Origin of the sequence: Oribacterium sp. P9 (genome assembly GCF_046365365.1) — a bacterium.
In the GTDB taxonomy this organism is placed as follows: domain Bacteria; phylum Bacillota; class Clostridia; order Lachnospirales; family Lachnospiraceae; genus Oribacterium.
Window position 1 is genome coordinate 57672 of sequence record NZ_JBKEIS010000006.1, and the last position, 57671, is coordinate 115342.

Below are 57671 nucleotides of genomic sequence, written 5' to 3' on the forward strand. Positions count from 1 at the left end.
TTATCATGTGATTGGGATGGAAAAATAGTCCAAGCTATCGCAGATTCAGTGACTTCAAAAGTAAGATTATAAAATGAGTTTTGTAGTTTAGAATATATAACTTTTTGTTAAAACGTATTTGCCTTCAATTATATTAGGCGCACACAATTTAGCATTAAATTATAAAACTGCGGAGGTGCTAGGGTGGCAAGACCTTTCAGTGCTACGGATGCAAAACGAGTAATCCAGAGGCATCAGAATATTATAAAACAACTGAATATTGCCGTTTCCTTTGCGGATAAGTATCGTGACCAGGTTAAAGAGGCGTCGGATGTATTAGTGGCGCAGGAAGTGCTCAAGGTTCTTGAGGATATCCCAATAGAGGAAATCAATCGAGACAAACGCGGAATCCGAGTGAAGGCGCTTAGAGACTATGGCTACAGATCAATCGCAGACATTTCGTCTGCTTCTGTATACACGATTGCTTCTGTTCATGGGATAAGCGAGGATGCTGCTTTTTCGATTAAGCGAATCGTAGATGATATTGTTTCCAAGACGAGACAGGGAACGAAGATTAAACTCAGTTCGGATAATCGATCACGAGAAGCTACGGCGCTTGTGCTTGCGTTATCTCGATATCACCGTAGTCAACTGATTGCTGATGAGTGCAGGAGACTTCTCAATAAGAATCAGCAAACGATTGAGTATGCTATTGAGGACCTGGATTCTGCAGCGGGTAACTTCAAATGGCTCTTTTCGCCTAAAGCAAAGAAGCAAAAAGCTGCCGATGCATTTGCTACGTTAGAGAGTCTTGTGAACGGTAGCTATGGACAGGCAGCAGCATCACAGATTTCTGATTCTGAAGAGATTGATCGAAGCTCAAACAGTGAAGCGTGGCAGGATTTTACGACGAATCCAGTTCGGTTCTTTAATGAGCTAGAAGATATCAACCCAGGCGTACTGGGAAATGATGACTCTGTGTATGGACTGCCGGAAGATCTGGCGAGAGAAATTCAGGAGGAATGTTTTTTCCCGGATGGGCTTCTTTGCGAATTGCGACGTTACCAGGAGTGGGGCGTAAAATATACTCTTCATCAGGAACGAGTTCTTCTCGGCGATGAGATGGGCTTAGGCAAAACGGTTCAGGCCATCGCAACGATGGTCTCGTTGCGTAATACAGGAGGAACACATTTCGTCGTTGTCTGTCCGGCAAGCGTTATTACAAACTGGGGCCGTGAAATCAGAAAAATGAGCCGACTCAGTGTAACGAAAATCCATGGTGCTGGACGCAAAGCAGCGCTTCAGTCCTGGATCAGGACAGGTGGTGTTGCATTGACCACATATGAAACGACGGCATATTTTGATCTTCCAGATGAGTTTAAATTCAAACTGATGGTGGTTGATGAAGCTCACTATATAAAAAATCCAGAGGCAAGAAGAAGCATCAACGTAAAGAATATCAGCACACATGCAGAACGCCTAATGTTCATGACGGGTACTGCGCTGGAAAATAAAGTCGATGAAATGATTTCGCTGATACAGATTCTTCAACCTCGAATTGCCGCAGAGGTTCAGAATATGGCATTTATGTCAGCTGCGCCACAATTCAGAAAAGCAGTAGCGCCGGTTTATTACCGTAGAAAAAGAGAAGATGTTCTTACGGAGTTGCCAGAATTGATTGAGAGCAAAGAATGGTGTACTTTGTCCTACAATGAAACGGAGGCATATGAACAGGCGGTTCTGTCTAAAAATTATTCAGAAGCAAGACGGGTTTCCTGGAATGTCGATGATCTGAAGGACTCTTCGAAAGCTAAGAGATTACTGGAACTTGTTGCAGAGGCTGAATCTGAAGGACGAAAAGTTATTGTGTTCTCGTTCTTCCTTGATACCATTCGGAAGGTGACAAAACTGCTTGGCAATCGGTGTACGAATCCAATCAACGGATCTGTTACGCCTCAACGCAGGCAGGAAATTATTGATGAGTTTGATAAAGCTCCTGCGGGAACTGTCCTGGTGGCACAGATTCAGTCTGGTGGAACCGGACTGAATATTCAGTCGGCCAGTGTTGTTGTTCTCTGCGAGCCGCAATTCAAGCCTTCAATTGAAAATCAGGCAATATCAAGAGCGTACCGTATGGGGCAGACCAGAAATGTTCTTGTATATCGTCTTTTATGTGAAAATACGGTTGATGAAAAAATAATGTCAACCCTGGAGAGTAAACAGGCTATATTTGATGCTTTCGCTGATAAATCCGTGGCTGCTATGGAAAATCAGGAATTAGATGATCGTACCTTCGGAAACATCATAAAAGAAGAGATTGACCGTATTAATGCCAAATACAGCTATAAGAATGACACAAAAAACAACCGGGGAAATGATGCTGCGGCGACTGTGCGATGAGTAGTTGCGGTAGCTTCGAGGTGTGAAAGGAGGACGGCATGAACTTAAAGGAGCAACAGTATGTGTGCACGCTGGCGCGGTGCCGAAACCTTTCCAGGGCGGCGGAGGCGCTGTTTATCTCACCGTCTGCGCTGAGTGTGTATATCAGTAAGCTCGAGAAGAGTCTCGGCGTACCGCTGTTTAAGCGTGTGGGGAAGGAAAAATCCTTCGTTCTGACGTCGATCGGAGAGGAGTATGTGCAGCGGGCGGAGAAGATGCTGGAGATGAAGGCGGAGTTCGACGATCTTCTGAAGCGGGAGCAGAAGAAGGAGCAGCCGGTGATTCGTATCGGTATACAGCAGCGAAGAGCGATTTCGATGGTGCCGGAGGTGCTGGCCCGTTTTAAGGAACGCTATCCGGATGTGGAGCTGGTTTTCCACGATCTTGTCGTCGCGGATCTGAAGCAGATGTTTAAAGAAAATGCGATCGATTTCATGGTTTCAAACTTCCTGGAGGAGCTTCCGGATACGGTGTATCACGAAATTGCGAAGGAACCGGTGCTGCTGGCGCTTCCAGATACGCATCCGGCGATTCAGTATGCTTATTCCGTGGAGGGCGATGCTTTTCAGCATCTCGATCTTTCCTATCTTGACTGGGAGACGTTTATCGTGCCACTGCCGGATCAGAGTATGCGCAGAACGGTAGACCGCATCTTCCGGGAGAATCATATCCATCCGAAACGCCTGATCGAAATTGGCCATTTCGATATCATCATGTCGATGGTGAACCAGGGGATGGGCGTCGGTTTTAACCGTCTCGGGTATCTGTCGGATATGCAGAGATTCGAGCATGTGCGCTATTTCCTGATCAATCGGGAAGCGGAGACCTCCAGCTTCAGGCTCGCTTATCGAAAAGGGCATGTGCTGAGCGATTGCGAGCAGCATCTGATCAGCATCATCGAGGAAACGATTTGTCGGAAGCTTACTTATAAAGAGTAACGGAGCGAACAGAGAATCCGTTCTGCATCAAGCTTTTTTTAATGGAGCGTTCGGAACAATCAAGTAGCCTGCGATTTTCACGAAAATGCTGGAATCCGTGCTGCATTAAGTTTCCTTTAATGAAGCATTTGAAAAAATCAAATGGCACGCGATTTCCGCTCTTGCTATAATGTTATACAAAGAAACAATATCATAAAGAAGGGGAATATTAACTATGGCAACGAAGAAAAAATTTCATGTGCCTCACAGCTTCATGATTGTGTTTTCGATCATCGTGTGTGCTGTGCTTCTGACCTGGATCATCCCGGCGGGTGAGTATGTACGTGTGGAGAATGCAGACGGCATCAAGGTCATCGATCCGACGCAGTTCAGCTATGTCGATCGTACACCGGTGAATCCGTTCCTGATCCCGATGTATATCGTGAATGCGTTTGTAAAGCGTGTCGATATCATGCTGGTTATCCTGTTTTCGGGTGCGGCTTTCCACATGCTGACGCAGTCTGGTTCACTGCAGGCGGTGATCGCGAAGCTCGCGAAGAAGTTTTCCAACAACCTGTATGTATTTATCCCGATTCTGACGCTGATGTTCGGTCTCATCTGCACGACCCAGGGTGTCAACATGTTCATCGCGTTCGCACCGGTGATGGTTATGCTTGCACTGGCGATCGGTCTGGACTCGATCACAGGTGCAGCCATCATCCTGCTCGGTGGCGCCATCGGATTTTCGACGGGAACGCTGAACCCGAATACGACGGTTGTAGCACAGAAGATCGCGGAGCTGCCGCTGTACTCCGGCATCAGCTACCGCTGGGTATGCTTCGCTGTGTACTATGTGATCACGAACATCTTTCTCGTGCGCTATGCACTGAAGATTCAGAAGGACCCGACGAAGAGCCCGATGTATGAGCTTGACCAGAAGAGTGAGTTCCGCACAGCCGGCGGTCTGGATGATTTCGGGACCATCGATCTGCGAAAGATCTTAAATATCGTCGCACTCGTGGTTTCGCTTGCGGTCGTGATCTATGGCAGCATCAAGCTGGGCTGGGATATGCCAGAGATGGCGGCGATGTTCATCTGGCTCGCCATCGTGGTCGGCATCATTTCCGGTTTCGATACGGATACAATCTGTAAGAACTTCCTCGAGGGCTGCAAGAAGATGATGTCTGCGATGATCATCATCGGCCTCGCACAGTCCATCAGTGCCATCATGAAGGATGGTAAGATCATCGATACCGTCGTACATGCCCTCGCGGGCGGACTCGGCAGTGTGCCGACGCTTCTGCAGGCACCGGCGATGCTGATTGCGAACACCATCATCAACGTGTTCCTGACCTCCGGCTCCGGACAGGCCGCAGCGGTGATGCCGATCATGGTGCCGCTTTCCGACCTTATCGGTGTGACGAGACAGACCGCGGTGCTCGCCTTTAACTTCGGTGACGGCTTCTGTAACTACATCCTGCCGACCTCGACTGCACTCATGGGCATCATCAGTGCCTGCAACATCCCGTATGATCGCTGGATGCGCTTCATGTGGCAGATGTTTGCCATCTGGCTGGTGGTCGGTACAGTGCTGCTGGTGATCGCGCAGATCATCCACTTCGGACCGATGTAAGGAGAAAGTACTATGAGCGATAAGAAGACTTTATTTGCTGCGATCGATGCACAGCGGGATACGCTCTGCTCGATGGCGGACCAGATTTTCGATCATCCGGAATATGATGGAGAAGAGGTGTTTGCCAGCGGACTGCTGACCGATTATCTTCGTGCACATGGCTTCGAGGTCGAGATGGGCGTCGGCGGATTCAAGACGGCGTTCCGTGCGACCTTCAAGCATGGCGAGGGCGGTCCGAAGCTCGGCATCCTCTGCGAGTACGATGCACTTCGGAACCTCGGACATGGCTGCGGCCATCATATGCAGGGGCCGGGCTGCCTCGGTGCCGCGGTGGCACTGAAGAACATGGACGGTGCGGAGCCGTTCGAGCTCATCATCTATGGTACACCGGCCGAGGAAACGTTCGGCAGTAAGGTGCAGATGCTGGAGCGTGGCTGCTTCCGTGAACTGGATGTCGCCTTCATGATGCATGGCGGTCCGAATACCTGCACGGATGTGAAGTGCCTCGCGCAGAAAAGCTTCAACGTGACCTTCCACGGAAAGCGCGCGCATGCCGCACTGGCACCGGAGAAGGGCAGAAGTGCCTTCGATGCCATGCTGGTCGCATTCCAGGGCGTCGAGTTCCTGCGGGAGCATGTGCCGGATGATGTGCGCATGCACTACTGCATGACCGAGCTTCCAGGCCCGTCCAATGTCGTGCCGGCGACGGCAAAGGGTGAGTTTTCACTGCGTTCCTTCTCAAAGAAGGAGCTCGAGGACATCAGCGTCCGCTTCCAGGACATCATCAAGGGCGCCGCGTTGATCGCCGGCGTCGACTATGAGATCAAGGACGGCACCTTCTTCTTCAACAAGATTCCGGTGCTTCTTCTGAATCAGCTTCTGATGGACAATGCTGAGCTCGCGGGTGCTCCGCAGCTCGCGCCGCCACGTGAGAAGACCGGTTCGACCGATTTCGGCAATGTTATGTACGAGATTCCGGGTTCCTGCATCCGTGTCGCGTTCGTACCGGAGGGAACCGCTTCCCACTCCCAGGAGTTCGTAGACGCCGGAAAGAGCGACGCCGCGCATAACTGTGTGATCTACGGTGCAAAGAGCATCGCCGGTGCATGCTATGACCTGCTGCATACCGAGGGTCTCCTCGATGCGGTCAAGGCAGAATATGCGGAGAATAAGAAGAAATATCAGTGATTTTCGAGCGAAAATCGTGTATGATAGAAGCCGTGTGAGGCATACAGCAGAGTGGTTTGCGAATACTTCAGACAAAAGATCTCCGCAGGCAGCGATTCGGAAAGTGCATCGTGTGCGGAAATCAGACAATCGAAAAGAAATGCAGCTGCATTGATTATAGTTCAGACTATTTTCGTGCAGCCGCATACCGATGAGAGGGCTGACATGAATGTCGGCCCTCTTTTTGATTGCGTGAAAAGGCATGTGAAAATGATAGCGAAGACGAAGTGGAGCATGGAAAGATCGATGGTCGAAATCACATAAGGCGGATGGGAAACAGACATCCCATGCGGAAGCTGGGTGTCATAAAAATAAGAACCTGGAAGAGGAGGAAACATAAATGAAAACGATTTTAGTGAAGAATCAGAAGAAGTGGAGAGAAACCGGGCTTGATATCCTGGGGGATTTCGCGGGGGCGCTGCTGCAGGCCATCGGTGTCTGGTGCTTCATCGAGCCGAGCCGCATCGCGCCGGGCGGGGTGTCTGGCATCGCACTGATGATCAACCATCTGTTCGGCTTACCGATCGGTGCACTCAGCCTCGCCATCAACATCCCACTGCTGCTGGCGTCCTGGCTGCTGCTGAATCGCGGGATGACACTGAAGACCATCCGCACGGTCATCTTCATGAGCGTGATCCAGGATCTCGTGTCGGCGCTCTGTCCGTGGCAGTACGCAGGAGACCGCCTCGTATCCTGCGCCTTCGGCGGCATCTTCGTGGGCGTCGGCCTGGCACTGATCTTCATGCGAAACTCGACGAGCGGCGGTGGCGATATCCTCGCGAAGCTTCTTCAGAAGCGTTTCCCCTATATGCAGACCGGCTATGCCATCATGCTGGTGGACTTCGTGATCGTCACGGTCTCCGTGCTGGTCTTCGGTGAGATCGAAGCGGCGCTGTACGGCATCATCTCCATCGTCTGTACTACCCAGTCGATGGATGCGCTTCTCTATGGACTGAACCGCGGCAGCCTGATCACGATCCACTCTGTGAAAAACGAAGAAATCGCGCATGAAATCATGGAAACCATGGACCGTGGTACCACCTTCTATAAAAGCATCGGCGGTTTCAGCGGCAAGGAATGCCTCACCCTCACCTGCGCCGTCGACCGTAAGCAGTTTCCGATCGTGAAGGAAATCATCGACCGCCACGACCCGCACGCTTTTGTCATCGTCTCCCCGACGAAGGAAACCTACGGCGAAGGCTTCATCGACGACCCACGGAAGCTTTGAGCGAAGTTTACAGTTCAGGCTCCGGGTCCCCCACCGCTGCCATCGCTTGCGGTTGCATCGCGCTTGCGGGCTATGTTATAATAAGTGGTCGAAAACATGGCGAACACCGTGAGGCATAGGCGCGTTCACCCGTGCTTCATGGACGTAAGAGATAGAGGAGTAACAGTTTCATGGCAGGAAAGAATTCTGTAGAGGTCGTAATCAATGGCAAGATCTACCAGCTGGCGGGGAGTGAGTCCGAGAGCTATATGCATGAGGTAGCGAGCTACCTGAACCAGAAAATTCTCGATTTTCAGAAGGAGACCATGGGCTACAACAAGCTCGATGACAGCATCAAGGCACTTCTCCTCGAGGTGAACATCTGTGACGATCTCTTCAAGGAGCGGAAGAGAAGCCGTGACATCCAGCAGGCGCGGGATGATGCGGAGCGCGAGAGCTATGCTGCGAAGCATGACCTCGTGAATATGCAGATGAAGCTCGAGACGACCCTTCGCGAGCTCGAGAACACGCAGAAGAAGCTGGCGGAGCTCGAGGCGAAGCAGGCAGCGCAGGATGCGCGTGATCGTGCGCTTGCATCCACGAAGAAATAAAGAAAATGAAAATCAAACGAGATAAACGTGTAGAGCTGCTGGCCCCGGCCGGTTCGTTCCAGTCCGTGGTCGCGGCGGTCAATGCCGGCGCCGACGCGGTATACATGGGCGGCCGTCGCTTCGGTGCCCGCGCCTACGCAGATTCAGCACAGGCCGAGGGGGAAGATATGGTGATGGAGGCGATCCGTTACTGTCATCTCTTCTCGGTAAAACTATATATGACGGTAAATATACTCTTTAAGGACGACGAACTTAAGGAGCTTTTTTCGTACATAAAACCCTACTACGAGGAGGGCGTCGACGGCCTCATCATACAGGATCTCGGCGCCGTACGCGTGATCAGGTCAATGTTTCCGGACCTCGAGGTACATGCCAGCACGCAGCAGACCATCACCAGCGTGGCCGGTGCCCGGATGGCGCAGCGCTTCGGCATGACCCGGGCGGTGCTCTCCCGGGAGCTCAGTCTCCAGGAGATCCGGAAGATTCATGACGAAAGCGGCATGGAGCTCGAGGTTTTCTGCCACGGCGCGATGTGCTATAGCTACTCCGGTGCCTGCTTCATGTCCTCGCTCCTCGGCGGCCGTTCCGGCAACCGCGGACGCTGCGCCGGCACCTGCCGTCTCTGCTATGAGACTGCAGGGCAGAAGGGCTACTACCTCAGCATGAAGGATATGCAGACGATCGAGCTGCTGCCGGAGCTGATCGAAGCCGGTGCCTACAGCTTTAAGATCGAGGGCCGTATGAAGTCCCCGCTGTACACCGCGGGGGTCGTCAGCGTCTACCGCAAGTACCTCGACCTCGCGCTCGACTGCATTGACCGAAAACAGGGGGCAGCGAAGCACGGCAGTATGTCGGGCTACCGCGTGGCCGAGGAGGACCTCCGGACGCTGCGCGAGATCTTCGACCGCGGCGGCACCAGCAGCTATCTGAAGAAGCATAACGGCGCGGACATGATCGCGCTGTCGGAGAAGAAGTTCCGTGCGGTGGATCAGACGGTGACGGACCGCATCCAGGCCGCGTACATCGACCGCAACCGGACGATCACGGTGGACGCCGTGATGGACATGACGGTGGGCGCGCCGGCGGTGCTGACCCTCAGCGACGCAGCCGGTCGCATGGTGACCGCGGTGTCGGAGGACCTCGTGCTCCCAGCCGAGCAGCGGCCGGTGCAGGCGACGGAGGTCGAGGCGCGGCTCCGGAAAACCGGTGGCACCGCATTTACATTAGGAAACGTACAGGTATCGGTTCATGGCGATGCGTTCTATCCGGTCGGAAAGCTGAATGAGCTTCGCCGGACCGCACTCGAGATGTATGAAGAGGAGATTTTAAGTGGCTCGCAGAGAATATACGCAGCACAATCAGATAGATAAGCGGAAGCATGCTTCGGCGTCCGCGGGTCGAAGAGAAAAGCCGACCGAAACCGGACGAAGAAACGACCATGCGAGGACAGAGCGCAGTGCAGCTCCGAAGCGCGGTGGGGACAGTGCGCCTGGTGAGAACCGTCGCGCGGGTGAACGGGCGCAGATAAAGCACACGTCGGTGGCATGGACGGCGGCCGGAGTCGCGGCGCGTGACTGGGCGCTGCCGGTGGCGGTGACGGTCGAGACGGAGGCGCAGCTCGCGGAGGTGCTGAAGCACAACGCAGTCGCGCTCGTGTACCTCGACGAAGCCTGCTTCACGGATTTCGCCGCACTGATCCGGCGGGTGCATGCCGCCGGAAAGCAGGCGGGGCTTCGCCTACGCCGCATCGAGCGCGACTTCGACGCGAACGGGCGAAAGGCGGAAAACAGCGCCGAGCTTCTGAGCGGACTCTGGAAAGCGGAGCGTCTCCCAGATGCTCTTCTGGTGCGGAACCTCGATGAGGCGATGCTGCTCGAGGATTTCTTCGGGGCGCATCCGGAGCTCGGGGCACGCATCCGCCGGAACTTCGACTATACGGTATACGGCTACAATCAGGAAGCGATCCAGGCGCTGGTATCACTCGGTGCCGACGGACTCACCTATCCGATCGAGCTCACGTACTACGAGTGCCGGAAGCTTCGGGAGAAACTTCGGAGCAGTGTCCATGGTGCCGACGGCACCCGCGGCACGAATGCGGATGCCGTCGAAGGAGAGAGCACTCCGGTGCCGGCAGCTGCGCGGGCGGGTGCTGACGCAGAAGCCGACAGCATTGGCCTCGGCGAGCTGCCGTTCGAGCTGATGATCTACGGGCATCTGCCGATGATGGTGAGTGCGAACTGTATACAGCGGACGAGTGCGCGCTGTGATCACGGCAACCGGATCCTGGAGCTGCGCGACCGCATGGGCAAGGATATGCCGGTGCGCTGCTACTGTACGTACTGCTACAATCAGATCTTCAACGCCGAGCCGCTCGTGCTCTACGATCTGCCGGATGAGGTGCGCGCGCTGCAGCCGCAGTGCCTGCGCTACGATTTCTCGGTGGAGCCGGCAGCGGTGGTGCGGCAGGTGCTCGAGGGCGCGGTGCCGCGCAGCATGACGCGCGGGCATTTCCGTCACGGGATCGAGTGAAGGATGAATCATGATTAATCTTTTTATCACGGCGTCGAAGTACATTCAGCTGCTGCTGATCGTGCTTTACACCTATTGCAATTTCCGATATCTGTCCATCACGGACCAGGAGGACGCGGACCCGCTCTGCGACTGGCAGCTCCGTATCATCCTGCTGGTTCATTTTCTGATGAACTGTATCATCTATCTGAAGACGGCGGACATGAGCGCGGTGTGGTTCTACCTCCTGCAGCTCGCGTTTTTCCTGCTGTACACCTTCGGGGCGCAGCGGCTCTACCGGAACATCAACCGGCTGCTGCTGAACAACACGGTGTTTTTCCTGACCTACGGACTCATCATGCTGGAACGCCTCGATGCGTCGAAGGCGATGAAGCAGTTCGTGATCATCGTCGGGGCGGCGGCACTCACGCTTGTCATCCCGTACCTCATCGATAAAATCTGGGACCTCGTGCGCTGGCGCTCTGCCTTTGCCGCCTTCGGCATCCTGCTGCAGGGCGTCGTGCTGATCATCGGCGCGACGAGCTACGGTGCGAAGATGTCGATTTCGATCGGCGGCTTCACCTTTCAGGCGTCGGAGATCGTGAAGATCACCTTCGTGCTGGCGATGGCCGGCATGCTGAGCCGCGCGACGGAATTCAGAGACATCGTCCTAAGCTCGCTGGTGGCGGCTGCGCATGTGCTGGTGCTTGTCGCCTGCAAGGACCTCGGCTCCGCGCTGATTTTCTGCCTCGCGTACCTCGTGATGCTCTTTATCGCGACGAACCGCAGCCTCTACCTCGTGCTCGGCACGGCGGCGATGGGCGGCGCGTCGGTGTTCAGCTACGCTGCCTTTTCACACGTGCGGAAGCGTGTGTTCGCGTGGATCAATCCGTGGGCGGACATCGACGACAGGGGCTACCAGATCACGCAGTCGCTCTTCGCGATCGGCACCGGCGGCTTCGCGGGCCTCGGTCTCTACCAGGGTATGCCGAACCGCATCCCGATCGTCGAAAAGGACTTCATCATCTCGGCGATTTCCGAGGAGATGGGCGCGATCACCGCGATCTGCATCATCCTCGTGTGCCTCGGCTGCTTCATGCAGATGATGGTCATCGCCACCTATATGGAGGACAGCTTCTACAAGCTCGTGGCGGTCGGCCTCGCGATCGAGTACATCGTGCAGTCCTTCCTCACGATCGGCGGCGCGATCAAGTTCATCCCGTCGACCGGTGTGACACTGCCGTTCATCAGCTACGGCGGCTCGTCGCTCGTCTCGGCCTTCATCGTCTTTGCGATCATCCAGGCGCTCTACATCATCCAGGGCAACGAGGATGAGGCGGACGAGCTCGAGGAGCTGGAGGAGTACGAGGAGACGCCGGACGACGAGGACGAGGCGCTGGAGGAGGACAATGCTGAGAACGACGCCTACGCGTCGGAGCAGGTTTCTGCGGAAGATTTAGACCTGTAGGAGAGGACGACAATGTCAGAAAAGAAATCCCGTTCCGGGAAGCAGAAATCAAATCGAAATATCGTGGGCTTCATCTACTTCTTCGCGCTGCTCTTCTTCGCGATGATCGGCTACATGATCTACTTCATCGGCTGGCAGGCGGAGGACCTCATGGGAAACGCGTACAACCCGCGCATGGAGGTTTTCAACGACCGCTTCGTGCGAGGCGCGATTCTGTCCGCGGACGGGCAGGTGCTTGCGCAGACGGCGGTGACGGATACCCGTGTGAATCAGGATGGCTCCGTGAATCCGGAGGGCACGTATACGGAGACGCGGCAGTACCCGTTCGGCGGCGTGTTCGCGCAGGCGGTCGGCTACTCGACGAAGGGAAAGACCGGCCTCGAGGCGCTCGCGAACTTCTACCTGATGCAGTCCAATGCGAACCCCGTGACGCAGGTGGTCAATGAGATCATGGAGACGAAGAGCCTCGGGGATAATGTGGTGACGACCCTCGACGCCGGCCTGCAGAAGGTGGCGTATGACGCGCTCGGAGACCAGAAGGGCGCGGTGATCGCCGTGAATCCGACGACGGGCGAGGTCCTCGCGATGGCCTCGAAGCCGAGCTTCGACCCGAACACCATCGTCGAGGATTGGGACGACATCGTGAATAATCAGTCGGCGGCGGCACCGCTGCTGAACCGCTGTACGCAGGGGCTCTATGCACCGGGCTCGACCTTTAAGATCGTGATGGCGCTCGAGTATATGCGGGAGCATCCGAACGACTGGCAGGATTTCCACTTCGACTGCGACGGCGAGTACCAGGATCCGGCGGACGAGCGCTACGTCGTGCACTGCTATGGCGGCGAGACCCACGGAAGCGAGGATCTGTCGTCGGCCTTTGCGAACTCCTGTAACGCGGCCTTTTCGAAGATCGGTACGCTGACGGATCCGAAGAAGCTGCTGGAGACCGGCGATGCGCTGCTCTTTAATCAGGATCTGCCGATCAGCATCACGTCGAGTAAGAGCCGGCTGAAGCTCGCCGCCGATGCCGACCCATGGACGCTGATGCAGACCGCGATCGGCCAGGGCGACACGATGATGAGCCCGCTGCATGAGGTCATCCTCAGTGCGGCGATCGCGAACGGCGGCGTGCTCGTCGAGCCGACGCTGCTCCGGCAGGTGCAGTCCGCGGACGGCAAGGTCGTGAAGACCTTCGGCGAGGGAGCGAAGCGTACGCTGATGAGCGTGGAGGAGGCGTCGACGCTCGGTGGCTTCATGCGCCGCGTCGTCACCGAGGGTACCGCGTCGGTGCTTCGGAAGGCGGACTACGAGGCGGCCGGCAAGACCGGCTCCGCCGAGGTCGTGAAGAACGGAGAGAAGAGTACCACCGCCTGGTTCACCGGCTTCGCGCCGTACGAGCACCCGGAAATCGCCATCTGCGTCGTCGTCGAGGACGGCGAAACCGGCGGCCGCACCGCGGCCCCGATCGCCCGGAAGGTGCTGGACTACTGGCTCGAAGAGCGAGGATGAGATGATGAAAGCTGTGCCTGTGGCACAGCTTTCGTGCATTTCGGTCCTTTTCTCCGTCCGCCCGAGGGCGTATAATGTGAAAATAAAACGGCGTAGGGCGATAACATCCGGAAAAAGATCTGTGGATCGATCGTCAGACTGTTACGCGCAGCATCAGCGCGCCGAAACCATCCAGGGGAGTATTTATGAAACGTTTACTGACTTATATCCGGGACTACCGGGTCCGCGCCGTCCTGGCGCCGCTGTTCAAGTGCCTCGAGGCGTGCTTCGACCTCTTCGTGCCGCTCGTCATCTCGAGAATGATCGACCGCGGCATCCGAAGCGGAAACCTCGGCTATGTCTTTCGCATGGGCGGCCTGTTGCTCGCGCTCGCCGCGATCGGCCTCCTGTGCTCCTTTACCGCTCAGTTCTTCGCCGCGAAGGTCGCGATCCATACCGGAAAGGGCCTGCGCAACGACCTCTTCCGGCACATAAATTCGCTTGGTTACCGTGAAATCGATACGCTCGGTACCAGCACCCTGATCACGCGCATGACCTCCGACATCAATGCCGTCGAGAGCGGTGTCAACATGGCGCTTCGTCTTTTCATGCGCTCGCCGTTCATCGTCTTCGGTGCCATGGTCATGGCCTTCACGATCAGTGCCCGCGCCGGTCTCATTTTCACAGTGACCATCGTGATCCTCTTCATCGTCGTCTTCGGCATCATCCTGACAACCGCGCCGATGTACCGCGCGAACCAGGGCCAGCTCGACCGTATCATGAAGACGACCCGCGAGAATCTTCTCGGCGTCCGCGTGGTCCGTGCCTTCAACCGCCAGGCCTCGGAGATCGATGAGTTTCGTCGCGAGAACGAGCGCCTCACCCAAATGCAGGTCAGTGTCGGTCGTATCTCCGCGCTGCTGAATCCGGTGACCTACGTCATCATCAACCTCGCCGTCGTCTACCTCATCTATCGCGGCGGCGGCTTCGTCTATGAGGGCGCGATCACCCAGGGCGGCCTCGTCGCGCTCGTGAACTACATGTCGCAGATCCTCGTCGAGCTCATCAAGCTCGCGAATCTCATCATCCAGATCACCCGCGCCAGGGCCAGCATGAACCGCATCGACGGCATCTTCGCGCTGCAGCCGGCGGTCTCGGATGCCAATGTCTCCGCCCGTGACGCAGTCACTGCGTCGTCAGCTGCGACCGACACTGCATCTGCCGCCAATGCTTCCGCCCACAGCGCAGTCACTGCGTCGTCAGCTGCGACCGACGCTGCTTCTGCCCACGACGCAGTCACTGCACCGTCAGCTGCGACCAGCCTTTCTTCTTCGGCTTCCGCCGCAGCGACCGTGTCGCAGCGTAGTGATGACCAGCGAAGCAGGGTGCCGGCGGTCGAGTTTCGGCAGGCGGCATTTGCCTACACCGAGGGGGCCGAGGATGCGCTCCGCGACATCAGCTTTCGCGCGATGCCGGGCCAGACGATCGGCGTGATCGGCGGTACCGGCGCCGGCAAGACGACGCTCATCAACCTGATCCCGCGCTTCTACGATGCGACAGCGGGCGAGGTGCTCGTCTCGGGACAGAATGTCCGGGACTATGCGCTCGAGACGCTGCGTGCGAAGATCGGTCTCGTGCCGCAGCGCTCCGTACTGTTCCGCGGGACGCTCCGCTCGAACATGCAGTGGGGGAAGCCGGATGCGACGGATGATGAGATCTACGCCGCGCTGAAGACCGCGCAGGCCTACAATTTCGTGGAGCAGAAGGGCGAGGGCCTCGAGCTCGAGGTCGAGCAGGAGGGCCGGAACTTCTCCGGTGGACAGAAGCAGCGACTCGCGATCGCGCGTGCGCTCGTGCGTCGCCCGGAGATCCTGATCCTCGACGACTCTGCGTCCGCGCTCGATTTTGCGACGGATGCCGCACTTCGGAAGGCGATCAAGAGCGACACCGAGAACATGACCGTGTTCCTCATCTCGCAGCGTGTCTCGACCGTTCGAAATTCTGATCAGATCATCGTCCTCGACGACGGTCAGGTGGCCGGCATCGGCACCCACGCCGAGCTCTACCGGAGCTGCCCGGTCTACCACGAGATCTGCCTGTCACAGCTGAGTCAGGCCGAAGCCGAGCGCAGTGACGATGTGGAGAAAACGGCATTGGCCGAAGCACAGAACGAAGGAAAGGAGGTGCAGTGATGGCGAAGGGAAAACCGAGAAAGATGACCGCGGATGACGCGAAGACCATCCGGCGTATCCTGCATTATATCCAGAACTATCGCGGTCACGTGATCCTCAGCATCCTGCTCGCGGCGGTGACCGTGGTGCTGACGCTCTACATCCCGATCCTGACCGGACAGGCGGTCGACACGATCGTAGGTCCTGGGGCGGTCGACTGGACGACACTCCTGCAGATCCTCGAGCGCATGGGCTTCATGATCCTCGTGACGGCGTTTGCGCAGTGGGTCATGAACCACATCAACAACGTCGTGACCTTCCGCGTGGTGCAGGACATCCGTACGAAGGCCTTCAACCACATCGAGGAGCTGCCGGTCAGCTACCTCGACGCGCACCCGGCGGGCGACCTCACGAGCCGCGTGATCACGGACATCGATCAGTTCTCGCAGGGCCTGCTGATGGGCTTCACGCAGCTGTTTACGGGCGTGCTGACCATCCTCGGCACCCTCGTGTTCATGCTTTCAATCGAGCCGCTCATCACGCTGCTCGTCATCCTGCTGACCCCGCTCAGCTTCGTGGTGGCGGGCCAGATCGCGAAGCACACCTATACTTTCTTCCAGCATCAGTCGGAGAGCCGCGGCGAGATCACGGCCTTCACGGAAGAGATGATCGGAAATCTGAAGGTCGTGAAGGCCTTCGGGCATGAGGATGAGGCACAGGCGGAGTTTGAGAAGATCAATGAAACCCTGTCCGACTACAGCTTCAAGGCGACCTTCGTGTCGTCGCTCGTGAATCCGGCGACCCGCTGCGTGAACTCGATCGTCTATGCGGCGGTCGGCGTGAGTGGTGCGGTGATGGCGATACGGGCCTTCATCTCGGTCGGACAGCTCGTGTCGTTCCTGAGCTACGCGAACCAGTACACGAAGCCGTTCAATGAAATCTCCGGTGTCGTGACGGAGCTCCAGAACGCCATCGCGTCCGCGAGTCGTGTCTTCGAGGTCATCGACGAGCCGGCGATGGAACCGGACTCGGCGGACGCCGTGGTACTGGGTGGTGCGTCAGCCGGCGCTGCGCATGAAACGAGCGCTTCGGCTGCATCTGACGGAGAAATGACCGCGGCGCAGGCCAGCACTTCAGCTGCAGCTGCACAGCTGCACGCGGTCGCAAACGCCGCGGGTGGTGATGATCTGAGCGGCGGAGACATTGGCGGCGTACGCGGTGCGGTCGACATCGAGCATCTGTGGTTCTCGTACGACAAGACGAAGAAGCTGCTCACGGACATCAACGTGCACGTGAAGCCGGGCGAGACCGTGGCGATCGTCGGACCGACGGGCTGCGGCAAGTCGACGCTCATCAACCTCCTGATGCGTTTCTATGAGGCGGACCAGGGCGCGATCCTCGTGGACGGACTCGATCACCGGAAGGTGACGCGGGAGAGTCTGCGCGCGAACTTCGGTATGGTGCTGCAGGAGACCTGGCTGAAATCGGCGTCGATCCGCGACAACATCGCGTACGGCAAGCCGGAGGCGACCATGGAGGAGATCGAGGAGGCCGCGAGCCGGGCGCACTGTGACAAGTTCATCCGCCGCATGCCGCAGGGCTACGATACCGTGCTCGGCGAGGACGGCGGCGCACTGAGCCAGGGCCAGAAGCAGCTGCTCTGTATCGCGCGTCTGATGCTGCGCCTGCCGCCGATGCTCATCCTCGATGAGGCGACCTCGTCCATCGATACGCGCACCGAGCTTCACATCCAGCATGCCTTCGACCGCATGATGGAGGGCCGCACCTCGTTCATCGTGGCGCACCGCCTCTCGACGATTCGAAACGCCGACCTCATCCTCGTGATGCGCGACGGTAATATCGTCGAGCAGGGAACGCACGACGCGCTCCTCGCACGTGGTGGCTTCTACGCGAGCCTGTATAACGCACAGTTCGCCGCGAGCTGAGAAGAGCCACGCGATACCTGCGTAATGAAATACCGGGTAGATATATCAACATGAAACTTAAAAAGGAGTGCCTTCCGATGGGAGACACTCCTTTTTGAAATTGAACATGTGAAGTGAAAATGTGATAGTATAAGGAAATATGATTCAGAGCTAAAGGAGTTCCATATTTCATGAATACATTCCGTCATCCAGAACATACATCGGCACCCGTGCAGGATATCGATCTGCAGCAGAAATCTGCTGATACAGCCGTCGAAAGCTTCGCACCGATCCGGGAGGCGATGCGCGACCCGGTCGGCTACATTGGCACACACCGCTATGCGCTGTGGCTCCTGTACCTGCCGGCGTACCTCCTGTACTTCGGCATGCTGCAAATGCGGGCGGTGCCGGCGGAGGCGGTGCACATCATCGAGACGCCGCTCGACCGGATGATCCCGACGATTCCTGCGTTTTTCGTGCCGTACGCGATCTGGTGGCTGCTGTTTCCGGGCGCGCTCGTGTTTTTCCTGTTCTACGGAACGCGCCGCGATTTTCTGAAGCTCTGCTTCATCCTCTTCGGCGGCTACACGATCTGCATGGTCGTGTACACGGTCTGGCCGAATGGACTCGCGCTGCGGGAGTCGCTGACGGGCAGCGATCTTTTCTCGCTCGGCGTGCAGTGGCTGCGCTCGATCGACCCGCCGCGGAACGTCTGCCCGAGCATGCATGTGTCGAGTACCATCGCCATCGACATCGTCGTGCGGCAGTGCAGCTATATCCGTCCGCGCATGAAGAATCTCGAGACGATCATCGCGGCGCTGATCTGCATCGCGACGCTCTTCATCCGCCAGCACTCGATCATCGACGTCATTCTCGGCTTCGCCATGAGCTGGGCGCTGTATTTCGTCTGGAAATTATTTCCGAATCGTTTGAAAAAATGAAATTCAGATGATAAAATAAAGGTAGATCAATCGAGATGACTCGATCGAAATCATCCAGGAGGGCAGACTATGAAGATTAATTACGTTACGATTTCGAGAGAATATGGTTCCGGTGGACGTGAGGTCGGCCGCAAGCTTGCGGATAAGCTGGGCATCCCACTGTATGATAAGGAAATCATCGAGCAGACCGCGTTTAAGACGGGCTTCGCAGAGGATTATGTGAAGAAACAGGGCGAGTATGCAAGCGCCCGCAACTGGATCGAGTATTCCTTCTCGGCGCGAAACAGCTACGGTATGAGTCCGGAGGATTATCTCTGGGCGAAGCAGCGAGAGGTCATCCTCGATCTCGTCGCGAAGGGACCGTGCGTGATCGTCGGACGCTGTGCGGACTACATCCTGCGTGATCGTACGGATGTGCTCAATGTCTTCATCCATGCGGATCTCGAGAAGCGGAAGTACAGAATCACCGAGATCTATAAGGAGCCGGAGAACACCGACAAGATGCTGAAGGACATGGATAAGAAGCGTAAGTTCAACTATCGCTACTACACCGAGCAGGAGTGGGGCAAGTGCCAGAACTACGACCTGACCCTCGACAGTGGCTCCCTCGGTATCGATCACTGTGTCGACATCATCTACCACATCTGCCAGGACGACGAGGTGGAGAAAACACCGAAGCCGGCAGAGGAGTGAAGCCCTCCGGGAGCGTTACATGAACTATCGCCGCTATAACAAAAAATAATGTAAACAGGCAGGTAAACCCGTAAATTCGCTTGTATTCTCTGGCATTTTCTGTATATTAGATTTATATAATTATACCTTGTTAAACATGAAGAGGCGCTTTCGTACCGGAGGGGGATCGGGTAGGAAAGAGGCCTCTTGAGTGTAGTTATTTTTATGATGGCTGAGAGGTACGAATTTGGCAGCATAGGGACGAAATGGGTCTGCCTGTTCCGAAATATTTATTTTTTTAATAGGGGGATAAATCATGACGATTGAAGAGTGTTATCAGGCGATAGGGGCGGATTACGAGGATGTATCACACCGCATCCCGAATCCGGCGTTGGTTAAGAAGTTCGCGCTGAAGTTTCTGGACGACAAGAGCATGGAGCAGCTGACCGCAGCACTGAAGGATGGCGCAGTTGAGGATGCATTCCGCGAAGCGCATACGCTGAAGGGCCTCTGCCTGACACTCGGCTTCACACGGCTCGCGAAGCCGTCGATCGAGCTCACGGAGCTCCTGCGCGGCCGTCGCATGGATGGCTACGAACCGCTGTACGAGCAGGTGGTCGCAGAGTACGAGAAGACCGTCGCAGCGCTGCGCCAGGTCGACTAAGGAGATTTCATGGAACGTCAGACAATACTCATTGTAGACGATGCGGAGATGAATCGCATGATGCTGAGCGACATGCTAGGTGATCAGTACGATTACGTCGAGGCTGCGGATGGGCGCGAGGCACTTCGGATCCTGGAGAAAAACGTGTCCATCGATCTGATTCTGCTCGACATCAACATGCCGGAGATGAACGGCTTCGAGGTGCTCGAGGAGATGAACCGCTACCACTGGATCGAGGAGGTTCCGGTCATCATGATCACCGCGGAGGAGTCCGTGGAGTCGATGGAGCACGCCTATTCGCTCGGCGTCACCGACTACATCCCGCGGCCGTTCAATGTCTACATCGTGCGTCGGCGCGTGGAGAATACGCTGAATCTGTACGTGAATCAGAAGCGCCTCATGCGTCTCGTGTCGGACCAGATCGCAGAAAAAGAGGAGAATAACACCCTGATGGTGAGTATCCTCAGTAACGTCGTCGAGATCCGAAACCACGAGAGCGGCGACCATATCCGGAACATCCGTCGCATCACGGAGCTCCTGCTGCATCAGCTCGTGCAGAAGACGAAGGCCTATCATCTCAGTGAGGAGGACATCGCGCTGATCATGACCGCGTCGTCCCTCCACGACATCGGAAAAATCACGATTCCGGAGGAAATCCTGAACAAACCGGGGAAGCTCACGAAGGAAGAGTTTGAGATTATGAAGACACACTCCACCGCGGGTGCACAGATCCTGGAGCAGATGAAGTACGGCCAGGATAAGCCGCTGTACCGCTATGCGCTGGAGATCTGCCGCTGGCACCACGAGCGCTGGGACGGGCATGGCTACCCGGATGGTCTGATGGGAGAGGAGATCCCGATCTCCGCCCAGATCGTAGCGATCGCGGATGTATACGATGCGCTCACGAGCGAGCGCTGCTATAAGAAGGCGTACGACCACACGACTGCGATCAACATGATCCTGAACGGTGAGTGTGGTGCCTTCAACCCGCTGCTGCTGGAGTGCCTGACGGAGACCGCCCCGCAGCTTCGTATCGTGACGGGAGTGAACGGAGATGCGATGCCATACCGCTTCGAGCTGAACCGTCTGTCAGAGGAAATCCTCGCGCATGCGGACCTCCCGAAGAACGACCGTGTACAGAACCTCCTCGCGACCATGCAGGAGCGGATCGACTTCTTCGCATCCACCAGCGGTGGTATCCAGTTCGAGTACGATGCGGTGTCACGCCTTGCGGATGTGACGAACTGGAACGAGCCGCCACAGTACCGTCACATCGTGAAGAACGTCACGCGTGTGAACGATTTCCGCTATCTCAGTCAGCATGACTTCAAGCGTCTGCGGGATGCGATGGATGCGACGACGAAGGAGAATCCGGAGTTCGCCCTCAGCATCCTCTTCCCGGTCGGCAACGAGTACCACTGGTGCGATCTCCGGGTGCGTACACTCTGGTCGGATTTCCGACCGGATCACTACATCGCGGCGGTCGGCCAGCTGCTGGACCCGCAGATGAAGGAAGAGAAGGAATTTCCGTCCCAGGGCGGTCCGCTGGATTCGACCTCACCGGTCGTCCTTCAGAATATCCGCTGCCTGCAGTCCGTCTTTGACACCGTGCGTCTCATCGATCCGACGACCTATGAAGTGCTCGATCTCGACGAGGCGGGCGTGCTCCGGCACTCGAAGCAGCACTGCGCCGCCTTCTGGAACAACGAGGGCGTCTGTGCGAACTGTATCTCGGCGCGGGCCTATGCGCAGAAATCGACGCTCAACAAGCTGGAGTTCACGAGCACCGATATGTACTTCGTGGTGTCGAAGTACCTGAACCTGAACGGTACGCCGTGCGTGCTCGAGCTCCTAAGCCGCCTCGACGAGGGCCGCTGGATCGACGCGAACGGCACACGTCTGCTCCTCGATCGGAATCACGACGGGAACATGGACCTCTTCCTGGATCCGGTGACGGACACCTACTCGCGCCGCTACTATGAGACCTACCGCGCGCACCTCGAGGGCATGGAATCCATCGCCATCATCGACGCGAACCGCTTCAAGCAGGTCAATGACTCCTTCGGGCACCCTGCGGGAGATGCTGTGCTGCGGGAGATCGCGCGCGCCATCAAGGACTGCATACGAAAGACCGACATCCTGATCCGCTACGGCGGGGATGAGTTCCTGCTCCTCTTCCCGAAGATGAGCGAGGAGATCCTCGAGCGGAAGATGCAGGAGATTTCGGCGGCGGTCGAGAACATCCGTATCGCGGATTATCCGGAGCTTCGCCTCTCGATCTCGATCGGTGGTGTGACGGGCGTACACCCGATCACCGAGGCGATCCGCCAGGCGGACCTCCGCATGTATGCGCAGAAGCAGGCGTATAATCACGAGCATCAGCTCGATAATTAAATGTAATCACAGGAAAAACCGGGCACTGCGCTCCGGTTTTTCCGCCGTAAGGGGGTCCCGTCATGGGGTCTGACCCCATTAAATTTTTCTAAACAAAATCTAAAGTTTCAGTTTATGGGGTCAGACCCCCTTACGAAATTCTTAAGATGGGAGCGCCGGTGGCGTAAGGCCGCGCCTGAATCTGAACTTTTTGTGAAGTCGTTGAATTGTTGCACGCAATGTTTTAATATAGTAAAGTTTCGCGAAAAGCAGATGTTTTCAGCGTATACTATATATGGAAGAGAGGCGTCCGGGATGAAACCGGCGTCTTCAGGCGCTCGCTGCATTCCATGCACCAGCGCCTCGTGATTCCTGCGCCGGGGGTATAGGGTCGGTTGCGGGAATCATACGCAGAACCCCGGACTCCCTGAATGTTGATCAGGTACAGAGCCGACGGGGAATCATACACTGCTTTTCGCCGCCTATCGTTTACATCTACAGGAGGAATTTATGGACGTTATCAAGACGCTCTCGAAATCCATCCGCGAGTTTAAGGGACCGAGCCTGCGCGCGCCGCTGTTCGTGCTGATCGAGTCACTGATCGAAACCGCCATTCCGTTTGTGACGGCGATGCTGATCAACCAGATCAAGGATGGCGCCGGCATGGGCACCATCGGGAAGTACGGTATCGTGCTGCTCGTGCTGGCAACCCTGTCACTTCTTTCCGGCGTCGCGGCCGGCAACAACTGCGCGACCGCATCCACCGGCTTCGCGCGCAACTTAAGAAAAGACCTCTTCTATAAGATTCAGGACTTTTCCTTCGAAAACATCGACCACTTCCAGACGAGCTCCCTCGTCACCCGTATGACCACGGATATCCAGAACCTGCAGCAGGCCTACATGATGCTGATCCGACTCGGCTTCCGTGCGCCGGCGATGCTGATTTTCTCCTTCGCCGCTGCCTTTCTCATGGGTGGACGCATGGCCTGGATCTTCGTCGCGGTCATCCCGATCCTCGGCGTCGGCCTCGCCGTCATCATCCGCACGGTTATGCCGATCTTCCGCCGCGTTTTCCGGAAGTATGACCGTCTGAACGACTCCGTGCAGGAAAACATCAACGGCATGCGCGTCGTGAAGTCCTTCGTTCGTGAGGATTTCGAGATGCAGAAGTTCGACCGCGCCGCGACCGACGTCCAGCGCGACTTCACGAAGGCTGAGCGCTTCCTCGCGCTGAACAACCCGCTGATGCAGTTCTGTATCTACACCGTCATGCTCTTCGTCCTGAGCTTCGGCTCCTACACGATCATCACGAGCCACGGTGCCGACCTCGACGTCGGACAGTTCTCCTCGCTCCTGACCTACAGCTTCCAGATCCTCATGTCCCTCATGATGCTCAGCATGATTTTCGTCATGGTGACCATGTCGGCCGAGTCTGCCGAGCGTATCGCTGAGGTCCTGAACGAGACGAGCACCCTCACGAATCCGGCCTCCCCGGTGACCGTGGTGAAGGATGGCTCCATCGATTTCGACCACGTGAGCTTCAAGTATCAGGCCAATGCTGAGAATTACGTCCTCTCGGACATCGATCTTCATATTAAATCAGGTGAAACCATCGGCATCATGGGCGGTACCGGCTCCTCGAAGTCCTCGCTCATCCAGCTGATTTCCCGTCTCTATGACGCAAGCGAGGGCGAGGTGCTGGTCGGCGGTGTCGACGTACGAAAGTACGACCTCAAGCTCCTGCGTGATCAGGTCGCTGTCGTGCTTCAGAAGAACGTCCTCTTCTCCGGCACCATCGCGGAGAACCTCCGCTGGGGCAACCCGCAGGCGAGTGACGAAGAGCTCGTCGCCGCATGTCAGCTCGCCCAGGCGGACGAGTTCGTCCAGACCTTCCCGAACAAGTACGACACCTTCATCACCCAGGGTGGTACCAACGTCTCTGGTGGTCAGAAACAGCGTCTCTGCATCGCCCGTGCGATCCTGAAGAAGCCGAAGGTGCTGATCCTCGACGACTCCACCTCCGCGGTCGACACGAAGACCGACGCCTTGATCCGTAAGGGCTTCCGCGATTTCATCCCGGAGACCACGAAGATCATCATCGCGCAGCGTGTGTCCTCCGTCCAGGACGCCGACCGCATCCTCATCATGGAGGGCGGCCGCATCGCGGACATCGGCACCCACGAGGAGCTCCTCAGCCGCAACGCGATGTACCAGGACATCTACTACAGCCAGAATAAAACCTCGGAAGAGGCCAATGCAGTCGACCCTGTACGTGTCGTGGCCACCCCGGAGGCGATGGCAGCAGAACTCGCGCAGCGCGACGGTGTGAAGCTGGAAGCATTGGCAGAAGCAGGCGGAAGTGCGCAGCTGCGTGACGATGTGAAGCCGGAAACATTGGCAAAAGAGGCGAAAGGAGGAGAGCAGCGATGAAGGGAAACAGAAATATGCGCGGCCCGGTCGATAAGACGGTGCTGAAGGACGGGACCCTCGGACGGCTGATCCGGATGATCTTTTCGTTTTATCCGGTCCTGCTGCCGTTTACGCTCGCGTGCATCCTCGTGAATGCGATCATCACGGCGATCCCGTCCCTGTTCCAGCAGCGCATCATCGCGCTGATCGAGCAGAACTGGCAGAGCGGTGACTGGGCCGGTGTGTCCGCCCGGATCCTGAGCCTCGTGCTGACGCTGGCGGTCCTCTATGTGCTGTCGCTCATCGCGGGCACCACCTACAACCAGTGCATGGCGGTGATCACGCAGGGCTCGCTTAAGAAAATCCGTACGAAGATGTTTGACGGTATGCAGAAGCTGCCGATTTCGTACTTCGACCACAACGAGCACGGCGACATCATGTCCTACTACACGAACGACGTCGATGCGCTGCGCCAGATGATTTCACAGTCGATCCCGCAACTCCTGAACTCGGGTATCATCCTCGTCACCGTTTTCTCGCTCATGCTGTACTACAGCATCTGGCTCACGATCCTCGTGGTCGGCGGCATTGTCGTCATGACGAAGGTCGTGAAGAAGGTCGGTGGCAGCTCCGGACGCTACTTCGTGAAGCAGCAGGCGGCGGTTGCACAGACCGAGGGCTTCATCGAGGAGATGATGAATGGTCAGAAGGTCGTGAAGGTCTTCAACCACGAGGATGCGGCGAAGCGCGACTTCGACCGGATTAACGACGAGCTTTTCGCGGTGTCGGAGAAGGCGAACCGCTACGCGAATACCCTGATGCCGATCCTCGGCAATATCGGAAACATGCTCTATGTCGTGCTGGCGTTCGCCGGCGGCGTGCTGCTCTTCCTGAAGGTGCCGAACCTGAGCCTGAGCGGTATGGCCCTCAGCATCAGCATCACCGTGCCGTTCCTCAACATGGAGCGGCAGTTCGCCGGCCAGATCGGCGGTATCTCGCAGCAGATCAATGCGATCGTCATGGGTCTCGCGGGTGCGCGTCGTATCTTCGCGCTGATGGATCAGCAGCCGGAGAAGGATGAGGGCACGGTGACGCTCGTGCGCTGTCAGGAGCGGAACGGGCAGATCGAGGAGTGCAGTGAGCGCACCGAGCAGTGGGCCTGGAAGAAGGTCGAGGCGGACGGCAGCGTGACGTATAAGCGCCTCGAGGGTGACGTCGTCCTGAAGAATGTGGATTTCTCCTACGACGGAGAGCACACGGTACTGCACGAGGTCAATGTCTACGCCCGTCCGGGTCAGAAGGTTGCGTTCGTCGGTGCCACCGGTGCCGGTAAGACGACCATCACGAACCTCATCAATCGTTTCTACGAGATTCAGAAGGGCACCATCACCTACGACGGCATCGATATCCAGGATATCGAGAAGGCGTCCCTTCGAAAGTCGCTCGGCATCATCCTGCAGGATACCGTGCTCTTCACGGGTACGGTCATGGAGAACATCCGCTACGGAAAGCTCGATGCTTCGGATGAGGAGTGTATGGCAGCTGCGAAGCTCGCCGGTGCGGACAGCTTCATTCGTCGACTGCCGAAGGGCTACGACACGATGCTGATCGCAAACGGCGCGAACCTCTCGCAGGGCCAGCGCCAGCTGCTCTCCATCGCGCGTGCCGCCGTCGCCGATCCGCCGGTTATGATCATGGATGAGGCCACCTCCTCCATCGATACCCACACCGAGGCCGTAGTGCAGAAGGGCATGGACGCCCTCATGGCCGGACGCACCGTCTTCGTCATCGCCCACCGCCTCAGCACCGTGCAGAACTCCGACGTCATCATGGTCCTCGACCATGGCCGCATCATCGAACGCGGCTCCCACGACGAGCTCATCGCCGCCCGCGGCAGCTACTACCAGCTGTACACCGGCGCCTTCGAGCTGGAGTGATCTTGATAAAGTTAAAAACAGAGGATGTCGCTCGCGCGACATCCTCTGTTTTTATTGTGCGGCGATTCCAGACTGCCGCCACTTTCGTCTTAAGAATTTCGTAAGGGGGTCTGACCCCATAAACTTCAGTTTAGATTTTGTTTAGAAAAATTTAATGGGGTCAGACCCCATAAACTTAGGTCAGCGGCGGATGTACGCGCCGCCTTCCTGGGCGACGACTTCGGAAGCAATCTGGTTTGCGAAGCGCATGGTGTCTTCCTCGGTCCAGCCGAGTGTGAGGCCGGTGAGGACCGCACCGCAGTGCGAGTCGCCAGCACCGATGGTATCGACGACGGTCGATGGCACGGATGGTGCGCTGTGCACGGAGCCATCCGCAGAGATCCAGAGGACGCCGTCGGCACCGCGTGTCACGATGACCATGTTTCCGGTCTTCGCGTGCAGCACCTGCGCCGCGGCGAGAACGCGATCCTCGCTACCGCTCATCCCGGCGAGGGCCTGCGCTTCCTGCTCGTTCAGGTGAAGGATCGGGTGCATCCCAAGGATGCGTTCCGTACGATCCGTGTCGACCTCGATGCCGCGCGGGCCCGGTGCATACACGACGGTGCCGGCGATGTCCGGATGCGCCTCGAGCCAGGCCACGAGCTCGCCACCGGTCGTTTCCTCGACCTCGAGTCCGCAGATGTAGGTATAGTCGAAGCGCTCGCCCGCGAAGGCGTCCATGTACTCCGCATGGAAGCTGTACTCGATCCCGTGGACGGAGAGGAAGGTGCGCTCGCCGCTTCGCTCCACGAGGCAGTAGCAGCAGCCATTTTCACTATCCGGGACGGTGATTGGCCCCCGGAAGCCCGCATTGTCGAGATGCGCGCGCACGAAGTCGCTGAACACGCCGTGGTCGCCGATCGGCGTCACGAAGCGAAGATCGACATCATAGGCCTTCGGTACCTGCGCCACGTTGAACGCGCAGCCGCCCATCGCGAAGCGCTGCACCGGATGCATGTCCTCGCCGGTTGTCGGCAGGTGGTCGAGTCGGAGAATCACATCCACACAGGTGGAGCCGATGATGAGAAGTCGTTTCATAATATTCCTCCATGATTTCAGGGTGGCATTTTCTGCCTGCGTTTACTATACTACTTCACATGAGGGAGTTCTTGCAATACAGAGTTTTATACCTGCCATGACATTAGCACGCGGGCTATACAGGATATACAGAACACACAAGGAGTAATCATGGAAATAGATAAGAACAGCATCTACCAGGAATTTGCGGCGGAGGCGTCGGCGATGCAGGCGCGTTCGGTGGCGCTGCGGCGTGATCTTCACCGGCATCCGGAGACGGGCTGGCTCGAGATGCGGACGACGGCGATCATCGTGCGGCGGCTCCGCGCGCTCGGCTATCAGGTGCTGACGGGGCGCGAGGTCTGTCTCGCATCCGCGCGGCTCGGGCTCCCGGACGCAGACATCATGGCGGCGCACGCAGAGGCGGTGCTGCAGCAGGGCGTGACGGAAGAGGAGCTGACGCCGGATCTCCGCGAGGGCTTCACTGGCGCGATCGCCATCCTCGACTGCGGCCCAGGCCCGGTGGTGGCGCTTCGCTTTGACATCGACGCGCTCGGCATGGTCGAGTGCCCGGAGCCGACGCATCGCCCGACCCGCGAGGGCTTCGCCAGTGTCAATGCAGGTATGATGCACGCCTGTGGCCATGACGCGCATGCGACGATCGGCCTCGGCGTGGCGGAGCTTCTCATGAAGCATCGCGACGCACTTCATGGCACGATCAAGCTGATTTTTCAGCCGGGCGAGGAGGGCGGCCGCGGCGCTGCGGCTATCGTGGCCCACGGACACCTCGACGACGTCGACTACCTGATCGGAAATCACATCGCGCCGACCGGCGCGCTTGACGACGGCGACGTCACGCCGGGCACCTACGGCTCTCTCGCAAACACGAAGTACGACGTCTATTATACCGGCACGGCAGCCCACGCAGGCGGCTTCCCGGAGCGCGGACAGAATGCGCTCCTCGCGGCAGCCCAGGCGAGCCTCGGACTCTACGCGATCCCGCGCCACTCCGCCGGCATTACCCGCGTGAACGTCGGGACGCTCCACGCAGGCACGGGGCGCAACGTCATCCCGGACCGTGCGAAGATGGAGATCGAGGTGCGCGGCGAGACGACCGAGATCAATGAATACATGATGCAGCAGGCGGAGCAGATCTGTCAGGGTGCCGCCACGATGCATGGCTGCCGCTGCGAGATGAAGATCGAAGGCCGCGGCGAGTCACAGAACAGCGACGAAGCGCTCTGGCAGCGCATCGCGACGCTCGTGCGGACGGAACTCCCGCAGTACCGCGTGAGCTCCACCCCGAACGCGCAGAACTGGGGCTCCGAAGACATCTCCCTGATGATGAACCGCGTCCAGAGCCACGGCGGCCAGGCGACCTACATGCGCACCATGACCGACATGGCGAGCGAGCAGCACACCGTCCGCTTCGATTTCGACGAGCAGGTGCTCGCGCGCGGCATCACCCTGTTCAGCGCGATCGTCTACGACCTCGCCGGTCGTGCGTGACGCCGAGGCATCTGCCTGCGGCCAATGCCTCGGCCGCTCATCCGATGGCGGGCCGAATCGAGTTCGACCGGCGGAAGTGCGATGAAAGATTTCCGGAATTCCGGGCATCCGTCACTGGTGAAAGAGATGAATGCGAAAAAGGAAAGGCTTCTTACGATATGAAAACACTGATTAAAAATGTGACCATCCTGACGATGGATGACGCCGACCGCGTGCTTCACGACGGCTGGCTCCTCATCGACGGCGAGAAGATCGCCGCGCTCGGTGAAGAAGAACAGAAGCAGACGGAGACCTCGCTCGACGATCGTACGGTAGCTTCAGCACAGACAAACGCCGCTGCCCAGCCGATCGAGAACCTGCAGCAGGCGGAAGCGGTGGCGGACGAGGTGATCGACGGGGCGGGCGGCATCCTGCTGCCGGGCTTCGTAAACACGCACTGCCATGTGTCGATGGTGCCGTTTCGTTCGATGGGCGACGACTGCCCGGACCGACTGCGCCGCTTCCTGTTCCCGCTGGAGCTCGAGGCGATGACACCGGAACTCGTCTACTGGGGCGCGCTCTACGGCATCGCGGAGATGTTCCTCTCAGGCACTACGACCTTCCTCGATATGTACTACTTCGAGGATCGCGTTGCGGAGGCCTGCGAGCAGGCCGGCATCCGCGGCTACCTCGGTGAGACCCTGATCGGACAGAAAACCTGCGACAGCCCGGACGAAGCGTATGGTGGCTTCGCCTATCAGAAGGACTTCTTCGCGGAGTATCACGGGGCGCGGCATCCACGCATCCACCCGATCATCGCGCCGCATGGCACGACGACCCTGTCACCGGAGAAGCTTCGCGAGGCGCATGAGCTTGCGGTGAAGTACGACACGATCTTCACCCTGCATGCCTCCGAGATGGACTACGAAATGGAGCATTTCCGCGCGATGGGCATGACCCCGACCGCCTTCCTCGATTCGATCGGCGCGTTGGACGAGCATACGCTCGCGGCGCACTGCATCCACATGACCGAAGAGGACCTGCAGCTTATGAAGCGCCGCGGCGCCGGCATCGCCCACTGCATCTGCAGCAACACGAAGGCCGGCAAGGGGGTGGCCCCGATGGAGCGGGCACGTCAGCTCGGCGTCGGCTTCGGCCTCGGCACGGACGGCCCGTCCTCCGGTAACACGCTGTCGATGTTTGACCAGATGCGGATGCTCCCGAATGCCCAGAAGACGGCGAACCATGATCGCTCGCTCTTCCCGGCCCGGACCATCGTCCGCGCGGCGACCCGCGGTGGTGCCGAAGTACTGCATGGCACGGACTACGGTTACCTCGCCCCGGGGATGGCCGCCGACCTCACGCTCGTTTCGACCGAGGCTGCCCATATGTTCCCGGTGTACAACCCGTTCTCAGCATTGGCCTACGCCGCGAACGCGGCCGACGTCGACACGGTGTTCGCAAACGGCCGGATGGTCGTTCGCCACGGAGAGCTCACGACGCTCGACCTCGCGGAGATCCGCGCACAGCTCGTGGAAAAAATGAAGCCGTTTATGGCCGCCGCGGAGAAGTACAGCGATATTATTTGATAATGTACAAAAATAGGTTTGAATCCGCGCGCTACCTATGTTATAAATAACGTTGTTTTAAAGTACTCCGTTTACTTATTTACAAATCTTTTGCTTCGAGTTTACGAACATCGCCTGATCGAGGGCTGGCGCGGCTGATCGAAGAGGGCTGATGCATCACCGAAGCGAAAGAGGAAACCCGCGGCCTTTGCGAGGAGGTCGTCGACTGGAGGGTAATCGTGCAACTTTTCAAGAAGAATATCTGGTTTTTCATGATCCTGCCGGGCGTGCTGTTCCTGGTGGTGTTCATGCTCATCCCGCTGTGTTCACTGCTGCTCACTACAGTATTTCCAGACCAGGGGGATTTCTCTATGTCCGCCTACGCGACGGTACTTCAGAGCACCTACTTCCAGCAGGTGTTCCTCCGCAGCCTGAAGCTGAGTATCCTGAGCACCATCCTGTGTGCGCTGCTCGGCTATCCGGCGGCTTACTACATCGCGAAATTCGCGAAGAACAAGGGCATGCTGATGGCTTTCGCCGTCTTCCCGATGTTCACGAGCCCGGTCATCCGCTCCTTCAGCTGGATGGTCATCCTCGGAAAGAAGGGCATCGTCAACCGGTTCCTGGTGGCGATCGGACTCTTCGCGAAGCCGCAGGGCCTTCTCTATAACGAATTTTCCATCACCATCGGTTTCATACAGCTCTTCCTCCCGCTCATGATCCTGTCGCTGATCGGCGTGATCGAGAGCATCCCGGAGGACCTGACGCTCGCCGCCGAAAGCCTCGGCTCCACGAAGCTCGGCAGCTTCCTGCGCGTCACCCTGCCGCTGAGCGTATCCGGTCTCGTCACTGGCTCCGTGCTCGTGTTCACCGGCTGCATCACCGCGTACACCACGCCGCAACTCCTCGGTGGCACCGACACCCGTGTGCTCTCGACCATGATCTATCAGTATGCGATGAGTCTCGGTGACTGGGTCAATGCTTCCGTCGTTGCGGTCGTCATGATCGTCGTCACGATGATCGTCTCCACGATCGTGAATGGTGTGAGCCGCAAGGTGAACCCGCTCGCCTGATGAAGAAAAAACTTCGGCACCGGCGAAGTCCGGGCGTCCGAGCCATCTGATGAAGGTCGCCTGCATTGGCATAAGAAAAGGTCGATGCAGCCACTCGTTTCCTGAAGGAGGAAATACCGTGTCATTACTTGAGCTAAGAAATATCACCGCAGGATATGGAAAGAACATCATTCTGAAGGACCTGAACCTGAAAGTCGAGAAGGGCGAGCTGGTCAGCCTCCTCGGCTCCAGCGGCTGTGGTAAAACCACGACGCTCCGCCTGATCGGCGGCTTCTCTGAGCCGATGCAGGGCGACATCCTTTTCAACGGAAAGGACTACACCCATGTGCCGCTGCATAAGCGGAACTTCGGTTTCGTGTTCCAGAGCTATGCGCTGTTCCCGCACATGAACATCTTCGAGAACGTCGCGTTCGGTCTGCGTCGCCGCAATCTGCCGGAGGCAGAGATCCAGGAGCGCGTGATGAAGATGCTCCACACGGTCGACCTCGACGGCTTCGAGAAGCGCCTTCCGAAGGAGATGTCCGGCGGACAGCGTCAGCGTGTAGCCCTCGCCCGTGCGATGGTTATCGAGCCGGATCTCATGCTCTTCGACGAGCCGCTCAGTAACCTCGACGCGAAGCTCCGTGTGCAGATGCGTGTTGAGATCCGTAAGCTGCAGCAGGAGCTCGGCTTCACCGCGATCTACGTCACCCATGACCAGGAGGAGTGCTTCGCGATCAGTGATAAGGTCGCGATCATGAACCACGGCGTGATCGAGCAGCTGGATCGCCCGGAGGAGATCTACACTCACCCGAAGACCGAGTTCATCGCGCACTTCGTCGGCTTCGAGAACTTCATCGATCTCAAGCACAGTGAGGGCACGCGCTGGACAGCGGCCGACGGCAGCGTTCTCGAGATCGCACATCCGAAGGAGGGCCGTGACACGACCCGCGCCTGCATCCGTCCGGATGACATCCTCGTTGCGGCCGCGGGAGAGGATGTCGCCAATGCTGTCTCCGGTAAGGTTGGTGTGCGTACCTATCTCGGCAAGCGCATGCAGTATAACGTGGAGACCGCCCTCGGCGAGCTCATCGTCAACACCTCGAACGACCGTCTCTTCGACGTGGGAGAGAACATCACGCTTTCCCTCGACGCGCATAAGATCGTTATGGTATAAATTCGTCGTTCGGCGCTACGTATAAGGCGCTTGATATATCATCATCTAGTGGAGGAAATTATGAGAAAGACATTATCCCTTGTGCTTGCAGCTGCTATGCTGAGCACCACCATCGCTGCGTGCGGTTCATCGAACAACACCGCTACAACCACCGCTGCCGCTGCTGAGACTACAGCCGCTGCTGAGACTTCAGCTGCTGAGACCACCGCTGCTGCGGGAGAGACTGCAGACGCGTCTGCTGCCCAGGACTTCGCCGGCCAGACCCTGACCATCTCGACCTTCTCGTTCAACGCGGAGCTTCTTCAGAAGAACGTATATGATCCGTTCATGGAGCAGACCGGCGCGAAGCTTGTCGTAGAGACCGGTAAGAACGCAGAGCGTGTAACGAAGATCGAGGAGTCTCCGGAGAATTACGATGTGGTCATCATCGGCGATTCTTTCGCAGCACAGCTTGCCAATGACGGTATCTTCGAGAGCATCGATCGTTCGAAGATCGCGAACCTCGATTCTATCTATGATGTCGCGAAGGCACCGATGGGCGAGGAGTACGGCCCGGCTTACACCTTCAACCGTCTCGGTATCGTCTATGATCCGTCGATGATCGACGTAGAGATCAAGAGCTTCGCAGACCTCTGGAATCCAGAGCTGAAGGACTGCATCGCTGTTCCGGATATCACCACCACCTCCGGTATGCTGTTCTACTATGCAACCGCAGCTGCCTTCGGTCTGACCCCGGGTCAGGACGATGACGCCATCTTCGCAAAGCTCGAGGAGCTGAAGCCGAATGTCGTAAAGACCTGGACTTCTGCCAACGACACCATCACCATGCTGAACCAGGGTGAGGCTTCCGTTGCGACCCTCCTCGACTACAGCTACACCGCTGCGAAGCAGGCAAACCCGGACTATGTATGGGTGAATCCGAGCGAGGGTAACTTCGCCGGCTTCAACATGCTGAACATCACGAAGGACTGCAAGAATAAGGAGCTCGCGGAGGCGTTCATCGACTTCTACCTTTCCAAGGACGTACAGCAGGCCGAGGCACTCGACGGTGTCGACTCTCCGGTAAATACCGAGGTCGAGCTCACCGAGGAGCAGGCTGCAAACTTCACCTATGGTCAGGAGATGGTCGACAGCCTGGTCCTTCCGGACTGGTCCCTCATCACAGAGAAGAAGGCGGACTGGATCAACCGCTGGAACGAGCTGTTCTCAGTTCAGTAATAATAAATTGGAGATGAAGAAATGAAAAAGAACAAAGCCCTGCTGCTGATCACCATCCTGGTATACGTCTTTCTGATCGGACCGCTCCTGATTATCATGGCGGCCTCCTTCAGTGATACAAATTATCTGACGTTTCCAGGCCATGGATTCACACTGAAGTGGTATGCACAGGTGCTGACGATGAAGTCCTTCATCTCCGCAGCACAGACCTCGGTGATCGTCGCGATCGTGTCGACCCTGCTCGCCCTGGTACTCGGACTGCCGGCGGCCTATGCGCTGAACCGCTATTCGTTCCGCGGCAAGGAAGCCATCAAGACCGTCTTCCTGTCACCGGTGCTGGTTCCGGTCGTCGTACTCGGTTTCGTCATGCTCCGTTATGTTGTCAATGTGCTGAAGCTTCCAGTGATGCCGAGTCTTCTGATCGGCCACACCCTGCTCGGTATCCCATACGTCATGCGTGTGGTGACCGCGAGCCTCGCGAACTTCGACTTCGCGATCGAGGAAGCAGCCGGCAGTCTGGGTGCGACGAAGGTGTATTCCTTCTTCCATATCATCCTGCCGAACATCAAATCCGCCATCGCGTCGGCCTCGATCATGGCGATGATTAACTCCTTTAACAACGTATCGCTGTCGGCCTTCCTGACCGGCCCGGGCGTCAATGTACTCCCGATCGAGATGATGAGCTACGTAGAGTATCACTTCGACCCGACCATCGCCGCCCTCGCGACCCTCATGATGGTCATCACCCTCGGCATCATGCTCCTGATCGAGAAGACCCTCGGACTGAAGTCGGTGGTGTAAGCATCGAAAACTGAACAAGAATCGGAAATGGGTGGTGATCACATGATCATCACCCATTTGCTTTCGGCGGGATAGTAGACCAACCGGAAGCTCTGCTCCAGGCCGCCGAGGACGGCGGTGCAGCTGAAATCCCGGCTGGGGATACCTGCGTAGTGCTTCTCCTCGGAGGACTTCACATGGATGTTCTGGATGTAATGGATCTCGCCGTCGTCTCCTTCGAACTTGAAGGAAAGCGGGATGATCGTACCGGAGCTGGTGAACCAGCTCTTGACGGCGATGGGGTATGGGCGACCCTTACGGGTGCCGCTGTCGATGTGCGGGAGCACATCACTGATGGCAGTGAAACCGGTCATAATATTGTTTCCTTATTGTAGTCCACCGTTCGCCGCTCGCGGGAGATACCGCCGTTCATGTGGTCGATGGCGTACGGATCCGCGCAGCCGGGGGCGGAAACGAAGCGGGCGCGCTTGATCGCGTCGTTTCCATAGCGGGTACGGATTTCATCGACGGCGCACTCGGCCTGGCGCAGCTTCCCATAGTCGTAGCGGTCGAAGAGGTCCACCTGTCGGCCGACAGCGTGGCTCACCTTACTGGTGTGGATGCCCAGGTGGCGGATCGGGTAACCGGTCCACAGCTCATCGAAGCAGCGACATGCGGCATCGTAGATTTCCAGCGTCAGGTCCGTCGGTGAGCGGAGCTGCTTCTGATGCCCGTAGAAGCGAAGCTCGCTGTCGCGAATGCTGATATCCACACAGCTGACACGAACCTCATCGGCACGGATGCGCTGGGAAACCGTCTCTGCGAGGGAGAGAAGATGCCAGTAGGCCTCCTGTCGGTCCGTCACGTCATGGATGGTCGTGCAGGAGTTTCCATAGCCCTTCGGCGGGGCCTCCATGAGCTGTGGGATGACCGGACTGTCGTCGATGCCGCAGGCGAACTGCCGTACCAGAAGTCCATGCGACTTCATGCGGTGATAGAGTATGTCCGGGTCGAACTGCGCGAGCGCACCGATGGTATGGATGCCCAGGCGATGCAGCTTCGGGGCCGTCGCGTAGCCGACATAGAAGAGCTCCTCCACGGGGAGCGGCCACATCTTATGCTCGATTTCAGACGGCCAGAGGGTATGCACCTGATCCGGCTTCTGGAAGTCGGAGGCCATCTTCGCAAGCAGTTTGTTACTCGAGATGCCGATGTTCACCGTGAAGCCGAGCTCCTCTCGGATCCGCTCCTTCAGCTGCCAGGCCAGCAGTACCGCTCGATGCTCGACCTCGCTCTGCCAGGTGGCATCGATCTCCGCCGGCAGAAGAATCGCATCGAAGGTACGGATGCGGTCTTCGAGCGTGTTTGTGGAGCCTGTCGCCCGCTGCCTGTCGGATGGAGTGGATGAAGGGACGAGTACGGTATGGTCGGTAGAGGCATCGGCCGGGGACGGCCCTGGTGCAGTATGGCGGAGCAGCAGTGCGCGGTCCTGAAGCCAGGGCGTGCCCGTCATGTCGAGGAAGGCCTCGTCGATGCTGTACTTCTCGATGATGTCTGTGTACTCCTCGAGAATCTCGATCATCGCCCGGCTCGCGTGGCTGTAGAGCGTGTAGTTCGGCGGGACGATGACGAGCTCCGGGCACTTCCGCCGCGCGTCCACGATGGGCTCGCCGGTCTTAATATGATATTTTTTCGCCGGAATCGACTTCGTGAGGATGATTCCATGACGCTTACTCTGGTCGCCGCCCACCGCACTCGGAATCGTGCGGAGATCGAGCGTGCCGCCGAGATGGTGGATCCGATAGCACGCCTCCCAGCTGAGAAACGCAGAATTCACATCGATATGAAAGATAATCCGTTCCATAATCCCACCTCTTAACGCGAAACGCTTGACAAACATCTGTTCTATTTATTATGATAGCCGTGAACGGAACGGATGTCAATCATAAAAACGAGCAGATGTTCTAATTAATTTTTATAACAGCGCCCGGCGCAGGGCGGGAAAATAGAGGGAGCTAGATGGAGCAGGAGAATCGGAGAGAGCACGGGCGGACGGGATATCAGGGCCCGCGTGCAGAGCGACAGCAGCATAAAGAAGAGATAGAGATGCATTCGGCCCATGCAAGTGACCGGGACCCGGGACCTTCCCGTCAGGCGGAGGACACCAGCAGTGAACGTGGAAAAAGCCGTCGGAAGCCCGAAAACCAGCAGGTGGTGAGGACTGAACAGCGGAGAGAATCTTCGATAGAAGTGCAGCAGGCACCGGCAGCCGGGGCGATGCGAGGAACGAAGCGCTGGGTCGGGCTGTGGAGTGTCCTTCTGCTCGGCATCATCGTGGCGCTGGGCGTGATGATGCTCCGTCCGGAGAGTGAAAAGCGTGTGCCATCAGATGGCTGTAATATAGGAGAAAATCGGACGGCTTCCAGTGAAACCACGGGTATGAATGAAGAAGCCGGTGCAGATGAGGCCGACTCGACAGGAAAGGAAATGGATGGGTTCGTTTCCGAATCCGATGAAAGTGAGAGCGGAGCGGACGACACCACGATCATGATCGAAAATCCGATGGAGGCAGATGCGGCCGGGAGCGCTGGGGCTTTGGGGGATGCCGAAACAGAGGGGACGGAAGCTGTGAAGGGAGCGACGCGCCTTCTGTTTGCGGGCGATGTGTATCTCAGCGACCACGTGCTGGAAGCGTATGACGCAGCCGGCGGCATCGACGGTGTCCTGTCGCAGGGCTACCAGGCGGAGATTCAGGCGGCGGATTTTTTTATGACGAATGAAGAATTTCCGTTTAGTACGCGTGGGACGCCGGCACCAGACAAGCAGTTCACCTTTCGTGTACATCCGGAGAAGGTGAAGCTGATGCAGGAGATGGGGATCGACCTCGTCACGCTCGCAAACAATCATGCACTTGACTATGGGCGTGACGCGATGCTCGATACGATCGATACGCTGGACCATGCAGGGATCCGTCACGTGGGTGCCGGAAAGAACCTTGCGGAGGCACGGAAGCCGGACGTCGTCGAGCTGAACGGGCGGACGTTTGCCTTTATCGGCGCGACGCGTGTATATCCGGAGGCGGACTGGGCGGCGGGCACGGATTCTGCCGGCATGTTTTCAGCCTATGATGGCGGTGCACAGCTCGCGGAGGAAGTGAAGGCGGCGAAGCAGCAGGCGGACTATGTCATCGCCTATGTGCACTGGGGCATCGAGCGGGAGGAGACGCCAAACGAGGTGCAGAAAAGCATCGCGCACCGACTTGTGGATGCGGGTGCAGATCTGGTGGTCGGCGCACATCCGCACGTTCTGCAGGGCATCGAATACTACCAGGGCGTGCCGATCGCGTACTCGCTCGGAAACTTCGTGTTCGGCAGCTCGATTCCGAGCACCGCACTGCTACAGGCAGATGTCGATGACGAGGGCATCCGGCTTCGCCTGATACCAGGTACGTCTGCCGCCGGCTATACGCGGAAGCTGGACGATGCGGAGAAGATCGCCGCCTTTTATGAAAAGATGAGCGGTCTCAGCAGTGGTGTGAAGATCGACGCGGATGGATATGTCAGTGCGTCGTGAGATGAATGAATAAATATTATCTATATCTGCCATGTCAAATATGTTATGATGAACGGAGTCTGGTGAACATACAGTCGATTCCGAAGCGCGGGATGATGTGCTGAACCGGATATGGACAGATGGTGTAGAGCAGGGAGGACTGGATATGCTGATGAAACGAACACCGATGCGGGATTATATGCTGATTGCGCTGGGCGCGCTGCTGATGGCGATTGGCAGTAAAAATATCTATGATCCGAATCAGCTGGTCGTCGGTGGTGTGACGGGTCTCGGCATCATCCTGCGGAGCTGGATCGGGATGCCGCTGTGGCTCAGTAATACTCTGCTCAACATCCCGCTGTTTCTTGCGGCGTGGAAGTTTCTCGGCGCGAAGTTTATCGGCAGGACTCTGTATGGTGCGGCGATGCTGTCCTTTTTCCTCTGGCTGCTGCCTGGTGTCAGTCTGATTCCAGATGGTGATCTGCTGCTGGCAGCTGTATTCGGCGGTATCCTTTCGGGGCTCGGCTTCGGCTTGATCCTGATCGGACAGGCGACGACCGGCGGTACAGATATCCTGGCAGCGCTCCTGCATATTCCGTTTCCGCAGTACAGCATCCCGCAGATTCTCCAGGTCATCGACTGGGGGATCGTCGCTATCGGTGTCGGTGCGTTCGGTGGTATCCATGCGCTGTATGCAATCATCTCTGTCTATGTCGTGACGAAGGTGTCGAACGGCCTGATGGAAGGCATGCATTACGCGAAGGCGGTCTGGATCATCACGTCGGAGCCGACGCAGATTTCGGATGCCATCCTGCAGAAGCTGGACCGTGGTGTCACTGGTGTGCATGCGATCGGTATGTACTCCGGTAAGGAAACGACGATGCTTTACAGCATCATGTCGAACCGCGAGATCACGTACCTGAAGGATCTCGTACATGAAATCGATCCGAACGCCTTCGTGATCCTCTCGGATGTCCGCGAGGTCATGGGAGAGGGCTTCTCCCGCGAGAAGCCGATACCGAAATCCGGGTCCCCTGCTATCTGAACGCTTACCACTGGGTGTTACCGTTCAGACAGGGCTGCTGTCTGCCGAGCCACGAGTGAACAGTAACCGCCGGGGCGCCGGTGTTTGTGAACTGTGAGAATTCCGCTTTACATTTGGCGGGCGACGTGCTATATTGTAATGGCGTTTTGAGGCGCATGCTACTGTAGCACAGTCGGTAGTGCATCTGATTCGTAATCAGAAGGTCACCGGTTCGAATCCGGTCAGTAGCTCGATATTCTCTTGTGACAGCAGTGTCAATCTGAACTAGAGTGACTACCGTTAAATCGTAAAGCGAATATTACCGAAGACAGAGTCCTGGTTTCAGATGCGAGAAACCAGGACTTTTTTGTAACACAGCTGACGGACGCGTCGGCGTTACTGCGCAAACGTTGTTCAGTCAAGGCTGCCCTCAGGGGCGTCTATGCAAAGGAGATTCCAGTGAAAAAAATAGTGAGTGCAGCCATAGCGACCGCGGCTCTGACCATCACAGCGACGGTGACAGCATTGGCCGGAAGCTGGGGACAGCAGAACGGTTCGTGGGTGTATCTGAACGACGCCGGACAGCTTCAGACGGGCTGGGCGTGGATCGATGGCAACCAGGACGGGATCGCCGAGTCGTATTATTTTGATCTGAATGGATGCTTAGCGACCGCTACGACGACACCGGATGGCTATACCGTGAATTCGGATGGCGCCTGGGTACAGGATGGAAGCGTGCAGACGAAGGTGATTCCTCTTTCGAATCCGAATGCGCTGGGCCGTCTCGGTACGGTAGCCGGCAGCTCGTCGATGTCGAGCGACAGCTTCCTGGTCGCAGGCAGTGCATACGAGAATGGCAAGAATTATATGCATTCACAGGAATCACTGCAGCAGGTCACCGGTCGTAAGGATATCGTAAACTTCGCGCGGCAGTATGTCGGTGCAGGCAAGCTCCGCTATGGTGCTGGTACGAATCTGAACGGTGGGCCGGTGGACTGCTCTGGTTTCGTGCTCGCCGTCTTCCGTCAGTTCGGCATTTCGCTTCCGAGAACCTCCGCCGAGCAGTGCGCAGCTGCTCCGCGTTATGTTTCCGAGGCAGAGATGCTTCCGGGCGATCTGATTTTCTATGGTAACGGTGGTCGCGTGAATCATGTCGCCATCTATACCGGTGAGAATTCCATCGTCCATGCGACGAACAGCTCCCGCGGCTGGGTCTTCGAGGACAGCGGTTCTTCTGCGATACACTACGCCCCGATCATCGCCATCGGGCGGTACTGGTGATATAATCCGGCGCGCGGTATGAATGTACTGCCGGGATGTTCATGCAGTTATGGTCTGGAAACTTCGCGCATGACGCCTGCGGATTATCCCGGTTTGACGGATCGTGTCAGGGTGTGTTGTAGAAGCGAAAATCCGGCGCGCGGTGAACCCGTAAAGGTCGACAGCATTGGCGGAAGCACATGGAGGTGCACATGTTTTTCTTCTTCGGAATCATGAATGATCAGAAGAATCTCGATTTTCATCAGCCGATGACCTGCGATGTGTGCGGGCGCATGGGGCAGTACCAGGTGTTTGTGACGTATATGGTGCTGTCGATTTTCTTCATTCCGATTTTTAAGTGGGGGCGTACGTACTATGTGCGCACGAGCTGCTGCGGCTCGCTGTATCAGCTTCGTCCGGAGGTCGGTCGCGCGATCGAGCGTGGAGAGAACGTTGCGATACAGCAGACGGACCTCTACCTCGAACAGCGTGGGCAGGCAGGCGCACAGAATCACTCCGCTAGTGCGCAGAATGACGCAACGTATGGACAGAATACGGCCGGGGCTTCAGCAGGAAGTACGCAGCAGCGGCTCCTCGAGCAGCAGGGCAAGTGGACGAAGGTCTGCTACAATTGCGGCTACACCACGACGGAAGACTTCGAGTACTGCCCGAAGTGCGGGAAGAAGTTCGAGTATACAGAACAGAAGTGATATCGTGGGTCGAAGCTCGAGTTTAAGGATAGGAGAGAACATCATGAGTAAAGTGGTTCTGGCCATCGTCTTTATCATCATCTGCCTGAGTGTCATGATCGGCATCCCGGTGTATCTGTACAGGAAATATAAGAAGCTGCAGAAGAAGTGAAGTATGCGACGAGCGGTCCAGCTAGCCGCCATCCGGGTTGAAATTTCCGGGTCGTCGCACAGCCAAAACCACATGACAGGGGGACACAGTTATGTTAAATGCAGTAGGCCGGGACATCCCGGACGAGATTCTGAAGCGCTATGGGAAGGAGCCGTTCCGGGGCAGCAACTACCGGGACGACAAACCATATACGAAGGCGGCGCCGACAGTGCGCGGCATGGTCGACCCACGGAGAAGCAAGATGGTCGGCAGTATCCGCGAGGCACTCGAGAAGTGCGGCGCGCGGGACGGCATGGTCTTTTCCTTCCATCATCACTTCCGCGATGGTGACCACATCGTCAACATGGTGCTCGAGGCCGCACAGGAGATGGGCCTCCGCGATCTGACGATCTGCGCGTCGTCGCTCGGCAAGTCACACAGCCGCGTCGCACAGATGATCGAAGAGGGCACCGTCATCGGCATCCAGACCTCCGGCATCCGTGACCGTATCGGCGAGGACGTATCCTTCGGCCGACTCGCGACACCGGCGATCATCCGAAGCCACGGCGGCCGCGTGCGCGCCATCGAAGAAGGGGACGTCCACATTGACATCGCATTTATCGGTGCGCCGACTGCGGACGAGTATGGCAACCTCCGCGGCGTCGGCGGCAAGAGTGACTGCGGCGTGCTGTCCTACAGTGTCGTGGATTCCCGCTACGCCGACCACGTCGTCGCCATCACCGACACCATGGTGCCGTTCCCGAACTTCCCGCCATCCATCCCGATGGTCGACGTCGATTATGTCTGCGTCGTCGACGAAATCGGCGACCCGGCGAAGATCGCGAGCAACGTCATCCGCATGACCCAGGACGTCCGCGAGCTGAAGATGGCTGAAGACTGCGCACGCGTCATGGCCGCGACCCCGTACTTCCGCGACGGATTTTCCTTCCAGACCGGTGGCGGCGGCGCATCCCTCGCCGCGACCCGCTTCCTCGAGCCGTTCCTCGCCGAGCGCCAGATCCATATGAGCTTCGCCATCGGCGGCATCACGAAGCCACTCGTCGACCTCCTGCATAAGGGCTACATCCGCACGATCGTCGATGCTCAATGCTTCGATCAGACGGCCATCCAGTCAATCCGAGAGGACCCGCAGCACTACGAGATCTCGACCTCCGAGTACGCGAACCCGCTGAATAAGGGAGCCTTCGTCAACAAGCTCGACTTCGTCATCCTCGGCGCGCTCGAGATCGACACCGACTTCAACGTGAACGTCACCACCGGTTCCGACGGCGTGCTCCGCGGCGCCCCGGGCGGACACCCGGACACGGCAGCCGGATGCCAATGCTCCATCATCGTGGCACCCCTGATCCGTGGTCGTATCCCGACCGTCGTCGATCGCGTCGTGACCTGCGTGACCCCTGGTGAGAACATCGACGTCCTCGTCACGGACTACGGCATCGCCGTGAACTCGCGCCGGAAGGACCTTCTCCAGTGGCTCCGGGATGCGAAGCTCCCGCTCATCACCATCGAAGAGCTGCGTGACATCGCATACAGCATCGTCGGCCGCCCGGACCCGATCGAGTTCCACGACGAGGTCGTCGGCATCATCGAGGCCCGTGACGGCAGCATCATCGATGTCGTGCGCCGCGTCGAACCGCAGAAGCCGTTGCACTGGATTGTGTAAGTTTGCCGGCCACCAGCTCCTCTGGAGCGAGCATCGCATTGCGATGCAATAAAAGAGTAGAAAAGCAGCTCCGCGAGGGCTGCTTTTTATGTTGGGCTCTAGACCAGCTTGGCTGCTGTAGGATGCCTGCCGGTTATGCCGCTGTGCACTGCACGTTATATAAGCAGGCGTCGAAAAACGTCTGGTTATACTCGACTAATTGGCGAACATCACCCGAAATACCGTAAAAAATCTGTAAAAATTGTGTATAGACCATATAAAATCCCTGTTTTTTCTTCTGAATACATGCGGTATAATGGAACAAACTGGGCTTTATACAGCGGCGTGTTTTTGTACTGCACACGTTAAAAAAATAACGAAACGGACGCCAGAAGCGTTCCTGCTGTAAAGATGGGAGAGCACCTCATACGACGATCATGCCGGCATATCTCGCCGGTCAGGGCATCGGTATATTTATGAGCACCTCATGCGAAGACCATGCCGGCCACGATCTGCCACATGTATTACGATCGCGGCGACGGCCGGCCAGGAAATCCGCCTGGACTGGTTGTGAAACCAGAAGCAACACCGCCCGGTATCACATAAAGCAAGACTGAACCGAACATCCTGTGGCGATGACGCCACGAATATTAAGGGAGAAACCATGCTGACAATACTAGTGAGTCTTTTGGGAGGCCTCGGCCTGTTTATCGCAGGTATGTACATGATGAGCCACGGTATCGAGAAGGTCGCCGGCGCGAAGCTGCGCAGTATCCTCGAAACCTGCACCCACAACCGCCTGACCGGCCTTCTGGTCGGACTGTTCTTCACCGCCGTGATCCAGTCCTCCAGCACCGCCACCGTCATGGCCGTCACCTTCGTGAACTCCGGCCTCATGGCGCTGAACAACGCCTGCGGCATCATCCTGGGCGCGAACATCGGTACCACCGTCACCGCGCTCCTCGTCGCCTTCCGCCTCTCCGCGATCGCACCGATCTTCGTGTTCGCGGGTGCCGTGATGATGAACTTCATCCCGAACCAGGTGGTGAAAAAATCCGGCGAAATCGTGATGGGCTTCGGCCTCCTCTTCGTCGGCATCTCCACGATGTCGGCGGCGATGGGCACACTCCGTGACATCCCGGAAGTCATCCACTTCCTGTCCTCGTTCACGAACCCGATCCTCGGCGTGCTGATGGGCTTCGTCATCACCTCGATCGTGCAGTCCTCGTCCGTCACCGTCTCGATCCTCGTCGTCATGGGCGCACAGGGCCTCGTCGACCTCCGGATCTGCATGTTCATCATCCTGGGCTGCAACATCGGCGCATGCTCGAGCGCGATCCTCACCGCGATCCCGTGCAAGAAGGACGCGAAGCGTGCCGCCCTCATCCATCTGCTGTTTAATGTCTTCGGCACCATACTGATGTTTGTCCTGCTGCTGTTATTCGCGCCGCAGATCGAGATGATCATCCGGACGATCGCCGGTACCGGTGACGACGCCGGCTCCCTCGGCAGAAGCATTGCCTTCGCACACTTCCTCTTCAAGGTGTTCCAGGTGATCGTGTTCTACCCGTTCATGGACCAGATCATCCGCCTCACCTACGTGCTCGTGAAGGGCGAGGACGAGGTGCAGAAGGATGGCGCGTACGAGCTCCAGTACATCAACCTCAGCAAGCTCCCGAACCCGGCCGTCGCGATCTACATGGCGCAGCAGGAGATGGAGCGCATGGCCCGTATGGCCTTCGAAAACCTGAACGGCGCAGTTCAATGTCTCCTGCGCGATGACGCAGATGGCCTCGCGAAGATCTACGAAAACGAGCATTATATCGACTGGCTCTCCGAGCAGATCAGCACCTACCTAACGCGTATCAACCAGAACGCGATCCCGCTCCGTGACGCCGACCTCATCGCCGGATACTTCCATGTGAACTCCGACATCGAGCGTATCGGCGACCACGCAGAGGACATCGCGGACATCCTGAAGGATTTCAAGCTGAAGAACGTACAGCTGAGCACGGAAGGGAAGGAGGATATCAGGGGCATGCTCGACGTCGTCAACAAGCTCATGAAGGACTCCCTCGACATCTTCGCCACCGGCGATATGACCCACCTCGAAGAGGTGCGTGTCCTCGAGGATCGGACTGACGAACTCGAGACCAGCCTCCAGGATCGCCACATCCAGCGCCTCAGCGCCGGCAAATGCTCCGGCGAAGCCAGCGTCTCCTTCTCGGACCTCGTATCCGGCCTCGAGCGCGTCGGCGACCACGCCATCAACATCGCCTTCTCACTCTACGAAGCAAAATCACACACCCAGCCAGGCACCGCGAAAATCGCGAAACCGTAAAAGCGAGGGCAGGAAAAGAACAGGGGCTGTTGCACGACCGGATTGAAAAATCTGGTTGTACAGCAGCTTTTCTTTCGAATAAAGCATCGCGTGTCCAGCCGTTACTGTTCAGACAGGGTGATGTCTTCATCCTCGTTTGATTTTTTAGAGATGTCTATGCCGAGCGTCTCTTTTTGTTTGTTTGCCCACCCCATTCGACTGCCTTTATCTATTTACATATCGGTCCCGCCCCGTGCAAACAAACAAAAAAATCGACGATTTTTTCTTTGCGTGGGGATGCCGCGCTGGAATACTGCTCGATTTTCAGACGATCATCGAGCGCGGCCCGGAAATTTTCACTTAGGAACCGGGTGAAATAGATGAAGATGGATGGCACTATCCAATAACCAGTTGTTTTCGAAATCGTGGATATTTTTAACACCATCTATCATTTTTGTGTACGGAGCTAAACTATCTAAGATTTTCAAATAGGGCACTTATTGGATAGTTTTCTGCGAAATCAGGCATACGCATATAAGCGTACTATCGAATAATCCTCGCTTTTTAAAATAGTGGATATGTATTTCTGGCTTCAGAGAAGAGTTTCTTTTGGCTGATATCCAATAAACCTTCTTTTTTTAAATACTGGATACGCGAGCCCAGATTCCTCTTAGGAAATAAGGCTTTTCGTATCCAGTATTTTTGAAATCGCCTAAGAGTGGATAGTTTGCAGCCACCTGTCATGCTTACAGTCAAAAAACATATCCAGTATTTTCATCATCAAACCATATTGGATAGTAACGTTGACCAGGGGCTGCGAAGGGGCGACAATGGAATACTGTTCCTACGTTGCTGCCCCTCCGGCTCCTGCCTGAATCCGGTTGACGAGGGAACAGTAATGTTTGGTCAGTAATATGCGCGCGGATGCAACTATATTTAGTTGCATCCGCGCGTTTGAAAGTATATACTACTACCCAAATCAAACAATTGATAGAAATATTAGAACAGGAGGAACTCATATGAATAATACAATTCAATATAAAGGATATGTCGGAAGTGTTGAATTTTCTGAAGAAGATGGTATTTTTTACGGTAAAGTTCTCGGCATCCGTTCATTGATTTCCTACGAGGGGGAAAATGCGAAAGAACTTTTAGATGATTTTCACGGTGCAGTGGATGATTATCTGGAGTCCTGTAAAGAGCTTGGGAAAGAGCCTGAGGTTGCCTTTAAAGGCAGTTTCAATATCCGCCTTTCCCCTGACCTCCATAAAAAAATATTTATTTACACCGCTGCACATCACATGACGATAAATAAGTATATCGAAAAAACGCTTGAAGATTCCCCAGCAGCTCAAGTTGTAATTTGAAATTTCTCGTATGACCAATACCATCCAGAATAACAGTAAAGTCTAGCTTATCAAGCATCAAAACAGGGATTGACCACAACGGTCAATCCCTGTTCCTTACTATACCATATTCGATTGTTTACAGGAACATGCTGAGTAGTGCGCCCATGCCGAGTCCCATGAAGTTTCCGACGGCGCCGCCGAGTACACCCATGAGTACGCCGATGCCAGCGTAGGAGGTGTCATACGCAGTCGCGATGATCGGGGCCGTCGCGGTACCACCGATGCAGGCTACAGAAGCGGTCGAGCACATGCAGAGATCCCAGTGGAAGAGCTTCGACAGGAGGAACATGAGCACGACGTGTACAACGATGATCGCGATACCATAGACAACCCACATCGGAGCTGCGAGGAGGTCGACGAGGGTCGAGGTCGACGCCAGCATGGAGATGACAGTGTAGAGGTATAAGCCGGAGAGCTCGGAAACGCCCGGGAGTTTACCGATCGGCGTCATCGCAGAGATCAGACCGAGAATCGTGACGAAGAGGGTCGTGCAGGTTCCCTTATCAAACATCGCGAGACCGACACTCTTAAAGAAGGCGCCCATCTGTGCACCGACGAACTGACCGAATACCGACACCATCAGGCTGACGCTGAGCAGGATGACGAGATCATTGGCTGACGGATGCACATTCTTCTCACGCTTCACCTCTTCATTTGCAACTGCAGCGATCGCATCGAGCTTCGAGGTATCTGCCTTGGTTGCCTTGTTCCACTTCGGAGCGAACTTTACAGCGAAGAGGAGCAGCGCGATCCACATGGAGTAGCACGCAGTATCGAGTGCCAGCGCACAGGAGTAGGCACCACCGTCGACCGGAAGGGCATCCTGCATCGCCGCCATGTTCGCAGAACCGCCGACCCATGACGCATAGAGCGCAGCCGTCGCACCCCAGGTCTTCTCTGCGCCACCGAGGGCGTTCACGAAGAGTGGGTAGAGCGCGAAGAAACCGACGCCGAGTGTGACCGCACTGCCCATGAAGATGCAGATCATACGCGGTCCGAGCTTCGCGAGCTTACGGAAATCGCAACGCAGCAGCATGATGAAAATCATCGCATACAGAAGATTATTCTTGACTGCACCGTACGCCGCACGACATCCGTCGGAATCGTAGAAACCGATGGTGCAGAAGAACATGTTGATGATGTAGACCCACACGATCGCCGGAACGTAGTTGAAGATCTTCCACTTCGCGTACTTCTCCAACGCGAGGATGATGCCAGACAGCATCAGCAGGAAGGCGATGTAAGTAAAGCCGTTTTGAATTGCAAACATAAAGATACACTCCTTTTTATTTTTTACAGCGGTGAACGATTCACCACTGCAGTTAACATAGCTCTGTGTTCGGCCAATGCAGGCATCACGCATCTGGTGGCTCCGCGCGAGCCGTAGCGAAGCGCGCTAAGCCGCCGCGGCGCTGCATCTGTCGGCGCAGGATAGTGCACTGCCTATACGTCGTCTGGTCGCAGCGCCCGGGCAGCGTCACAGCTGACGCAGAATATGCTCCTTCACAGCGTCGAGCGGGCTCTCTTTCCACGCACCCTTCTCGGCTTCCGCCGCGAGCGCCATGATGACGCTTAAGTCCATGTGCGCGCCCTCGACGTAGCCGTCCGGCTCCGAGCTGTAGAAGTAGCCGTTCCAGGTCTCCTCCGACGCGTCCCGGAAGCGCTCCGGCTCGAGATAGAGCATCTTCCGACGCTCCTCCGCGATGAACGCCTGCGCCGACAGTGGTGCGAGCCGCGCATACTCAGCGGCAGAGACATTGGAAAAAATGGAAGGAAGCGGGGCCACGTCGATCCGCTCCTCGCCACGCACGATCCGGATACCGAGCGCCTCGAAATCCATGCGCTCCTCCGTGAACAGAAGCTTCAGCAGCACGCCGGTGTCCGTGTACGGATGCACCCGCTGATAATCGGTGTCGAAGATGAAGTTGCCGAGGGAGTAGAAGATGGCCTTGCCGTCGTCGAAAAGCTCATAATTCTCCGGGACATGCGGGTGATGCGCCACGACGACGTCCGCGCCGAGCGCGAGGTAGCGGAGATAGCGATCGCGCGTGTACGGACTCGGCAGACTCGTGAACTCCTCACCGCCATGCGACACGACCACGCACCAGCGACAGCGCGCCTTGATCTCCGCGATACGCCGCGCGATCAGCTCGAAATCATCCCAGCGGAAGGTCCCCGGCTCTGTCGCCGTGGCCGGGATACACTCTGCCTGGTACGCCACGCAGATCATGCCGATGCCGCCTGCCTCCTCGAGGTAGACCGGCTCCGACGCCTCCGTCTCGTTCATGCCCGCACCCAGCGTCCGCGCCCCGATCGACGCCGCGCACTGCTTCGTGCTCCGCACACCCTCGACGCCCGCGTCCATCGTGTGGTTATTGCCAATGCTCCAGATATCTGCGTGCATGGCTTCGAGGACGCGCGTCGCCGCCGGATCCATACTGTGGAAGAAGACCCCGCGGGAGCCGTCATCCACCGCGTCGATCAGCGCACCCTCGACGTTCGCGACGGTGTGATCCGCGCTGTGGAAAAACGCAAGCACCGGCTGCGCGAGCAGATTCGGATCCTCCCAGCGCTTATCCATGTACCGGTCGAAACCGATATCCCCGGTGAACACGATCGAAGTGGAAGATTTCGGATGATTACCAGCACCCGCCGTAGCGTGAGGCGTACCTGCCTCGTGACTACGCGTGCTGCTCGTCGTGTGGGTTGCGCCTGCCTCGTGATTGCACGTGCTGCTCGTCGTAGGATCGAGAGCCATAGAACCTCCTTATGCAAAAAAAGAAGCAGGAACGGAAGAGCAGCGCATCAATGCGCCATGGTCATGGGTTCTTACTTCTGCCAGGTTATCGAAATGCTATGTGGATATCTCAACACGGTTTATTAAAAATGGACAAAACCGGATAGACATCAAGTAGTATTTTAATGAAAATGAATACATCTGTCAATACACATAACGCTTAGGCATGGCATGGCAAGTACGGGAGGAAAATTGTGAAAAAAAGATCGGTCGCACCGTTTGGTGCGACCGATCTCTGCATCAGCCGTTTGCGGCTTCACTTGTTTTGATTCTGTCGAGGATCGCGAGGCGTTCCTCCTCTGTGAGGACATGCTTGCCTTCGGAGGTTTCACGCGGGTCATCCGCAGGGATTTCGACCACGCCTGGGATCGTGCCGTGTGGTTTATCAGCTTCTGTGGTTGATTCAGCAGCAGTGGAGGAGGCAGCGGTGCCGGCTTCTGTAGAAGCTGCGCTGTGGTTCTTGTCGGCTGCCTGCTCGGATTTCGGCTTGTCCGTGCCGTCAGAGGTTTTGCTTCCCTTCGTGCGATCGGTTCCAGCGCCATTTGTTGACTGAGCTGCATCTCCAGACTGCGCTGCGCCCTCTGCTTCACCTGACTTGTCTGAGCCCGCCTGCGCTTTCCCAGCGGCCCCACCAGCCAGATTTGCGGCACCGGTCTGTCCGGCCGTGCCCGGCTTCTGTTTATCGCCTGTACGTCCCGGCTTCTCCGTAGCCTTCGTGGCTTCCAGTGCGGTCTCCGCGGCAGCTTCGGCGATCCTTCCATCCTCGTCGAGTGGGAGACGCTTACCATTTTCGTCGGTCGGGCCGACGTAAGCGACGGTCTTGAAGTCATCGAGTGCAGCCGGGAGCTCGAGGTCACCGCCGAAGAGGATGCCCTGAAGGCCCGCGGCCTGCTCCTTCGTACCGAAGCTGATGATGAGATTACCATCACGGTCGGCGGAGAAGTGGTCGTTCACCGGCACCACCGAGCGGGTAGAAGAGCTGTACGGATTGTTCGCTGTGATGCGACCGAACGGCTTCGTGCCGTCACCGGTCGCGATGTAGAGATCGTTGTCACCGGAAGCCAGCATGTAATCGACACCGACGATGCCACGGAAGAAGTCGCCGGCCACATGCTCGCTGTGACGCACGATGCCATCATCCGCGCTGTCATCCGCCAGCCGCATCTGGTTCTTCCCAAGTGCATAGGTGTAATCGTTCAGGCGGTTCAGCCCCGCGACCGGGATATAGTGGAACTCATCGAGGGCTTCCACCGCCGGATCCAGCAGCGGCACCTCGTCCGCAGTATAGCCCTGCGCGTTCGCGACCTTCTGATCGATGAACTTCTGCAGCGTATCGGCGAGGAAGCCCTGGCCAGCGTCGTTCAGGTACAGGCCCTCGACGGTGTATTTCTGTATCGCTGCCTGGGCCGCCTTTACCTGTCCATCTGCATCGTCAGCCTCTTCCGTAGCCGAAGCCACGGCCCCATCGGCCCCAGAGCCAGCGGCCATCGCGACGGCCTTCTGTGCAATCTCCGACGTCGTGGCGCCTTTTCCCGCGCCCTCCGGGTCCAGCATCTCCATGCCGACGTTCACGACATCCGCGTGGTACTGCTTTGAAATCGTGCGGAGCGTCTCCGTGTTCTCATCCGCGAAGCCGAGCTCCGGGCTCGTCAGGGCCTGGCTGGAGAGGAGAGAAATCACCGAGCACTGCCGGTACTTCTCGCGCAGCCCGCGGAGCACCGCCTCATACCAGGTCGGGAACTGCGACGGATCATCCGTCATCCCGAGGCTCACGATCGCGAGATCGTACTCATCCTTCCGGAACGCGTGGGACATCGTGTTGTTCCAGCCCTCCGCCGAGATCGTCCCGTCCTTCGACACCTCCACGCGGCCGTCCCCGACCATCTCCGCGAGCATCGCCGTCGCCGCACCATCCGGCTGCTGACGAAGCGACGCCCATGCCCCGAAGCCGCCATTCTGCTCAGACAGCGAAACATTCGTCAGCTCCACGGTCACACCGTACTTCATCGCCAGCGACGCCTTCAGCCGCTGCGCCCAGGAACGCGCCGCCTGCGACGCACCCATCCCGGCACCATAGCCATCACCGACCACCAGCACACGCACCGGCAACTTGTCCTGCAGCCGCTGGTAGAAGCTGTCGTTCAGCTGCCGCTCGAGTGAAAGCAGCTGCTGATCGGAGAGCCTCTGCTGCGTCGCCTGATCGAACACCTTCTTATTTTCCGCACGCGCCCACTCCTGGTACGCCGCCTGCGTCTGCCGGTCATGGTAGAGCACGACCCCCGTCGCACCCACGATCAGCACCGCCAGCACGACCCCGCCGGCCTTCAGCAGCCCCGGATTCACCGAACCACGCTTATCACTTCTCATTAAACGAACCTCCCACACATCGGGCATCATCTCTGCCCGGTCCCTACGTACCATTCTAGCGCAGCCGCTCAGTGAAAGAAACCATAATTATGTGGCATTTTGTGCCCACTGCGATATACTATAAAATCGAGGTCCGTCCACACGGCCTCGCAGCACGACATCCAAGTCCGTCTGCACGGCTCGTGACATATCATCCCGATCCAACCGCACGGCCTCGCCACACGTCATCCCGCTGCCACGCGCAGCTCAGCATAGGAGAGAGCATATGAAAAACGAAAACCACTCGAAGGAACAGCTTCGGCACCAGCGCCGTCGCCCGATGCGCATCTTCGTCGGCGCGATCCTCTGCATCGCCGCCGTCGGTTCCGCCTGGACGATCAGCCAGTACCGCGCGCGTAAAGCCACAGAGGCGGCCAATGCAGACAACCCGGTCTACGGGACCGAGGACACAGCTGCACTGGCGAACCAGCAGCTCGCAGATGCCGGCATGACTGAGGACGCCGACGGCAAACTCGGCCTCGAGGGCGTCACCCTCGACACCGACTACCTCGCGCAGATGCTCGAATCCGCAGCGGCAGAGCAGCAGGCGAACCAGTCGAAGCTCGTCGAGATCAACTGCACGAAGAACGCCGACGGCACCCTCAGCTATACCGTGAACGGCGACGCTACCGCGCGCCCACACCTCTTCAACCTCGACGAGTTCAGTTACAATGGCGTACATTATAAAAGGAACAGTGCCGTCAAGGCCTGGCTCATCCTCGGCGTCGATAATAAGGGCTCGCTCCAGTACGACCGTGACATCTCGGAGATCGGACTCTCTGATGGTATCTTCCTCGTCGCAGAGAACACCGCGAACAACAGCGTCCACATCATCCAGGTACCACGTGACACCATGACCGAGGTCACCGTCACCGACGAGAACTCGAACCCGATCGGCACCGAGATCAACCACCTCACCCGCGCATGGATGTACGGTGATAACCACGCGAAGTCCGGTGACTACGCGATGAAGGCTGTGTCCGGCGTCTTCGGCGGCCTCCCGATCGACGGTTATATGGCCGGCTCCATCGACATCATCAACGAACTGAACGACTACGTCGGCGGCGTCGAGGTCACCATCGAGGGCGACGACCTCGCGAAAGCAGATCCGACCTTCGTGAACGGAAAAACCGTCAAGCTCGAAGGCGACATGGCCGAGCGCTTCGTCCGTTACCGTGACAAATCCGTCGACTTCAGTGCCATGACCCGTATGGACCGCCAGCGCCAGTACGCCATCGCCTTCGAACACGCGATCATCGCGAAGCAGAAGAAGGAAAGCAATGCCATCGCCGGTATGTTCGACCTCATCGAGGACAACATCGAAACCAATATGGACCGCACCAGCTACCTGAAGATCGCGATGGACGTCGCCCTGAAGGATAAGCCACTCTCCGAAAGCGACTTCTCAAGCTTCGCCGGTGAGAATAAAGTCAATACCGTCGAAAATCTCGACGAGTTCTGGCCGGACTACGCCGACGTCGACCAGCTCACCCTCGACCAGTTCTTCCGGAAGGTGTGAGGGTTTAAACGAATATACGCTGTAAGGGCCATACGGTGTAAGACTTTAATGGCGAATATATGTAAGGCTTTACGGCTTATAGTAAGGCTTTAACGGCGAATATATGTTTGACACATATATGGTCGAATGGTATTATATTAATAGAAGTGCTACCGATAGACGGTTGGCCCTTAAATTTGATAGTTACAAAAGTAACCGCCAACGTTTTCTCAGGACCTGGCGGTTATTTTTGTGCCTTTTTATTGCTTTCGGAACCCATTGCGTATCCAAGCGCAAAGCATGTAATACACAGGCTAAGGATGGATATGAACAAATCAGTTGTCAGCATAACACAATCCCTCCTTTCATAAGATTTCTGCGAACAGATTTCTATGTGATCAGAGGTCACAGTCCTCTGTTAGAAGGACCAACCGCCTACCGAGTATGGTAGCACTAAATATATTATAGCAAACGTTCGTTCTTCGATCAATAAGAAAAACAAATGTTTCCAAATAAAAGATGGAGATGACAGCGATGACCGAAAGAAGAAAGATGGTCAGGTGAGTGGCTGAATGGGTGACTGGCGGAGCTTGCCTCCCCTGCCGCCCACCCTATTTAAGTAGCGGTAGCGGAAGATCAGTGGGCCCACCCATGCGGCAGGGGCCGCTAATCGGAAGGGATGCCGCGCGGGAATACTGCTCGATTTTCAGAGAATCATCGCGCGCGGCCCGGAAATTTTTACTGGTGAACCGGGTGAAATAGATGAAGATGGACGGTACTATCCAATAATCGGTTGATTTCGAAATCGTGGATAATTTTAGCAACATCTATCATTTTTGTGTACGGAGCTAAACTATCTAAGATTTTCAAATAGGGCACTTATTGGATAGTTTTCTGCGAAATCAGGCATACGCATATAAGCGTACTATCGAATAATCCTCGCTTTTTGAAATAATGGATATGTATTTCTGACTTCAGAGAAGAGTTTCTTTCGGCTGATATCCAATAAAACTTCATTTTTAAAATACTGGATACGCGAGTCTGGATTCCTCTTAGAAAATAAGGTTTTTCGTGTCCAGTATTTTTGAAATCGCCTAAGAGTGGATATTTTGCAGCCACCTGTCGTGCTTTCAGTCAAAAAACATATCCAGAATTTTTATAATCAAACCATATTGGATAGGAACGTTGGCAGGGGCGGCGAAGGGGCGGCAACGGAGTACTATGTCTCCGTTGCCGCCCCTCCCTGCCAGAACTGTCACACGAATATACGTTGCAAGGTTTTAAAAGCCGATAGTTCGGGCGAAAAATTATTGTTACGAGAGTGGATCGCAGATATGTTTTCGGAGTCGAAACGGTGTGACATATACCTGCGTGGGACTAACACGAGAAAATAGGGACGAATATATATATATATATATATAAATTTCGTAATTTCTTGCGAAAATCTTAAGAAAGCTTAAACGAAACTTCCGAAAACGGTCACAAAATAGACATGACCTCTTTTCCGTACACCGGTTGACGAATTCTGCATACGGCTATAAAATCCTTAAATGAAACTGAAAAATCTATAAAGTTTATTGTTCGGGCTTTATGGACGAAACGCAGTTTTTAAAATTTATATGGAGGTAAAAATATCATGAAGATGAAAAAGCTTTTAGCTCTTGCTATGGTTGCTTGTCTTACAGTTGCTACCTACTCTGTAGGTTTCGCTGCTAACTCATCTACCAATAACAGAGGCTCTTCTTCCAGCTCCAGCAGCCATCCGCTTTCTAAGGAGTCTGAGAATTACTATGCAAGCCTTAACGCTCAGAAGACTGCAAACGGCACTGGCGTAGCTACTGTCGCTGCTGCTGATAACGCAAACGTTCAGGTTGCAACTGCTACACAGACATCCAACGGTGCTACTGTAACCATCCGTACCACTGCTGGTACAGCAGCTGCTGGCGTTCAGACAGCTCCGATGCTGATCGTTAACAACGGTACAGCAACTGTAGGCTGCTACGTAGATATGACCACTGGTCGTCCAGTGGCTACTGGTAAGACGGAGATCTATATGTCCTACAACGAGGCAGGCGTTCTCGTTTACCACTATGTAGACGCAAACGGTTTCTTCCTTACCGGCGTTCACGTAATCAATGGCGTGACCCTGAACTTCAACGCTGAGGGTACACCGATCGCTTAATCAGCACTTTTACCTACGTCCGGCGGACTCGAGCCGCTGATGTAGGGTGCGCGCACAAGGATCCCCGCATCATGGATGAAGGATGGGAAAGGCAGCAGGCGAAAGCACTACTGCCTTTCATCATGCTCATACCGCGATGACGCCTAGCGACCAGAACGTGCGCCGATACAGTTCCCGGAACCATGTTCCGAGGACTGTAACAGTACACGAAAAGGAGAGAAGAACAGCGATGTTCGACATCCACTCCCATATCATCTACCATATCGACGGCGGAAGCCACGATCTCGAGGAGTCCCTCGAGCTGATCCGGCAGGACGTCGAGCAGGGTGCCCACGCGATCATCGCGACCCCGCACTACTATGTCCAGTACCCGACCGACCCGGCGCGCATCCGCGCGAAGCTCGCGACGATCGAAGAGGCCAATGCCTCCGCCCTCGACGTACGTCTCTACGCGGGAAACGAAGTGCTCTGGTTCGACAGTATGACCGAGCGCCTGCAGTCCGGTGAGATCCTGACCCTCGCCGACAGCCACTACACGCTGATCGAGTTCTACCCGGAGGAGAGCTACCAGACCATCCTCCGCGCGATCCGAAACGTACGAAACGCCGGCTACCGCCCGATCATCGCCCACGCAGAGCGATTTAAAGCGATGCAGGAGCACGGCCTCGCGGAGGTTCGCGACCTCGGTGCCTATGTACAGCTCTCCACCGAGCCGCTGTCACATAAAGGCCTGTCCGGTCTCTTTGACCGGGAAACGAAGTTCATCCAGAAGGCGCTCCGGAACCAGGAAGCCGACTTCCTCGGTACGGACATGCACCGCGTCGACTGCCGGCCACCCGTACTCCGTGACGCGATCGACTGGATCGAGCGGAACCTCGACCGAGACTACGCCGACGCCGTCCTACAGGGAAACGCAGAAGCGATCCTCAGAGATGAAGAAATATATTAATAGGAGATCAAGTTCATGCCTGATAATACAAAGACCTCACAGCCGAACACCCCGGCCGCAAATAAGCGAAACGCCCAGAATGATGTGATCACCATCGACCTCGTGCAGCTCTTCTACGAGCTCCGTCGCCACATCGCCCTCCTGATCCTCACCACCGTCATCGGCGGCGGCCTCGGCTTCGCGATCTCACGCTTCGTGCTGACCCCGACCTACACCAGCACCTCGATGATCTACGTCATGAGTAAGGAGACGACCCTCACGAGCCTCGCGGACCTGCAGATCGGCTCCCAGCTCACCCAGGACTATAAGGTACTCGTCACCTCCCGTACCGTCATGGAGGACGTCATCCAGAAGCTCGGCCTCAAGTATGACTACGCGACCCTCCGCAGGAAGGTCACCCTCGACAACCCGTCGAACACCCGAATCCTGAACATCTCCGTGCTCGACACCGACCCGAAGATGGCGAAGCAGCTCACCGACGCCGTCGCCGACAGCGCGTCGAGCTACATCGCGGATATCATGGAGCAGGACCCGCCGAAGATCATCGAGTATGGTGAGATCCCGCTTCAGAAGACCGGCCCGAAGACCGGACGGAACACCATGATGGCGGCCCTCCTGTTCCTGCTCGCGGCTGTTGCGTTCGTCACCATCGACATGCTCACGAACGACACCATCAAGACCGAGGACGACATCGAAAACTACTTCGGCCTCCCGGTACTCGCCGTCATCCCGGAGAAGGATGCCGCCGCCGCGAAGCGCTCTGAGCAGTATAACTACGCAGCGAACCCGAAGTCCCGTAACCGAAACGTAAAGAAAGGAGCGAAGAGATGATTGAAAACAAGCATAAGATCACACTGACCCTC

Annotated in this window: 43 protein-coding genes, 1 tRNA gene and 1 pseudogene (2 of these 45 cut by a window edge); 39 read left to right on the forward strand and 6 right to left on the reverse strand. The window is 56.9% G+C overall.

What is annotated here, in order from left to right; translation table 11 throughout:
• From ACK8P7_RS05515 to ACK8P7_RS05610, 20 genes and pseudogenes are all read left to right on the forward strand, one after another.
• On the forward strand, window positions 1-72 hold the end of the coding sequence (locus tag ACK8P7_RS05515; RefSeq protein WP_410043223.1) for a hypothetical protein. Its footprint begins 801 nt before the window's first position; the window shows 72 of its 873 coding nt (coding positions 802-873); its start codon lies off the left edge, out of view; its stop codon occupies window positions 70-72.
• Between the two features lie 111 nt (window positions 73-183).
• The gene (locus ACK8P7_RS05520) at window positions 184-2379 is read left to right on the forward strand and encodes an SNF2-related protein (protein ID WP_410043224.1); all 2196 of its coding nucleotides are present in this window, start codon (window positions 184-186) and stop codon (window positions 2377-2379) included.
• A 38-nt stretch (window positions 2380-2417) separates the two neighbouring features.
• On the forward strand, window positions 2418-3356 hold the full coding sequence (locus ACK8P7_RS05525; RefSeq protein WP_410043225.1) for a LysR family transcriptional regulator: 939 nt from the start codon (window positions 2418-2420) through the stop codon (window positions 3354-3356).
• A 214-nt stretch (window positions 3357-3570) separates the two neighbouring features.
• A complete protein-coding gene (locus ACK8P7_RS05530) occupies window positions 3571-4968 on the forward strand; it encodes a YfcC family protein (protein ID WP_410043226.1) in 1398 nt (465 codons plus the stop codon).
• A 12-nt stretch (window positions 4969-4980) separates the two neighbouring features.
• Window positions 4981-6156: a M20 family metallopeptidase gene (locus ACK8P7_RS05535; protein ID WP_410043227.1), complete on the forward strand. Its 1176-nt coding sequence runs from the start codon at window positions 4981-4983 to the stop codon at window positions 6154-6156.
• 379 nt (window positions 6157-6535) lie between these two features.
• Complete coding sequence (locus tag ACK8P7_RS05540; protein ID WP_410043228.1) at window positions 6536-7423, forward strand: YitT family protein; 888 nt, start codon at window positions 6536-6538, stop codon at window positions 7421-7423.
• Window positions 7424-7593: 170 nt separating this feature from the next.
• Window positions 7594-8013, forward strand: coding sequence for a cell division protein ZapA (locus ACK8P7_RS05545; protein WP_410043229.1), 420 nt, complete (start codon window positions 7594-7596; stop codon window positions 8011-8013).
• A 5-nt stretch (window positions 8014-8018) separates the two neighbouring features.
• Window positions 8019-9041 (forward strand): annotated as a pseudogene (locus tag ACK8P7_RS05550) (peptidase U32 family protein); the annotation flags it as partial.
• Window positions 9036-9383, forward strand: coding sequence for a DUF3656 domain-containing protein (locus tag ACK8P7_RS05555; RefSeq protein WP_410043280.1), 348 nt, complete (start codon window positions 9036-9038; stop codon window positions 9381-9383). The pseudogene ACK8P7_RS05550 and the gene ACK8P7_RS05555, both read left to right, overlap by 6 nt.
• A complete protein-coding gene (locus ACK8P7_RS05560; RefSeq protein WP_410043230.1) occupies window positions 9343-10542 on the forward strand; it encodes a hypothetical protein in 1200 nt (399 codons plus the stop codon). Before ACK8P7_RS05555 ends, ACK8P7_RS05560 begins: the two co-directional genes overlap by 41 nt.
• A gap of 10 nt (window positions 10543-10552) precedes the next feature.
• A complete protein-coding gene (locus tag ACK8P7_RS05565) occupies window positions 10553-11989 on the forward strand; it encodes an FtsW/RodA/SpoVE family cell cycle protein (protein ID WP_410043231.1) in 1437 nt (478 codons plus the stop codon).
• Between the two features lie 12 nt (window positions 11990-12001).
• On the forward strand, window positions 12002-13498 hold the full coding sequence (locus ACK8P7_RS05570; protein ID WP_410043232.1) for a peptidoglycan D,D-transpeptidase FtsI family protein: 1497 nt from the start codon (window positions 12002-12004) through the stop codon (window positions 13496-13498).
• A gap of 185 nt (window positions 13499-13683) precedes the next feature.
• The gene (locus ACK8P7_RS05575; RefSeq protein ID WP_410043233.1) at window positions 13684-15669 is read left to right on the forward strand and encodes an ABC transporter ATP-binding protein; all 1986 of its coding nucleotides are present in this window, start codon (window positions 13684-13686) and stop codon (window positions 15667-15669) included.
• The gene (locus ACK8P7_RS05580) at window positions 15669-17594 is read left to right on the forward strand and encodes an ABC transporter ATP-binding protein (protein ID WP_410043234.1); all 1926 of its coding nucleotides are present in this window, start codon (window positions 15669-15671) and stop codon (window positions 17592-17594) included. Before ACK8P7_RS05575 ends, ACK8P7_RS05580 begins: the two co-directional genes overlap by 1 nt.
• 170 nt (window positions 17595-17764) lie before the next feature.
• On the forward strand, window positions 17765-18514 hold the full coding sequence (locus tag ACK8P7_RS05585) for a phosphatidic acid phosphatase (protein ID WP_410043235.1): 750 nt from the start codon (window positions 17765-17767) through the stop codon (window positions 18512-18514).
• Window positions 18515-18583: 69 nt separating this feature from the next.
• Window positions 18584-19207, forward strand: a complete 624-nt coding sequence (locus ACK8P7_RS05590) for an AAA family ATPase (RefSeq protein ID WP_410043236.1) — start codon at window positions 18584-18586, stop codon at window positions 19205-19207.
• Between the two features lie 295 nt (window positions 19208-19502).
• On the forward strand, window positions 19503-19850 hold the full coding sequence (locus tag ACK8P7_RS05595; RefSeq protein ID WP_410043237.1) for an Hpt domain-containing protein: 348 nt from the start codon (window positions 19503-19505) through the stop codon (window positions 19848-19850).
• Window positions 19851-19859: 9 nt separating this feature from the next.
• Window positions 19860-22244 (forward strand): HD domain-containing phosphohydrolase, encoded by a 2385-nt coding sequence (locus tag ACK8P7_RS05600; RefSeq protein ID WP_410043238.1) that lies wholly within the window; start codon window positions 19860-19862, stop codon window positions 22242-22244.
• Window positions 22245-22733: 489 nt separating this feature from the next.
• Window positions 22734-24653: an ABC transporter ATP-binding protein gene (locus ACK8P7_RS05605; protein ID WP_410043239.1), complete on the forward strand. Its 1920-nt coding sequence runs from the start codon at window positions 22734-22736 to the stop codon at window positions 24651-24653.
• Complete coding sequence (locus tag ACK8P7_RS05610; RefSeq protein ID WP_410043240.1) at window positions 24650-26569, forward strand: ABC transporter ATP-binding protein; 1920 nt, start codon at window positions 24650-24652, stop codon at window positions 26567-26569. The genes ACK8P7_RS05605 and ACK8P7_RS05610 overlap by 4 nt, the downstream gene beginning before the upstream one ends.
• Window positions 26570-26749: 180 nt before the next feature.
• Here the strand turns inward: ACK8P7_RS05610 and ACK8P7_RS05615 are convergent, their stop codons facing one another.
• Complete coding sequence (locus tag ACK8P7_RS05615) at window positions 26750-27646, reverse strand: carbohydrate kinase family protein (protein ID WP_410043241.1); 897 nt, start codon at window positions 27644-27646, stop codon at window positions 26750-26752.
• Between the two features lie 150 nt (window positions 27647-27796).
• Between ACK8P7_RS05615 and ACK8P7_RS05620 the strand changes: the two genes are divergently transcribed.
• From ACK8P7_RS05620 to ACK8P7_RS05645, 6 genes are all read left to right on the forward strand, one after another.
• The gene (locus tag ACK8P7_RS05620) at window positions 27797-29134 is read left to right on the forward strand and encodes an amidohydrolase (RefSeq protein ID WP_410043242.1); all 1338 of its coding nucleotides are present in this window, start codon (window positions 27797-27799) and stop codon (window positions 29132-29134) included.
• 158 nt (window positions 29135-29292) lie between these two features.
• Entirely contained in the window at window positions 29293-30702 is a 1410-nt protein-coding gene (locus tag ACK8P7_RS05625) for an amidohydrolase (RefSeq protein ID WP_410043243.1), read from the forward strand.
• A 218-nt stretch (window positions 30703-30920) separates the two neighbouring features.
• Window positions 30921-31754 (forward strand): ABC transporter permease, encoded by an 834-nt coding sequence (locus ACK8P7_RS05630; protein ID WP_410043244.1) that lies wholly within the window; start codon window positions 30921-30923, stop codon window positions 31752-31754.
• Window positions 31755-31872: 118 nt separating this feature from the next.
• On the forward strand, window positions 31873-32910 hold the full coding sequence (locus ACK8P7_RS05635) for an ABC transporter ATP-binding protein (RefSeq protein ID WP_410043245.1): 1038 nt from the start codon (window positions 31873-31875) through the stop codon (window positions 32908-32910).
• Window positions 32911-32970: 60 nt separating this feature from the next.
• The gene (locus ACK8P7_RS05640; RefSeq protein ID WP_410043246.1) at window positions 32971-34128 is read left to right on the forward strand and encodes an ABC transporter substrate-binding protein; all 1158 of its coding nucleotides are present in this window, start codon (window positions 32971-32973) and stop codon (window positions 34126-34128) included.
• A gap of 21 nt (window positions 34129-34149) precedes the next feature.
• Window positions 34150-34929, forward strand: a complete 780-nt coding sequence (locus ACK8P7_RS05645) for an ABC transporter permease (protein WP_410043247.1) — start codon at window positions 34150-34152, stop codon at window positions 34927-34929.
• 38 nt (window positions 34930-34967) lie between these two features.
• Here the strand turns inward: ACK8P7_RS05645 and ACK8P7_RS05650 are convergent, their stop codons facing one another.
• Together ACK8P7_RS05650 and ACK8P7_RS05655 are read right to left on the reverse strand one after the other, a co-directional pair.
• Window positions 34968-35282: a hypothetical protein gene (locus ACK8P7_RS05650; RefSeq protein ID WP_410043248.1), complete on the reverse strand. Its 315-nt coding sequence runs from the start codon at window positions 35280-35282 to the stop codon at window positions 34968-34970.
• Window positions 35279-36772 (reverse strand): DNA polymerase IV, encoded by a 1494-nt coding sequence (locus tag ACK8P7_RS05655; RefSeq protein ID WP_410043249.1) that lies wholly within the window; start codon window positions 36770-36772, stop codon window positions 35279-35281. The genes ACK8P7_RS05650 and ACK8P7_RS05655 overlap by 4 nt, the downstream gene beginning before the upstream one ends.
• A 155-nt stretch (window positions 36773-36927) precedes the next feature.
• On the opposite strand from ACK8P7_RS05655, the gene ACK8P7_RS05660 reads away from it, so the two are divergent.
• From ACK8P7_RS05660 to ACK8P7_RS05695, 8 genes are all read left to right on the forward strand, one after another.
• Window positions 36928-38481, forward strand: a complete 1554-nt coding sequence (locus tag ACK8P7_RS05660; protein ID WP_410043250.1) for a CapA family protein — start codon at window positions 36928-36930, stop codon at window positions 38479-38481.
• 145 nt (window positions 38482-38626) lie between these two features.
• Window positions 38627-39505 (forward strand): YitT family protein, encoded by an 879-nt coding sequence (locus ACK8P7_RS05665; protein ID WP_410043251.1) that lies wholly within the window; start codon window positions 38627-38629, stop codon window positions 39503-39505.
• A 157-nt stretch (window positions 39506-39662) separates the two neighbouring features.
• A tRNA-Thr gene (locus ACK8P7_RS05670) sits at window positions 39663-39735 on the forward strand.
• Between the two features lie 208 nt (window positions 39736-39943).
• A complete protein-coding gene (locus tag ACK8P7_RS05675) occupies window positions 39944-40765 on the forward strand; it encodes an NlpC/P60 family protein (RefSeq protein WP_410043252.1) in 822 nt (273 codons plus the stop codon).
• A 212-nt stretch (window positions 40766-40977) separates the two neighbouring features.
• A complete protein-coding gene (locus ACK8P7_RS05680; RefSeq protein ID WP_410043253.1) occupies window positions 40978-41454 on the forward strand; it encodes a zinc ribbon domain-containing protein in 477 nt (158 codons plus the stop codon).
• Between the two features lie 242 nt (window positions 41455-41696).
• Complete coding sequence (citF, locus tag ACK8P7_RS05685) at window positions 41697-43268, forward strand: citrate lyase subunit alpha (protein WP_410043254.1); 1572 nt, start codon at window positions 41697-41699, stop codon at window positions 43266-43268.
• A 643-nt stretch (window positions 43269-43911) separates the two neighbouring features.
• Entirely contained in the window at window positions 43912-45588 is a 1677-nt protein-coding gene (locus tag ACK8P7_RS05690) for a Na/Pi cotransporter family protein (protein WP_410043255.1), read from the forward strand.
• 998 nt (window positions 45589-46586) lie between these two features.
• A complete protein-coding gene (locus tag ACK8P7_RS05695) occupies window positions 46587-46934 on the forward strand; it encodes a type II toxin-antitoxin system HicB family antitoxin (protein ID WP_410043256.1) in 348 nt (115 codons plus the stop codon).
• Between the two features lie 118 nt (window positions 46935-47052).
• Here the strand turns inward: ACK8P7_RS05695 and ACK8P7_RS05700 are convergent, their stop codons facing one another.
• From ACK8P7_RS05700 to ACK8P7_RS05710, 3 genes are all read right to left on the reverse strand, one after another.
• On the reverse strand, window positions 47053-48246 hold the full coding sequence (locus tag ACK8P7_RS05700; protein ID WP_410043257.1) for a DUF819 family protein: 1194 nt from the start codon (window positions 48244-48246) through the stop codon (window positions 47053-47055).
• Window positions 48247-48453: 207 nt separating this feature from the next.
• Window positions 48454-49734 carry a CapA family protein gene (locus ACK8P7_RS05705; protein ID WP_410043258.1) on the reverse strand — a complete coding sequence of 427 codons (1281 nt, stop codon included), beginning with the start codon at window positions 49732-49734 and terminating at the stop codon, window positions 48454-48456.
• Between the two features lie 279 nt (window positions 49735-50013).
• On the reverse strand, window positions 50014-52140 hold the full coding sequence (locus tag ACK8P7_RS05710) for a hypothetical protein (protein WP_410043259.1): 2127 nt from the start codon (window positions 52138-52140) through the stop codon (window positions 50014-50016).
• A 265-nt stretch (window positions 52141-52405) separates the two neighbouring features.
• Here ACK8P7_RS05710 and ACK8P7_RS05715 point away from each other — a divergent pair, with 265 nt between their 5' ends.
• The 5 genes from ACK8P7_RS05715 to ACK8P7_RS05735 form a co-directional block, all read left to right on the forward strand.
• Entirely contained in the window at window positions 52406-53698 is a 1293-nt protein-coding gene (locus ACK8P7_RS05715; RefSeq protein ID WP_410043260.1) for an LCP family protein, read from the forward strand.
• Window positions 53699-55343: 1645 nt separating this feature from the next.
• On the forward strand, window positions 55344-55859 hold the full coding sequence (locus ACK8P7_RS05720; protein WP_410043261.1) for a hypothetical protein: 516 nt from the start codon (window positions 55344-55346) through the stop codon (window positions 55857-55859).
• A 229-nt stretch (window positions 55860-56088) separates the two neighbouring features.
• Window positions 56089-56808, forward strand: coding sequence for a CpsB/CapC family capsule biosynthesis tyrosine phosphatase (locus tag ACK8P7_RS05725; protein WP_410043262.1), 720 nt, complete (start codon window positions 56089-56091; stop codon window positions 56806-56808).
• A gap of 15 nt (window positions 56809-56823) precedes the next feature.
• Complete coding sequence (locus tag ACK8P7_RS05730) at window positions 56824-57639, forward strand: YveK family protein (protein WP_410043263.1); 816 nt, start codon at window positions 56824-56826, stop codon at window positions 57637-57639.
• On the forward strand, window positions 57636-57671 hold the beginning of the coding sequence (locus tag ACK8P7_RS05735) for a CpsD/CapB family tyrosine-protein kinase (protein WP_410043264.1). It continues 717 nt past the right edge of the window; the window shows 36 of its 753 coding nt (coding positions 1-36); the start codon lies at window positions 57636-57638; its stop codon lies off the right edge, out of view. Before ACK8P7_RS05730 ends, ACK8P7_RS05735 begins: the two co-directional genes overlap by 4 nt.

What these genes read in the sequence shown, in the direction of transcription:
- citF (WP_410043254.1), top strand. Translation starts at nt 41,697, where the DNA reads ATGTTAAATGCAGTAGGCCGGGACATCCCGGACGAGATTCTGAAGCGC.
- ACK8P7_RS05645 (WP_410043247.1), top strand. Translation starts at nt 34,150, where the DNA reads ATGAAAAAGAACAAAGCCCTGCTGCTGATCACCATCCTGGTATACGTC.
- ACK8P7_RS05565 (WP_410043231.1), top strand. Translation starts at nt 10,553, where the DNA reads ATGATTAATCTTTTTATCACGGCGTCGAAGTACATTCAGCTGCTGCTG.
- ACK8P7_RS05535 (WP_410043227.1), top strand. Translation starts at nt 4,981, where the DNA reads ATGAGCGATAAGAAGACTTTATTTGCTGCGATCGATGCACAGCGGGAT.
- ACK8P7_RS05575 (WP_410043233.1), top strand. Translation starts at nt 13,684, where the DNA reads ATGAAACGTTTACTGACTTATATCCGGGACTACCGGGTCCGCGCCGTC.
- ACK8P7_RS05725 (WP_410043262.1), top strand. Translation starts at nt 56,089, where the DNA reads ATGTTCGACATCCACTCCCATATCATCTACCATATCGACGGCGGAAGC.
- ACK8P7_RS05585 (WP_410043235.1), top strand. Translation starts at nt 17,765, where the DNA reads ATGAATACATTCCGTCATCCAGAACATACATCGGCACCCGTGCAGGAT.
- ACK8P7_RS05605 (WP_410043239.1), top strand. Translation starts at nt 22,734, where the DNA reads ATGGACGTTATCAAGACGCTCTCGAAATCCATCCGCGAGTTTAAGGGA.
- ACK8P7_RS05620 (WP_410043242.1), top strand. Translation starts at nt 27,797, where the DNA reads ATGGAAATAGATAAGAACAGCATCTACCAGGAATTTGCGGCGGAGGCG.
- ACK8P7_RS05600 (WP_410043238.1), top strand. Translation starts at nt 19,860, where the DNA reads ATGGAACGTCAGACAATACTCATTGTAGACGATGCGGAGATGAATCGC.
- ACK8P7_RS05730 (WP_410043263.1), top strand. Translation starts at nt 56,824, where the DNA reads ATGCCTGATAATACAAAGACCTCACAGCCGAACACCCCGGCCGCAAAT.
- ACK8P7_RS05570 (WP_410043232.1), top strand. Translation starts at nt 12,002, where the DNA reads ATGTCAGAAAAGAAATCCCGTTCCGGGAAGCAGAAATCAAATCGAAAT.
- ACK8P7_RS05525 (WP_410043225.1), top strand. Translation starts at nt 2,418, where the DNA reads ATGAACTTAAAGGAGCAACAGTATGTGTGCACGCTGGCGCGGTGCCGA.
- ACK8P7_RS05690 (WP_410043255.1), top strand. Translation starts at nt 43,912, where the DNA reads ATGCTGACAATACTAGTGAGTCTTTTGGGAGGCCTCGGCCTGTTTATC.
- ACK8P7_RS05680 (WP_410043253.1), top strand. Translation starts at nt 40,978, where the DNA reads ATGAATGATCAGAAGAATCTCGATTTTCATCAGCCGATGACCTGCGAT.
- ACK8P7_RS05695 (WP_410043256.1), top strand. Translation starts at nt 46,587, where the DNA reads ATGAATAATACAATTCAATATAAAGGATATGTCGGAAGTGTTGAATTT.
- ACK8P7_RS05665 (WP_410043251.1), top strand. Translation starts at nt 38,627, where the DNA reads ATGCTGATGAAACGAACACCGATGCGGGATTATATGCTGATTGCGCTG.
- ACK8P7_RS05590 (WP_410043236.1), top strand. Translation starts at nt 18,584, where the DNA reads ATGAAGATTAATTACGTTACGATTTCGAGAGAATATGGTTCCGGTGGA.
- ACK8P7_RS05640 (WP_410043246.1), top strand. Translation starts at nt 32,971, where the DNA reads ATGAGAAAGACATTATCCCTTGTGCTTGCAGCTGCTATGCTGAGCACC.
- ACK8P7_RS05720 (WP_410043261.1), top strand. Translation starts at nt 55,344, where the DNA reads ATGGTTGCTTGTCTTACAGTTGCTACCTACTCTGTAGGTTTCGCTGCT.
- ACK8P7_RS05660 (WP_410043250.1), top strand. Translation starts at nt 36,928, where the DNA reads ATGGAGCAGGAGAATCGGAGAGAGCACGGGCGGACGGGATATCAGGGC.
- ACK8P7_RS05700 (WP_410043257.1), bottom strand. Translation starts at nt 48,246, where the DNA reads ATGTTTGCAATTCAAAACGGCTTTACTTACATCGCCTTCCTGCTGATG.
- ACK8P7_RS05530 (WP_410043226.1), top strand. Translation starts at nt 3,571, where the DNA reads ATGGCAACGAAGAAAAAATTTCATGTGCCTCACAGCTTCATGATTGTG.
- ACK8P7_RS05540 (WP_410043228.1), top strand. Translation starts at nt 6,536, where the DNA reads ATGAAAACGATTTTAGTGAAGAATCAGAAGAAGTGGAGAGAAACCGGG.
- ACK8P7_RS05625 (WP_410043243.1), top strand. Translation starts at nt 29,293, where the DNA reads ATGAAAACACTGATTAAAAATGTGACCATCCTGACGATGGATGACGCC.
- ACK8P7_RS05705 (WP_410043258.1), bottom strand. Translation starts at nt 49,734, where the DNA reads ATGGCTCTCGATCCTACGACGAGCAGCACGTGCAATCACGAGGCAGGC.
- ACK8P7_RS05650 (WP_410043248.1), bottom strand. Translation starts at nt 35,282, where the DNA reads ATGACCGGTTTCACTGCCATCAGTGATGTGCTCCCGCACATCGACAGC.
- ACK8P7_RS05715 (WP_410043260.1), top strand. Translation starts at nt 52,406, where the DNA reads ATGAAAAACGAAAACCACTCGAAGGAACAGCTTCGGCACCAGCGCCGT.
- ACK8P7_RS05610 (WP_410043240.1), top strand. Translation starts at nt 24,650, where the DNA reads ATGAAGGGAAACAGAAATATGCGCGGCCCGGTCGATAAGACGGTGCTG.
- ACK8P7_RS05580 (WP_410043234.1), top strand. Translation starts at nt 15,669, where the DNA reads ATGGCGAAGGGAAAACCGAGAAAGATGACCGCGGATGACGCGAAGACC.
- ACK8P7_RS05710 (WP_410043259.1), bottom strand. Translation starts at nt 52,140, where the DNA reads ATGAGAAGTGATAAGCGTGGTTCGGTGAATCCGGGGCTGCTGAAGGCC.
- ACK8P7_RS05655 (WP_410043249.1), bottom strand. Translation starts at nt 36,772, where the DNA reads ATGGAACGGATTATCTTTCATATCGATGTGAATTCTGCGTTTCTCAGC.
- ACK8P7_RS05615 (WP_410043241.1), bottom strand. Translation starts at nt 27,646, where the DNA reads ATGAAACGACTTCTCATCATCGGCTCCACCTGTGTGGATGTGATTCTC.
- ACK8P7_RS05595 (WP_410043237.1), top strand. Translation starts at nt 19,503, where the DNA reads ATGACGATTGAAGAGTGTTATCAGGCGATAGGGGCGGATTACGAGGAT.
- ACK8P7_RS05545 (WP_410043229.1), top strand. Translation starts at nt 7,594, where the DNA reads ATGGCAGGAAAGAATTCTGTAGAGGTCGTAATCAATGGCAAGATCTAC.